The 57,671-nt window shown below is 32.4% G+C and carries 56 protein-coding genes (1 of these 56 only partly in view); all 56 read left to right on the plus strand.

Translation table 11 applies throughout. The annotated features are described in order from the left end of the window. Positions 1 to 960, plus strand: a 960-nt coding sequence (ftsY, locus tag HMPREF3023_RS09650) for a signal recognition particle-docking protein FtsY (protein WP_246829187.1), incomplete at its 5' end; no start/stop codon positions are given. A 471-nt stretch (positions 961 to 1,431) separates the two neighbouring features. Further along, on the plus strand, positions 1,432 to 1,788 hold the full coding sequence (gene ylxM / locus HMPREF3023_RS05680; RefSeq protein WP_070701591.1) for a YlxM family DNA-binding protein: 357 nt from the start codon (positions 1,432 to 1,434) through the stop codon (positions 1,786 to 1,788). Positions 1,789 to 1,799: 11 nt separating this feature from the next. Then, on the plus strand, positions 1,800 to 3,137 hold the full coding sequence (gene ffh / locus HMPREF3023_RS05685; RefSeq protein ID WP_070701593.1) for a signal recognition particle protein: 1,338 nt from the start codon (positions 1,800 to 1,802) through the stop codon (positions 3,135 to 3,137). A 49-nt stretch (positions 3,138 to 3,186) separates the two neighbouring features. Then, positions 3,187 to 3,486, plus strand: coding sequence for a 30S ribosomal protein S16 (gene rpsP / locus HMPREF3023_RS05690; RefSeq protein ID WP_070701595.1), 300 nt, complete (start codon positions 3,187 to 3,189; stop codon positions 3,484 to 3,486). Positions 3,487 to 3,507: 21 nt separating this feature from the next. Continuing rightward, positions 3,508 to 3,741 carry a KH domain-containing protein gene (locus tag HMPREF3023_RS05695; protein WP_005956767.1) on the plus strand — a complete coding sequence of 78 codons (234 nt, stop codon included), beginning with the start codon at positions 3,508 to 3,510 and terminating at the stop codon, positions 3,739 to 3,741. Then, positions 3,728 to 4,231, plus strand: coding sequence for a ribosome maturation factor RimM (gene rimM, locus HMPREF3023_RS05700; protein WP_070701597.1), 504 nt, complete (start codon positions 3,728 to 3,730; stop codon positions 4,229 to 4,231). Before HMPREF3023_RS05695 ends, rimM begins: the two co-directional genes overlap by 14 nt. After that, positions 4,228 to 4,971, plus strand: coding sequence for a tRNA (guanosine(37)-N1)-methyltransferase TrmD (trmD, locus tag HMPREF3023_RS05705; protein ID WP_070701599.1), 744 nt, complete (start codon positions 4,228 to 4,230; stop codon positions 4,969 to 4,971). The genes rimM and trmD overlap by 4 nt, the downstream gene beginning before the upstream one ends. Continuing rightward, complete coding sequence (gene rplS / locus HMPREF3023_RS05710; protein WP_070701601.1) at positions 4,958 to 5,305, plus strand: 50S ribosomal protein L19; 348 nt, start codon at positions 4,958 to 4,960, stop codon at positions 5,303 to 5,305. The genes trmD and rplS overlap by 14 nt, the downstream gene beginning before the upstream one ends. Positions 5,306 to 5,375: 70 nt before the next feature. Next, positions 5,376 to 7,010: a glycosyl hydrolase family 18 protein gene (locus tag HMPREF3023_RS05715; RefSeq protein ID WP_070701603.1), complete on the plus strand. Its 1,635-nt coding sequence runs from the start codon at positions 5,376 to 5,378 to the stop codon at positions 7,008 to 7,010. Between the two features lie 103 nt (positions 7,011 to 7,113). Continuing rightward, the gene (locus HMPREF3023_RS05720) at positions 7,114 to 7,731 is read left to right on the plus strand and encodes a zinc dependent phospholipase C family protein (RefSeq protein ID WP_083315530.1); all 618 of its coding nucleotides are present in this window, start codon (positions 7,114 to 7,116) and stop codon (positions 7,729 to 7,731) included. A gap of 55 nt (positions 7,732 to 7,786) precedes the next feature. Continuing rightward, positions 7,787 to 8,782 carry an aspartate--ammonia ligase gene (gene asnA, locus HMPREF3023_RS05725; protein ID WP_070701607.1) on the plus strand — a complete coding sequence of 332 codons (996 nt, stop codon included), beginning with the start codon at positions 7,787 to 7,789 and terminating at the stop codon, positions 8,780 to 8,782. Positions 8,783 to 8,865: 83 nt separating this feature from the next. After that, positions 8,866 to 9,627 (plus strand): hypothetical protein, encoded by a 762-nt coding sequence (locus tag HMPREF3023_RS05730; protein ID WP_070701609.1) that lies wholly within the window; start codon positions 8,866 to 8,868, stop codon positions 9,625 to 9,627. A gap of 38 nt (positions 9,628 to 9,665) precedes the next feature. Then, complete coding sequence (gene ruvC / locus HMPREF3023_RS05735) at positions 9,666 to 10,160, plus strand: crossover junction endodeoxyribonuclease RuvC (RefSeq protein WP_070701611.1); 495 nt, start codon at positions 9,666 to 9,668, stop codon at positions 10,158 to 10,160. Then, complete coding sequence (gene ruvA / locus HMPREF3023_RS05740; protein ID WP_070701613.1) at positions 10,160 to 10,744, plus strand: Holliday junction branch migration protein RuvA; 585 nt, start codon at positions 10,160 to 10,162, stop codon at positions 10,742 to 10,744. Before ruvC ends, ruvA begins: the two co-directional genes overlap by 1 nt. A 4-nt stretch (positions 10,745 to 10,748) precedes the next feature. Then, positions 10,749 to 11,750, plus strand: a complete 1,002-nt coding sequence (gene ruvB, locus HMPREF3023_RS05745; protein WP_070701615.1) for a Holliday junction branch migration DNA helicase RuvB — start codon at positions 10,749 to 10,751, stop codon at positions 11,748 to 11,750. A 4-nt stretch (positions 11,751 to 11,754) separates the two neighbouring features. Continuing rightward, on the plus strand, positions 11,755 to 12,873 hold the full coding sequence (locus HMPREF3023_RS05750; RefSeq protein WP_070701763.1) for a SpoIID/LytB domain-containing protein: 1,119 nt from the start codon (positions 11,755 to 11,757) through the stop codon (positions 12,871 to 12,873). Between the two features lie 13 nt (positions 12,874 to 12,886). Continuing rightward, positions 12,887 to 13,906 carry a tRNA preQ1(34) S-adenosylmethionine ribosyltransferase-isomerase QueA gene (queA, locus tag HMPREF3023_RS05755; RefSeq protein ID WP_070701617.1) on the plus strand — a complete coding sequence of 340 codons (1,020 nt, stop codon included), beginning with the start codon at positions 12,887 to 12,889 and terminating at the stop codon, positions 13,904 to 13,906. 5 nt (positions 13,907 to 13,911) lie between these two features. Beyond that, complete coding sequence (gene tgt, locus HMPREF3023_RS05760; RefSeq protein WP_070701619.1) at positions 13,912 to 15,030, plus strand: tRNA guanosine(34) transglycosylase Tgt; 1,119 nt, start codon at positions 13,912 to 13,914, stop codon at positions 15,028 to 15,030. 74 nt (positions 15,031 to 15,104) lie between these two features. After that, positions 15,105 to 15,404: a preprotein translocase subunit YajC gene (gene yajC / locus HMPREF3023_RS05765; protein ID WP_070701621.1), complete on the plus strand. Its 300-nt coding sequence runs from the start codon at positions 15,105 to 15,107 to the stop codon at positions 15,402 to 15,404. 8 nt (positions 15,405 to 15,412) lie between these two features. Then, positions 15,413 to 15,559, plus strand: coding sequence for a six-cysteine ranthipeptide SCIFF (scfA, locus tag HMPREF3023_RS05770; RefSeq protein ID WP_070701623.1), 147 nt, complete (start codon positions 15,413 to 15,415; stop codon positions 15,557 to 15,559). A 52-nt stretch (positions 15,560 to 15,611) separates the two neighbouring features. Beyond that, positions 15,612 to 16,964, plus strand: coding sequence for a thioether cross-link-forming SCIFF peptide maturase (gene scfB, locus HMPREF3023_RS05775; RefSeq protein ID WP_070701625.1), 1,353 nt, complete (start codon positions 15,612 to 15,614; stop codon positions 16,962 to 16,964). Positions 16,965 to 17,078: 114 nt separating this feature from the next. Further along, positions 17,079 to 18,869 (plus strand): single-stranded-DNA-specific exonuclease RecJ, encoded by a 1,791-nt coding sequence (gene recJ / locus HMPREF3023_RS05780; protein ID WP_070701627.1) that lies wholly within the window; start codon positions 17,079 to 17,081, stop codon positions 18,867 to 18,869. After that, positions 18,853 to 21,000 (plus strand): RelA/SpoT family protein, encoded by a 2,148-nt coding sequence (locus HMPREF3023_RS05785; protein WP_070701629.1) that lies wholly within the window; start codon positions 18,853 to 18,855, stop codon positions 20,998 to 21,000. The genes recJ and HMPREF3023_RS05785 overlap by 17 nt, the downstream gene beginning before the upstream one ends. Positions 21,001 to 21,004: 4 nt before the next feature. After that, positions 21,005 to 21,454: a D-aminoacyl-tRNA deacylase gene (gene dtd, locus HMPREF3023_RS05790; protein WP_070701631.1), complete on the plus strand. Its 450-nt coding sequence runs from the start codon at positions 21,005 to 21,007 to the stop codon at positions 21,452 to 21,454. An 8-nt stretch (positions 21,455 to 21,462) separates the two neighbouring features. Further along, positions 21,463 to 22,089, plus strand: coding sequence for an MBL fold metallo-hydrolase (locus HMPREF3023_RS05795; RefSeq protein WP_070701633.1), 627 nt, complete (start codon positions 21,463 to 21,465; stop codon positions 22,087 to 22,089). After that, positions 22,086 to 23,414, plus strand: a complete 1,329-nt coding sequence (hemZ, locus tag HMPREF3023_RS05800; protein ID WP_070701635.1) for a coproporphyrinogen dehydrogenase HemZ — start codon at positions 22,086 to 22,088, stop codon at positions 23,412 to 23,414. Before HMPREF3023_RS05795 ends, hemZ begins: the two co-directional genes overlap by 4 nt. Before the next feature lie 2 nt (positions 23,415 to 23,416). Beyond that, positions 23,417 to 24,952 (plus strand): Mur ligase family protein, encoded by a 1,536-nt coding sequence (locus HMPREF3023_RS05805; protein WP_070701637.1) that lies wholly within the window; start codon positions 23,417 to 23,419, stop codon positions 24,950 to 24,952. Between the two features lie 143 nt (positions 24,953 to 25,095). After that, positions 25,096 to 26,871: an aspartate--tRNA ligase gene (gene aspS, locus HMPREF3023_RS05810; protein ID WP_070701639.1), complete on the plus strand. Its 1,776-nt coding sequence runs from the start codon at positions 25,096 to 25,098 to the stop codon at positions 26,869 to 26,871. Between the two features lie 14 nt (positions 26,872 to 26,885). Then, positions 26,886 to 27,308 carry a SoxR reducing system RseC family protein gene (locus tag HMPREF3023_RS05815; protein WP_070701641.1) on the plus strand — a complete coding sequence of 141 codons (423 nt, stop codon included), beginning with the start codon at positions 26,886 to 26,888 and terminating at the stop codon, positions 27,306 to 27,308. 142 nt (positions 27,309 to 27,450) lie between these two features. Continuing rightward, a complete protein-coding gene (locus HMPREF3023_RS05820) occupies positions 27,451 to 28,134 on the plus strand; it encodes a hypothetical protein (RefSeq protein ID WP_246829188.1) in 684 nt (227 codons plus the stop codon). After that, positions 28,127 to 29,089, plus strand: a complete 963-nt coding sequence (locus HMPREF3023_RS05825; protein WP_070701644.1) for a hypothetical protein — start codon at positions 28,127 to 28,129, stop codon at positions 29,087 to 29,089. The genes HMPREF3023_RS05820 and HMPREF3023_RS05825 overlap by 8 nt, the downstream gene beginning before the upstream one ends. A gap of 18 nt (positions 29,090 to 29,107) precedes the next feature. Next, a complete protein-coding gene (locus tag HMPREF3023_RS05830; protein WP_070701646.1) occupies positions 29,108 to 30,259 on the plus strand; it encodes a TraB/GumN family protein in 1,152 nt (383 codons plus the stop codon). A 205-nt stretch (positions 30,260 to 30,464) separates the two neighbouring features. Beyond that, positions 30,465 to 31,136 (plus strand): response regulator transcription factor, encoded by a 672-nt coding sequence (locus HMPREF3023_RS05835; protein ID WP_070701648.1) that lies wholly within the window; start codon positions 30,465 to 30,467, stop codon positions 31,134 to 31,136. Continuing rightward, on the plus strand, positions 31,120 to 32,556 hold the full coding sequence (locus tag HMPREF3023_RS05840; protein ID WP_070701650.1) for an ATP-binding protein: 1,437 nt from the start codon (positions 31,120 to 31,122) through the stop codon (positions 32,554 to 32,556). Before HMPREF3023_RS05835 ends, HMPREF3023_RS05840 begins: the two co-directional genes overlap by 17 nt. Positions 32,557 to 32,862: 306 nt before the next feature. Continuing rightward, complete coding sequence (mraZ, locus tag HMPREF3023_RS05845) at positions 32,863 to 33,291, plus strand: division/cell wall cluster transcriptional repressor MraZ (RefSeq protein ID WP_070701652.1); 429 nt, start codon at positions 32,863 to 32,865, stop codon at positions 33,289 to 33,291. Continuing rightward, complete coding sequence (gene rsmH, locus HMPREF3023_RS05850; RefSeq protein WP_070701654.1) at positions 33,291 to 34,229, plus strand: 16S rRNA (cytosine(1402)-N(4))-methyltransferase RsmH; 939 nt, start codon at positions 33,291 to 33,293, stop codon at positions 34,227 to 34,229. Before mraZ ends, rsmH begins: the two co-directional genes overlap by 1 nt. A gap of 1 nt (position 34,230) precedes the next feature. Beyond that, entirely contained in the window at positions 34,231 to 34,638 is a 408-nt protein-coding gene (locus tag HMPREF3023_RS05855; protein WP_070701656.1) for an FtsB family cell division protein, read from the plus strand. A gap of 10 nt (positions 34,639 to 34,648) precedes the next feature. After that, positions 34,649 to 37,120, plus strand: a complete 2,472-nt coding sequence (locus HMPREF3023_RS05860; protein ID WP_070701658.1) for a penicillin-binding transpeptidase domain-containing protein — start codon at positions 34,649 to 34,651, stop codon at positions 37,118 to 37,120. 11 nt (positions 37,121 to 37,131) lie between these two features. After that, positions 37,132 to 38,082 carry a phospho-N-acetylmuramoyl-pentapeptide-transferase gene (gene mraY / locus HMPREF3023_RS05865; protein ID WP_070701660.1) on the plus strand — a complete coding sequence of 317 codons (951 nt, stop codon included), beginning with the start codon at positions 37,132 to 37,134 and terminating at the stop codon, positions 38,080 to 38,082. Between the two features lie 10 nt (positions 38,083 to 38,092). Next, positions 38,093 to 39,412: a UDP-N-acetylmuramoyl-L-alanine--D-glutamate ligase gene (gene murD, locus HMPREF3023_RS05870; protein WP_070701662.1), complete on the plus strand. Its 1,320-nt coding sequence runs from the start codon at positions 38,093 to 38,095 to the stop codon at positions 39,410 to 39,412. Beyond that, a complete protein-coding gene (locus tag HMPREF3023_RS05875; protein ID WP_070701664.1) occupies positions 39,413 to 40,519 on the plus strand; it encodes an FtsW/RodA/SpoVE family cell cycle protein in 1,107 nt (368 codons plus the stop codon). It begins immediately after the preceding gene. Next, positions 40,516 to 41,595 (plus strand): undecaprenyldiphospho-muramoylpentapeptide beta-N-acetylglucosaminyltransferase, encoded by a 1,080-nt coding sequence (murG, locus tag HMPREF3023_RS05880; protein WP_070701666.1) that lies wholly within the window; start codon positions 40,516 to 40,518, stop codon positions 41,593 to 41,595. The genes HMPREF3023_RS05875 and murG overlap by 4 nt, the downstream gene beginning before the upstream one ends. Positions 41,596 to 41,734: 139 nt before the next feature. Further along, positions 41,735 to 42,466 carry a cell division protein FtsQ/DivIB gene (locus HMPREF3023_RS05885; RefSeq protein ID WP_246829189.1) on the plus strand — a complete coding sequence of 244 codons (732 nt, stop codon included), beginning with the start codon at positions 41,735 to 41,737 and terminating at the stop codon, positions 42,464 to 42,466. Between the two features lie 101 nt (positions 42,467 to 42,567). Then, entirely contained in the window at positions 42,568 to 43,659 is a 1,092-nt protein-coding gene (gene ftsZ, locus HMPREF3023_RS05890) for a cell division protein FtsZ (RefSeq protein WP_070701670.1), read from the plus strand. Between the two features lie 628 nt (positions 43,660 to 44,287). Beyond that, positions 44,288 to 45,538, plus strand: coding sequence for a sodium/glutamate symporter (gene gltS, locus HMPREF3023_RS05895; protein ID WP_070701672.1), 1,251 nt, complete (start codon positions 44,288 to 44,290; stop codon positions 45,536 to 45,538). A 139-nt stretch (positions 45,539 to 45,677) separates the two neighbouring features. After that, on the plus strand, positions 45,678 to 46,136 hold the full coding sequence (nrdR, locus tag HMPREF3023_RS05900; protein WP_070701674.1) for a transcriptional regulator NrdR: 459 nt from the start codon (positions 45,678 to 45,680) through the stop codon (positions 46,134 to 46,136). Between the two features lies 1 nt (position 46,137). Continuing rightward, positions 46,138 to 47,439, plus strand: a complete 1,302-nt coding sequence (locus tag HMPREF3023_RS05905; RefSeq protein ID WP_070701676.1) for a replication-associated recombination protein A — start codon at positions 46,138 to 46,140, stop codon at positions 47,437 to 47,439. Positions 47,440 to 47,511: 72 nt separating this feature from the next. Beyond that, entirely contained in the window at positions 47,512 to 48,900 is a 1,389-nt protein-coding gene (gene asnS, locus HMPREF3023_RS05910; protein ID WP_070701678.1) for an asparagine--tRNA ligase, read from the plus strand. 23 nt (positions 48,901 to 48,923) lie between these two features. After that, a complete protein-coding gene (gene leuS / locus HMPREF3023_RS05915) occupies positions 48,924 to 51,335 on the plus strand; it encodes a leucine--tRNA ligase (RefSeq protein WP_070701680.1) in 2,412 nt (803 codons plus the stop codon). A gap of 47 nt (positions 51,336 to 51,382) precedes the next feature. Next, a complete protein-coding gene (locus HMPREF3023_RS05920; RefSeq protein ID WP_070701682.1) occupies positions 51,383 to 52,258 on the plus strand; it encodes a YicC/YloC family endoribonuclease in 876 nt (291 codons plus the stop codon). A 21-nt stretch (positions 52,259 to 52,279) separates the two neighbouring features. Beyond that, on the plus strand, positions 52,280 to 52,900 hold the full coding sequence (gene gmk / locus HMPREF3023_RS05925; protein ID WP_070701684.1) for a guanylate kinase: 621 nt from the start codon (positions 52,280 to 52,282) through the stop codon (positions 52,898 to 52,900). Next, the gene (rpoZ, locus tag HMPREF3023_RS05930; protein ID WP_070701686.1) at positions 52,897 to 53,199 is read left to right on the plus strand and encodes a DNA-directed RNA polymerase subunit omega; all 303 of its coding nucleotides are present in this window, start codon (positions 52,897 to 52,899) and stop codon (positions 53,197 to 53,199) included. Before gmk ends, rpoZ begins: the two co-directional genes overlap by 4 nt. 1 nt (position 53,200) lies before the next feature. Next, complete coding sequence (gene coaBC / locus HMPREF3023_RS05935; RefSeq protein ID WP_070701688.1) at positions 53,201 to 54,394, plus strand: bifunctional phosphopantothenoylcysteine decarboxylase/phosphopantothenate--cysteine ligase CoaBC; 1,194 nt, start codon at positions 53,201 to 53,203, stop codon at positions 54,392 to 54,394. Positions 54,395 to 54,423: 29 nt separating this feature from the next. Further along, the gene (gene priA, locus HMPREF3023_RS05940) at positions 54,424 to 56,763 is read left to right on the plus strand and encodes a primosomal protein N' (RefSeq protein WP_070701690.1); all 2,340 of its coding nucleotides are present in this window, start codon (positions 54,424 to 54,426) and stop codon (positions 56,761 to 56,763) included. Between the two features lie 8 nt (positions 56,764 to 56,771). After that, complete coding sequence (def, locus tag HMPREF3023_RS05945) at positions 56,772 to 57,263, plus strand: peptide deformylase (protein WP_070701692.1); 492 nt, start codon at positions 56,772 to 56,774, stop codon at positions 57,261 to 57,263. Continuing rightward, positions 57,263 to 57,671, plus strand: the beginning of a protein-coding gene (gene fmt / locus HMPREF3023_RS05950; protein ID WP_070701694.1) for a methionyl-tRNA formyltransferase. Its footprint extends 518 nt past the window's final position; the window shows 409 of its 927 coding nt (coding positions 1–409); it begins with the start codon at positions 57,263 to 57,265; its stop codon lies off the right edge, out of view. The genes def and fmt overlap by 1 nt, the downstream gene beginning before the upstream one ends.

The following is a 57,671-nucleotide window of genomic DNA, read 5'->3' on the forward strand; positions in this document are numbered from 1 at the left end:
TTAGAGGATAAGGAAGAAAAGCAAGAAGAAATAAAAGAAGAGCCCAAAAAAGTTTCACTCTTCCAAAGACTAAAGGAAGGTTTGGATAAGACTAGAAAAGAAGTTGGAATAAAAATTAACACAGTCCTAGGAGCCTACGTCAAGATTGATGACGAAATGCTTGAAGACCTGGAAGACATTTTAATATCAGCAGATATTGGAATGGAAACGACAATGAAGTTAATTGACAACTTGCGTGAAACAATTATAAGAGAAAAAATAAATGATCCACAAGAAGTTAAACCACTTCTAATGGCAGAAGCAAAGAAATTAATGAACCCAGACTTAAACACTCCAATTAATACAGAACCACCTGTAATCATCTTGGTAGTTGGGGTAAATGGTGTTGGAAAGACAACAACTATTGGTAAACTTTCTTCAAGATTTAAAAGAGATGGCAAGTCAGTTCTTGTTTGTGCAGCTGATACTTTTAGGGCAGCAGCCATTGACCAATTAAAGGAATGGGGAAATAGGGCTCACGTAGATATAATCAGCCACGCTGAAGGGTCTGATCCTGCAGCAGTTGTCTTTGACGCAATAGAAGCTGCTAAGGCAAGAAAGACTGACGTCTTAATAGTTGACACAGCGGGAAGACTTCACAACAAGTCTAATCTAATGAAGGAACTTGAAAAAATTAACAGAATTATCACTAATAAGTATCCAGAAGCAAACCGTGAAAATCTATTAGTTCTTGATTCAACAACAGGTCAAAATGCAATTAACCAAGCTAAGACCTTTAGAGAAGCAACTGACATAACAGGCATTGCACTTACAAAGCTTGACGGAACTGCAAAGGGTGGAGTTGTTGTTGCCCTTCAATCAGAACTAGGAATTCCTATTAAACTTATTGGAGTTGGAGAAGGCATTGATGACCTTCAAGACTTTAACATTGATAGCTTCTTAGAAACAATTTTTGGATAAAATTAATAAAGATATTAAGTAGGTCACAGAGCCTACTTTTTTTATTGATCAATTTTAAAAGATGTTCTTAAAAAATTATAAGAAGACATATTGTGAAAAATTTTTATTAGCTCGCAAGAGAAATTGAAAAAGAAAATTGCATTAGCTTATAAAAACTTATTGAATTATAAAAACTTATTAAGCTATAAAGACCTATTAAGTTATAAAAACTTATTAAACGAAAAATTATTATGAGTTCATAAAAATTTATAAAGTAAGAAATTTTTATAACATTATATAAATTTGCTATTTATCAAAAATTTTATGAGTTATTAAACTTTTTAAATTCAAAGTTACTCATGAGAGAAAAATGTTAAAACATCCTAAAAAAATTTAAAAATTTTCAAAATTCTTGTTGACATTAAGTGGGCTATTAGTTAGAATTAAATAGGTCAAGTAAAGAGGTTGACCTCTCAGAAAAATGGTGATAAAATGAATGAGAAATTTTTCAGGATGAACAGCTTACTTGATTTCTACGGAAAGCTTCTTACTGAAAAGCAGATGAAGGCTGCACTAATGTATTATGTTTATGATTGCACAATCAATGAGATTTCATCTGAGCTTAATATATCTAAGCAAGCAGTTTTCGATAACTTAAAAAGAGCTGAAAACAACTTAGAAGAGTTTGAAGAAAAGCTTGAGTTAATAAAAAACACAAAAAAAGAAGAAGCTAATAAAGAAGAAAAAAAAGAAAAAATAGAAAGTATTTTAGAAAGTATAGAAAAAGAATCTTTAAGTCAAAATAATAATTTGAAGATTAAAGAACTTAGACAAATACTTTTTGACTAGGAGGTGGATCTTTGGTATTCGAAAGTTTATCCGATAAATTGCAAAATACCCTGCAAAACTTAAGGGGCAAGGGTAAATTATCTGAAAAAGATATTGACGCTGCAATGCGTGAGGTAAAACTTGCACTTCTTGAAGCTGACGTAAACTTCAGAGTTGTAAAAGACTTTGTCAAGACAGTAAAAGAAAGAGCTTTGGGGAAAGAAGTTTTAGAATCCCTAACTCCCGGCCAGCAAGTAATAAAAATTGTTAATGAAGAACTCACAAACTTAATGGGAACCAGCGAGGTCAAGATTGACTTCTCAAAAAAACCAACGGTTATAATGATGTGTGGTCTTCAAGGTGCAGGTAAAACTACTACAAGTGGTAAGCTTGCCAATAAATTGAAAAAAGATGGAAAGAGACCTCTTCTAGTTGCTTGTGACGTTTACAGACCAGCAGCTATAAAACAACTTCAAGTTGTAGGTGAATCTGTTGACACTCCAGTATTTACTATGGGTGACAAAATTTCCCCGGTAGATATTTCTAAGGCAGCTCTTGAGCATGCTAAGAAAAATGGCAATGATGTTGTTATCATTGATACGGCTGGTAGACTTCACATAGATGAAACTCTTATGAAGGAGCTTCAAGATATTCATGATGCACTAGAACCATCAGAAGTTCTTCTTGTCCTAGATGCAATGACAGGGCAAGATGCAGTAAATGTAGCAGATACTTTTGATGATATGTTAAAGTTAACAGGTGTTATCTTAACTAAACTTGATGGTGACGCAAGAGGTGGTGCTGCCCTATCAATTAGGTCAGTTACAGATGTTCCAATAAAATTCATTGCCAGCGGTGAAAAAATGGACAATATTGAAGTCTTTCATCCAGACAGGATGGCTTCAAGGATACTTGGCATGGGGGATGTGCTCTCCTTAATTGAAAAAGCACAGACAGCTGTTGATGATAAAAAGGCAAAGGAACTTGAAGAAAAGCTTAGGAAGTCAACTTTCACTTTTGAAGATTTCCTAGATCAGATGCAACAAATGAAAAACATGGGGCCACTTGAAGATATTATAGGAATGATTCCTGGTATGAACAGCAAGGCTCTAAAGGGAATTAACTTACCTGAAAATGAATTTGCAAAAGTAGAGGCTATGATTCTTTCCATGACTAAGAAGGAAAGACAAAAGCCAGAAATTATAGATTCTTCCAGAAGGAAGAGAATTGCAAAGGGTTCTGGAACTAGTCCAGCCGATGTAAATAAACTTATTAAACAGTTTAAGGACATGAGAAAGATGATGAAGCAATTTGGAAACATGTCCAAGACAATGGGAAAAAGAAAATTTAAACTTCCTTTTTCCTTTTAAGCTAGCTTATATATTTTAATATATAAATTTTATTGTGGAGGTGAATAATTTGGCAGTTAAAATTAGACTTAGAAGAATGGGTGCTAAGAAAACACCCTTTTATAGAATAGTTGTAGCAGACTCTAGAAGCCCTAGAGATGGAAAATTCATCGAGGAGATTGGTTATTACAACCCACTTACAACTCCTAAAAAAGTTGTTGTAGATGCAGAAAAAGCTAACAATTGGATTAAGAATGGTGCAAAACCTACTGATACAGTTGACAGACTTTTCAGAGAAAACTCAGTGTATGGTGCTGGTGCAAACTCAAATAATACAGCAGAAGCAAGTGAATCAGAAGCTACTGAATAACAGTATGTTTGGAGGACCAAAATGGTTGAATTAATTGAATATATTGCTAAATCTTTAGTTGACGATCCTTCTTCAGTTGATGTGGCAATGACTAAGAATGATAATTCAATTGATATTACTCTTAAAGTTGCATCAAATGATATGGGAAAAGTTATTGGCAAACAAGGCAGAATTGCTAAGGCAATAAGAGCGATTTTAAAAGCTGTTTCACTAAAAGAAGATGTAAAGGTTAATTTGGAAATTGAAGAATATTAAAGATTCAATTACTTGCATTGGTAAAATTATTAATACTCACGGTATTAAGGGTGAACTTAAAGTTAATCCATATACCTTTGACAAAAATAGGTTTTCTAAACTTAAAAGCGTATTTATAGGCGAAGATTTAAAGGAATTTTTTATAAAAAAAGTTCGAGTAAATGATTTTGTCTACCTAAGCTTTGAGGGATATGAAAATATAAATGATGTCCTTAATTTAAAGGGTCTAAACATTTATATTAAGGATGAAGACAGGTTAGAGCTTGAAGAAGACCAATATTATGTTTCTGATTTAATTGGAAAAGAAGTTTATGACACTGATGGAAATTACATTGGAGTCTTAAAGGAAATATTGGAATACCCAGCTAATGATATTTTTGTCATAGAAGGCAAGGATAAGGAGACTTACCAAGTGCCAGGAGTTAAAGAATTTATTAAAAAAATAGATTCAACAATAACTATTAAGTTAATAGAAGGAATGATTTTGTGAAAATTAGTGTTTTAACATTATTTCCCGATTTCATAAATAATATTAGAGATTTTTCTATTGTTGGAAGATCTATTGGCCAAGGAAAGTTAGAATTAGAGACTGTAGATATTAGAGATTTTGCCATCAACAAATATTTACAAGTTGATGATTATCCCTATGGCGGTGGACCTGGTATGCTAATGCAAATTAAACCAATAGTAGAGGCAATAGAATCTGTAAAGACAGAAAATTCTAAGGTTTACTATATGTCCCCACAGGGCAAGGTGCTCACACAGGATAAGCTAAAAGAATTAAAAGGAGAAGAACATATAATTCTTCTAAATGGACACTACGAAGGTATTGACAACAGAGTCATTGAAAATTATGTAGATGAAGAAATTTCCATTGGTGATTATGTTTTAACTGGTGGAGAACTGGCATCTATGGTTGTTATAGATGGCGTGTCGAGACTACTTGATGGTGTACTTGCAAGTGAAGAGTCTTTTGAAGACGAATCACACTACAACGGACTTTTAGAACATCCTCAGTACACTAGACCAAGAGAATTTAGAGGACTTGAAGTTCCAGATATTCTTCTAAGTGGAGACCATGAAAAAATTAGAAAATATAGGCTTAGAGAGTCTGTAAAAAACACTTTACAGAAGAGGCCAGACTTATTAAAAGAAAAAACTTTAAATGATGAAGAAAAAGATATATTGAAAGATTTACTGGAAGGAGGTAAAGACAATGGATTATATTAAAGCTATTGAAGATGAACAAATAAATGAAAATTTACCTAAATTTAACGTTGGGGATACAGTTAGCGTTCACTACAGAATTATCGAAGGCGAAAGACAAAGAATCCAAGTATTTGATGGTACTGTATTAAAGATTCAAGGAAAAGGCGCTAGAAAGACTTTCACAGTAAGAAGAATTTCTTATGGTATTGGAGTTGAAAGAACATTCCTACTTAACTCACCAAGAATTGCTGATCTTGTAGTTACAAGAAAGGGTAGAGTTAGACGTGCTAAACTTTACTATCTTAGAGATAGACAAGGTAAGGCTGCAAAAGTTAGAGAAAAGACAAATTACTGAGAATGGGACTTTATGTCCTATTTTTAGTATTCTTTTATTTTGAGCAAATAATTTAATAAAGGGTGATAATATGAAAAAACTTTTTATGGGACTATTTTTAATAGTGGTTCTAGCAGCTGGTGCATTTTTATTTGTTGAAAATAGAGGAACTAGCAAAATCTCAACTAAGTACGATAAATTTAACTTTTTGACAGAAGACAAGGATATAGATAAGGAAGACTTTTCTATAGAAGATGGAATGATTTATCTTTCCCTAGACTACATAAAGGAATATCTTGACAAAGATATCCAGTATGACAAGTCAAGTGGTGAAGTTAGAATCAACAACGACCATGCAAACAAAGTGCTTAAGTTAAATGAATATGAGGCAAAATTTAACAGCGGTACAATTGATTTAAGGGCTCCTGTTATAGAAAAAGATGGGAAAATCATGCTTCCAATAGAAGCTTTTATCTATGACTATGATGTAAGGCTAAGATATGACAAGGATATTAGACTACTCTTACTTGATTACAGAGATAAGGATTACGACTTAAGCAAGACTACTTCAGAAACTCTTTTAAGAGAAGGTGCTTCCAAGAGAAGCCCTATTATAAAGAAACTTCCTCAGGGAGAAGAGCTTTATGTTTATGGAGATAAGGGAAAGTACTACAAGGTTAGGATGACAGAAGGTTATGCAGGATATGTTTTGAAGAAAGATTTAGATGAAAACTTTGAAAAAGTTTCTTTTAAGTCTACTTCTAAAAATACATCAGATGGTCTTATTAATTTAACTTGGGATTACACTTACGCAGAACATTCTGAAGACAAGATTAATCAAATTAAGGATATCAAAGGACTTGATGTTATAATTCCAACTTGGTTCTCCATAAGAAATGGCAATGGAGATATGATTGACAGAGGGAATCAAAATTATATTAAAAAATATAATGATCTTGGAATAGATGTCTGGGCATATTTAGATAACTCCTTTGATCCAGAAATTACTCACGAAGCTCTATCAAATGAAAAAACTCGTAAAAAAATTATAAATAAAACTCTTGAACTATGTAAAAAGTATGGAATGAAGGGAATAAACATCGACTTTGAACATACAAAGATAGATGACAGAGATTATATAACTGACTTTGTAAGAGAATTTAGACAAGCTGCAGGTGAAGACTTTATAATAACTGTTGATGTTACACCACAAATATCAGCTGATGTTACAAAGGAACCTTACGATAGAAAGGCCCTTGCTGAAATTGCTGATTATATGGTTGTAATGGCTTATGACCAACACTGGGGTTCATCAGATAAGGCTGGATCAGTTGCTCAATACAAGTGGGTAGAAGGATCTATCAATGTCCTATTTAGAAACATTCCTAATAAAAAAATGATTCTTGGAGTTCCACTTTACACAAGAATTTGGAAAGAAGATGGTGGAAAGGTAACTTCAAAGACAATTTCCATGGATGAAGTTGCAAGAATTATTGCATCCAAGGGACTAAAACCAGTATGGGATAAGGAATCTCAACAAAATTATATTGAGTATCAAGAAAATGGTGCGGACTACAAGATTTGGATTGAAGATGCAAATTCTCTAGAGAAAAAAGTTTCTCTTGTCAATAAATATAACTTAGCAGGTGTTGGAAGCTGGAGACTTGGTTTTGAAACTTCTAACATTTGGGATGTAATCTCAAAAGAACTTGATAAAACAAACTAAAAATTGACAATTGTGCCATTTAAGTATAGAATTATCTTGTAAACATTGATAACAAATTTTAATTAGGAAGTGTTTAAAAATTTTACCAGATACACACAAAATCGTGGCAAAAATCGTCCACGACAGAATAAAAGATAAATACAATGTTAATTTAAATTTAGAAAAAATGCTTTGGGGATCAGTTGCCCCTGATGTTCTTCCTTATTACAAGTTGAAGAGACATTATTTCGATGAATCGGGAGATTATATTGCAAAAGAAATTACTAAATTAATTTTCTTTTCTAGATTTTCTTATTCAGAAGGAAATGAAAGCAATTTATTAATTAATTATGTGAGCAAGAGGCTTGGCATAATAAGTCACTATCTCTGTGACTTTGTTTGCTATCCTCACGCTTATAGGATGACTTTTGTAGAAAACTTGAGAAAACATGTTAAGTACGAACAAGACTTAGCTCTTTATGCAAGAGAAAATAAATATTTAGAAGAAAACTTTTCTAGTGTTATTAGTGTTTCTGACATTAATTTCTTAGAAGATTCTGAACTAAAGCTTGAAGAAAGAGTTAAAAAGTATTTAATAGATGTAATAGACCAATACAAGGAGTCAGATCATTCTTTTGACAATGATTTAAACTTTGCCTTGAATTTATGTACAAACATTTCTACTTTAGTTATTGAATCAAGTCTCCAATTCCAGGGAGATTACGACATACAATTTATTTAAAAGAAATTCTTTCACTCTTAGTGGGTGAAAGTTTTTTATAGTTAGGGAGGAAAAAATGAGGAACAACTCTAGTGCTACAAAACTAGATCTAAGAGAGACACAAATTGCGATTAAATCAGTTAAAGATTATTTTCAAAGAGACTTGGCAAATACCTTAAACCTACAAAGAGTTTCTGCGCCTTTATTTGTTAGACCTGAAACTGGTCTTAATGACAACCTAAATGGAGAAAAAGCAGTAGATTTTCACCTAAGACAATATGGAATTAATGTTGAAATTGTTCAATCACTAGCTAAGTGGAAGAGAAATGCACTTAAGGACTACAACTTCAACATGTATGAAGGTATCTATGCAGACATGAACGCCATTAGGGCTGAAGAAGAGTTAGATGAAATTCACTCATCTTATGTTGACCAATGGGACTGGGAAAAAATTATTGACAAGTCAGATAGGAATAAGGAATATCTCTTTTTAATTGTTAAAGAAATTTACTCTGTATTTAAAAGAACTGAAGAATACATCAATCAAACCTACCCTTACATTCTTTCAAAAAAACTACCTGAAGAAATTTTCTTTATAACTTCTCAAGAGTTAGAAGATAAGTATCCAGGAAAAACATCTAAAGAAAGAGAAAAATTAATTTGTAAGGAAAAGGGAGCAGTTTTCATCATGGGCATAGGCCATAATTTAACTTCTGGTGAGCCCCATGATCATAGATCTCCTGACTATGATGATTGGGACCTAAATGGAGATATCTTGTTCTGGGATGAGGTTCTAGGAAATTCTCTTGAAGTATCAAGCATGGGTATTCGTGTCGATGAAGAATCACTTAAGAGTCAATGTGAACTTGCCAATACAACAGATAGATTTAAACTTCCTTATCACCAAGACGTTTTAAACGCAGAATTACCTTACACTGTTGGTGGTGGTATTGGACAATCAAGAATTTGTATGTTTTTCTTAGAGAAACAACACATTGGTGAAGTTCAAGTAGGAGTTTGGGATGAAAACAGTTTGAACTTCTGCAAGGAAAATAAAATAAAATTATTATAATTACATTACATTTACAAATTGGATTTCAATCCTCCGTGACTTATAGTATAATTAATTTATATGAACTAACGGAGGATTTTTTTATGGAATTGGCAGAAAAACTGAATCAACAATCTTATAAAAGACTTGCCTTTAAAGATATAAAAAAATACTTAATTGCAAATTTCTTATACAAGGGCGACTTGGATAGTATTAACATTTTACTTAATATTTACAATGTTTACGAATCTATAGAAAACATATATCCAAGATATGTCACTCTTGATAATTTAAGAAAGGATATTGTAAGAATATATAGGCAAAAAGAGGGAATAGAACTTATAGCTAGGAATCTCTCCAACCTTATCCATGATGATATAAATAGGTTGGAGCTTTACTTGTACTTAGAAGGCTATAGGCTTGGTTTTAACTCGAAAAAACACATAAATATGCTTGAGATAATAACTCTAAGATACCTTACAATAGATGAGCTTTACAATAGGAAGAAGCTTTTTCAATATGAGTTCAAAAATGAAGAAGTTTTGGCTTTTAAGAAGTTAGTTTTTAAAGAAATAAGAAAAGATAGACAAATTAGAATTTTCATAAAAAACACTCTTACTGATGTTAGAAAAAAGCTTTTAAACAGTAAGATTGCAAGTATAAACGATCATCTTGACATGCAGCTTATCTTTAGAAGCCAAGATGATGACGTTGAAATAAAAGAAGTTGACTCCTACTTAACTGATTCTGAAATTGAAAATTTAAATAATAAAATTTCTAAGTTTCTATACATAGATTGCTTTAGAGTTTTTAGAAATGCCTTTTGGGATGGAGTTAATGATAGAGTTTTAAAGAGATATAAGTAAGGATAGTTTTATACTATCCTTTTTAAAGTGGTGATAAATTGGTAATTTTGGGGATAGACCCTGGTATAGCCATAGTTGGCTATGGTTTCTTAGAGCTTAAGGGAAATTCATATAGGGTTTTAGACTACGGTGCTATAACAACTGAAGCAAAAACTCCTCTTCCTGATAGGTTGAATATTATCTATGAAGAACTAAATGATTTAATAGAAAAGTATAAGCCAGAAGATATTGCCTTTGAGGAGCTTTTTTTCAACAAGAATGTAAAAACTGCCATAACAGTTGCCCAAGCTCGTGGGATTGAAGTGCTTGCTGCTAAAGAGTCTGGGGCAGGAATTTATGAGTACACGCCCCTCCAAGTAAAACAAGCTATAGTTGGATATGGAAGAGCTACAAAAAATCAGGTTCAAGAGATGGTAAAAATTATCTTGAACTTAGAAAAAGTTCCAAAACCTGATGATGTTGCAGATGCTTTGGCAGTTGCAATAACTCATGGCAGTTCAATTAAGTTTAAGGAAAGTTTTAGGATGATATAATGATAGATTTTTTAAAGGGAAAGGTACACTCAACTGACAGGGGTTACTTAGTTCTTGAATCCAATGGAATAGGCTATATTGTAAATATGGTATCAAGAGAACTTCATACTTTTTATGAAAATGAAGAAGTATTTATAAATATTAGGTTAGTTTTAAGAGAAGATGCTGCAATTTTATATGGTTTCAGAGAGGTTGAAACTAGAGATGCCTTTGATTTATTGACAGGCGTAACAGGGATTGGCCCTAAACTTGCCATGGGAATACTTGATGGTGACGATGTATTTAATATTGCAAAATATATTATATCCAAAGATGAGAAGTCCCTTACTAAGTTACCGGGAATAGGCAAGAAAACTGCTCAAAGAATAATCCTCGAATTAAAGGATAAGGTTGAAAAATTAGATTTAGATTTTGCATCAATGACTGATAATGTTGAAACTATTGAAGAAAAGGATGATCCAGCAGTTGAGGCTCTTATTTCCTTAGGTTATAATGTATATGACGCTAAAAAAGCACTAGATAAGGTTGACTCTTCTCTTGATATTTCCGAGAGAATAAGAGAAGCCTTAAAATTAATGGGTTGATACAATGGAAAAAAATAGATTAGTGGAGCCAGAACTTATTGATGGCGATGCTAGGGAGGTAAGCCTTAGACCTAAGTGGCTTGATGAGTATATTGGCCAAGACAAGGTAGTTGAAAATTTAAAGATTTTTATTGAAGCTGCAAAGAATAGGTCAGAACCTCTGGATCACACTCTTTTAAGTGGACCACCAGGGCTTGGCAAAACCACACTGGCTGGTATTATTGCAAATGAGATGGGTGTTAATCTAAAAGTGACATCAGGACCAGCCATAGAGAAGCAGGGTGACCTAGCAAGTATTCTAACAAACTTAAATAATGACGATGTACTTTTTATAGATGAAATTCATAGATTAAATAAATCTGTAGAAGAAATTTTATACCCTGCTATGGAGGACCATGCCTTAGACATAATAATTGGTAAAGGTCCATCTGCAAGGTCTATTAGACTTGATCTAGCGCCTTTTACTCTCATAGGGGCAACTACAAGAGCAGGCATGCTAACATCACCTCTTAGGGATAGATTTGGTGTAATGTTAAAATTAGACCTATACGACACAAAATCTCTTGTTGAGATAATTATGAGATCTGCAAAGATTTTAAATGTTCCAATTGAAGAGGAAGGTGCTCTTGAGATTGCAAGAAGGTCTAGAGGAACACCGAGAATTGCCAATAGGTTATTAAAAAGAGTTAGAGACTATGCTGAGGTAAAAGAAGGAGGAGTTATAACAACTAAGGTTGCTATAAAGGGCCTAAATCTTCTTGAAATCGATAAGTTTGGACTAGATAATATTGACAGAAGAATTATACTTACAATGATTGAGAAGTTCAATGGAAGACCAGTGGGTATTGATGCTATTTCAGCAGCCATTGGTGAAGATAAGGGAACAGTAGAAGATGTTTATGAGCCTTATTTAATGCAAATAGGCTTTATTATTAGAACGCCTAGAGGAAGAGTGGCTACAAAAAGAGCCTATGACCATTTTGGATTGGAGTATAAGGATGAATAATAAAATGAAAAAAATATTATTGTTAGCTATATTTTTGGTTTTTCTACCATTAAATATATTTGCTAAGGAAGATTATGACAAGATAGATATTAAGGTTGGAAAATCTCTTTCAGCCGGTGAAAGTTTAAAAGTAAAGTCCAAATCAAATTTAAAAGTTGTTACTTCCGATGAACAAGTTATTAATAATACAAATAACAAGGAAATAAACATTAAATTCGACGGAAAAAATATTAATCTAAATGGAAAAAATTTCAAGTTAAATAATTTTCCTCAAAATGGAGCTTTTTTAATTTCTTCTGATTCTCCAATTTATGTAGATAAAATCAAAAGAAACTATGGAGGAGCAATTTCCTTTAGAGTAAATAATAAAAAGCTAGACATAGTGAACAGAGTTGAGATGGATGAGTATTTAAAAGGAGTTCTTCCAAAAGAAATGAGTCCAAGCTTCCCAATGGAATCATTAAAGGCTCAAGCTCTTTGTTCAAGATCTTTTGCCATAAATAACTACAATAAGTTTATTAAAAATGGTTATAATCTTGACGATACTACAAGGTCTCAAGTTTATTATGGAAAAGATGTTGAAGAAAAAACAACAAATAAGGCTGTAGAAGAAACCATTGGTCAAGTTATTAAGTACGATGGAAAAGTTGCGGAGACTATCTTCTGTGCTTCTTCTGGTGGATATACAGTTGCATCATCTGAAGCTTGGGGCGGAAATAGTGTTCCATACCTAATTTCAAAGGAAGATCCCTATTCAGTTCATCCATGGAAGTATGAACTAAAGAATAGCGACTTAAAGAAATTGAATTTAACTGACGTATTTAGCGTTAGTCTTGACTATAATAATTCAAATAGAGTAAATAATTTAACTTTCTCTACATCTAAGGGAGATGTAAAGATAAAAGCCACTGATTTTAGAAAAAAAATTGGCAACACAATTATTAAGTCCACTTTATTTGATGTAAATGTAATTGGAAACAAAGTATTTGTTAGTGGCAAGGGTTACGGTCATGGTGTTGGCATGAGTCAATACGGTGCTGTTGAAATGGCCAAAAAAGGAAGTAATTATAAGGATATTATTGAATTTTATTTCCCAGGAACAAATATTGAAAAAATAAAATAATAGAAAGGCAAAAATGAAAACAAAAGATTTTTATTACGACTTACCCAAGGAATTAATAGCACAACATCCTGAAGAAAAAAGAGACCATTCCAGACTTCTTGTTTTAGACAAAGAAAGTGGAGAAATGGAACACAAGCACTTTTATGACATCATTGACTATCTTAATGAGGGTGATTTGTTGGTATTAAACGACACCAAGGTAATGCCTGCAAGAATTTATGGACACAGAGAAGGAAAAGAAGAAAAAATAGAATTTCTCCTTTTGAATAGAAAAGATGATGTTTGGGAATGTCTATCTAAGCCTGGAAAGAAGGCAAAGCTTGGCACAAAAATTATTTTTAGCGACAAGTTAAGTGCAGAAGTAGTAGATATTTCCGAAGATGGATCTAGGTTTTTGAAATTTGAATATGATGGAATATTTGAAGAAATCTTAGATGAACTTGGAGAAATGCCTCTACCTCCATATATAACAGAAAAGTTAGAGGATAAAAATAGGTATCAAACAGTTTATGCAAGAGAAGAAGGTTCAGCTGCAGCGCCAACTGCAGGACTTCACTTTACTAAGGATTTGCTACAAAAAATAAAAGATAAGGGTATTGAAATTTGTTACATTACTCTTCACGTAGGTTTAGGAACCTTTAGACCAGTAAAAGTAGAAAATGTTGACGAACATGAAATGCATTCAGAATTTTATGTTATGACTAAGGAAGTTGCAGATAAAATTAATGCAGCTAAAGATAGGGGGAATAGGGTTATTGCAGTTGGCACAACAAGTGTTAGAACTGTTGAATCTATTGCCGATAATAATGGACGAGTTTGTGAAAAAAGTGGATTTACAAATATATTTATTTATCCACCTTATAAGTTTAAATGCGTAGATGCCCTTATAACAAATTTTCACTTGCCAGAATCCACTCTATTAATGTTGGTTTCATCCCTATCAAGCAGAGAAATTATTTTAAAGGCATATGAAGAAGCTGTTAAAGAAAGATATAGGTTTTTCAGTTTTGGTGATGCCATGTTTATAAGGTAGGTTTTATGTTTAAATTTGAATTATTAAAAACATCCAAGGATTCAAAAGCAAGACTTGGAAAAATAACTACAAATCACGGAGAAATTGAAACTCCAATCTTCATGCCAGTGGGAACAAGGGCAACAGTTAAGACAATGACACCAGATGAGCTTAAAGATATAGGGGCACAAATAATCTTATCCAATACCTATCATTTATTTTTAAGACCAGGTACTGAAATAATAGAAAAAGCTGGCGGCCTTCACAAGTTTATGAATTGGGACAAACCAATCTTAACTGACTCTGGAGGATTTCAAGTTTTTTCTTTATCAGACAATAGAAAGATAACTGAAGAAGGTGTTCATTTTAGAAGTCACATTGACGGAAGCAAGATGTTTATATCTCCAGAAAAGTCTATTGATATACAAAATATCTTAGGCTCAGATATAATTATGGCTTTTGATGAATGTGCACCTTATCCAGCAAGTCACGAATACATTGATCATTCAATGAGAAGAACTCTTAGGTGGGCCCAGAGGTGTAAAGACCATCACAAGAATGTAGATAATCAAACTCTTTTTGGAATCATTCAGGGTGGGATGTATAAAGATTTAAGAGAAATTTCTGCAAAAGAAATGGTTGATATGGACTTTAAGGGTTATTCTATTGGTGGACTTTCTGTTGGGGAACCAATTGATTTAATGACAGAAATTCTAGATTACACAACTGACTTTATGCCAGAAAATAAACCTAGATACCTAATGGGAGTTGGAAGTCCAGACTACTTATTCGAAGCAGTTGAAAGAGGAGTGGACATGGCAGACTGTGTTCTTCCTACAAGAATTGCAAGAAATGGAACTGTACTTACTCATCAGGGAAGAATTCCAATTAAGAATGCAGTTTACAAAGAAGACTTCTCAAGACTTGATGATGAATGTGACTGCTACACTTGTAGAAACTTTTCTAAGGCTTATCTTAGACACTTATTCAATGTAGACGAGATTCTTGGTATGAGACTTGCAACAATTCACAATCTTTACTTCTTAATTGATATGATGGAAAATATTAGAGAATCAATTAGGGGAGATTACTTCCTAGAATACAAAAAAGATTTTTACAAGAAGTATGGTTATAAACAAGACTAAAAATATATTCTTGTTAAGTTATTGGATTAAATGTATAATATAATTATCAATTACTAAAAAGAAAGGGGTTAATAATGGATCAAAACGCAATGTTAAACTTTATTCCTTTAATATTGATGTTTGTTGTTTTTTATTTTTTCATAATAAGACCACAAAAGAAAAAAGCAAATGAAATAAATGAAATGCGTGAAAACTTAAAGGTTGGAGATAAAATAATAACAATCGGCGGTATTATTGGAAAAATTATCCTTGTAAAGGAAGATTACTTAGTTATCGAAACTTCATCTGACAATACAAAAATTGAAGTAATGAAGTGGGGAGTTAATGGTACTTATAAAAAGAACGCAGATCTAAAAGACGCTGAAGAAGAATAGGAGATATTATGAAACACATTAAAACACTTACACAAAAAAATCTTAAGAAAACTTACGAAAAAGGCGGATGCGGCGAATGTCAAACATCTTGTCAATCAGCTTGCAAAACTAGCTGTACAGTTGGAAACCAAAAATGTGAAAATACTGAAAACTAAGGCAAGGGAAACCTTGCTTTTATTTTGTTAGGGGTTAAGTAAAGGAGAAAAGATGGAAGAAAGAATTCATAAATTTTATTTAAATGATAGATATATTGTCCTTGACATAGCAAGTGGATCAGTCCATGTTGTAGAAAAAATTGTATACGAGATGATTGATGACTATGAAATATTATCAAAAGATGAAGTCATAGAAAAATTTTCAAAACTTTATAATGAAGAAGATGCTAAAGAAGCTTATGAAGAAATAGACTACTTAACTAAGGAAGGTTTATTATTTTCTGAAGATGAACACTTTAAACTTCCTAAATACAACCCACAAAATGTTGTAAAAGCTCTTTGTCTTCACGTTGCCCATGATTGTAACCTAAGATGTAAGTATTGCTTTGCATCCCAAGGTGACTTCAAGGGTGATAGAAGTCTTATGACTTTTGAAACTGGTAAGAAGGCATTGGACTTCTTATTACAAAATTCTGGTAACAGAATAAATCTTGAAGTTGATTTCTTTGGTGGGGAACCTCTAATGAACTTTGACCTAGTAAAAAAACTTGTTGCTTACGGTAGAGAAGAGGAAAAGAAATACAACAAACACTTCAGATTTACAATAACGACTAATGGCATCCTACTTGATGATGAAATCCAAGATTTTATTAATGAGAATATGGACAATGTTGTCTTATCAATTGATGGTAGAAAAGAAATCAATGATGAGATGCGTCCTACTACAAATGGCAAGGGATCTTACGATATAATTGTTCCTAAGTTTAAAGAACTTATTGATAAAAGAGGAGACAAGGACTACTTTATCAGGGGAACTTTTACAAATGAAAACTTAGACTTTTCTGAAGACTTAAAAGATTTTTATTCTCACGGATTTAAAAAGACTTCTATTGAACCAGTGGTTACTGATGAGAGAGAACCTTATGCAATAAGAGAAGAACATCTTGATAAAATCTTAAGTGAGTATGAAAAGATGTCCAAGGATTATATTGAAATTAGAAAAAAAGACAAGGACTTTTCTTTCTTCCACTTTATAATTGACTTATCACAGGGACCTTGTATAGTGAAGAGAACTGTTGGATGTGGCGCAGGTTCAGAATATGTTGCCATAACTCCACAAGGAGAAATTTATCCTTGCCACCAATTTGTTGGAGAAGAAGACTTCTTGCTTGGTAATGTTGATGAAGGAATAAAAAATACAGACCTAAGAGATACATTTAAAAACTCTAACGTTTATACAAATGAAGATTGTCCAACTTGCTGGGCAAGATATTATTGCTCAGGTGGTTGTCACGCTAACGCTTACTACAGCAACAATGACTTAAGTAAACCTTACAAGGTTGGATGTGAAATGGAAAAGAAGAGAATTGAATGTGCAATATCAGTTCTTGCTAATGAAGAATAATAAAAATTTTTGAAGAACCCCAAGAGGGTTCTTTTTTGTTGACTAAAAACCTATTTGTTTTACCTTAATGATAATTTTTGATATAATTATCTGTATATATAAAGTGGTGATTAAATGGAAAGATGGTTTATAAAAAACAAAAGTGATCCCGGCATCGATTATAAAAAATTAGGCATAAACAATGTTATTTATAAAATTTTACTCAATAGGGAAATAAATACAGAAGAAGACATTAGAGAGTTTTTGGAACCAAGTCTTTCTAACTTAAATTCACCTATTTTGTTAAAGGACATGGTCAAGGCCTCAAATATAATTTTGGGTCACTTGATGAAAAAAAATAAAATTAGAATAATTGGTGACTATGATGTTGATGGTGTGACTTCAACTTATATTCTCTATGAAGGCTTAAGGACTATTGGCGGCGATGTTTCTTACGACATACCTCATAGGGTTGAAGATGGCTATGGAATTAATAATAACTTAATAGATAGGGCCCATGAAGATGGAGTTAAGTGCATTATCACTTGTGACAATGGAATTGCCGCAAGAGATGCAGTAGATTATGCGAAGTCTCTTAATATTGACATTGTAATAACAGACCATCATGAGGTTCCAAAGATTTTAAAAGATGGAAAAGAGATTGAAGTGCTTCCAGAGGCAAGTGCTGTTATAGATCCAAAACAATATGCTTGCTCCTATCCCTTTAAGGAAATTTGTGGTGGAGTTGTTGCCTTTAAACTTATAGAATATTTATTTTTAATTAAGGGAGTGGATAAGGAAGAATTTTATGAAAAGTTCTTACCCTATGCAGCTATAGCAACAGTATGTGATGTAATGCCCCTTACCAATGAAAATAGGATTATAGTCTCAGAAGGACTTAAGCTTTTGAGGACAACCAAAGACCTTGGACTCAATGCTCTTATTGAGGCAGCAGATATAAAAAAAGATGAGATAGATGTTTATCATCTTGGATTTATAATTGGACCTACAATAAATTCTAGTGGAAGGTTAGAATCTGCCAAGGAAGCCCTTGAATTATTCTTGGAAAAAGATTATTCTTTAGCCCTTGAGAAAGCAAAGGAACTTAGGGACCTAAATTATGAAAGGCAAAGACTGACTAGTGATGCCTTTGAAATTATTGATGAGAAGATTCAAAAAGACAATTTACTGAATAAACACAAGGTATTAATAGTTTATGAAGAGGGCTTAAATGAATCAATACTTGGCATTGTGGCTGGAAAGATTAAAGAAAAATACTATAGACCAAGTGTGGTTTTAAGTAATTCCAAAGATTTGATTAAGGGATCTGGCAGAAGTATTGAAGAATATAATATGTTCCAAGAATTTTCTAAATCCAAGGGATACTTAAGTAGTTTTGGAGGCCACAAGATGGCTTGTGGACTGTCTCTGCCTCTAGAAAATCTAGATGATTTTATAAGAGATGTGGATAAAAATGAAAATCTAACTAATGAGGATTTAATAAGAAAAGTTTATATTGATGGAAACTTGGAATTAAAATATATTAGCATGAAACTTGTCAATGATATAGAGTCTCTTGCTCCCTTTGGAAATGGAAACTCTGCTCCAAAGTTTGGTGCTAAAAACCTACAGATTAAGTCGCTCAATATCTTGGGGAAAAATAAAAACTTTTTAAAAATGACCTTATCTCAAGATAATATAAATTACACAGGGATATTGTTTGAAGACTCTCAAGTTTTTTTAAATAATTTAGCAAATTCCTATGGCAGGGAAGAAGTTAAGGGTCTTTTAAATGGAAGGCCATCTAATATTTTTATAGATATAGTTTTTAATCTTGATTTAAATAAGTTCAACGGCAATGTTAATATCCAACTAAAGATTAAGAGCTATCGAATCACAGGTGAGAAAAATGTTATTAATAGATGAATTAATTGAAAAAGTAAAATCCTATAATGAAAATGCAGATATAGACCTAATTATGCGTGCCTACAAAATGGCCGAAGAGAACCACAAGGGTCAAAAGAGAAATTCTGGTGAAGATTATATAATTCACCCACTAAATGTCAGCTTAATTTTAGCTGATATGAATATGGATACAGCTACTATTGTCGCTGGACTTCTTCATGATGTAGTAGAAGATACAAAAGTAACTCTTGAGGATGTAAAAAATGAATTTGGTGAAGAAATAGCCGATTTAGTTGACGGTGTTACTAAGTTAAAGAAATTAAACTACAAGAATAAAGAAGAGAAGCAAGCAGAAAACATAAGAAAAATGGTTCTTGCCATGGCAAAGGACATAAGAGTTATTATCGTTAAACTTGCCGACAGACTTCACAACATGAGAACCCTTGAGTACATGACAGATGCTAAAAAGATTGAGAAGGCAACTGAAACTGTGGAAATCTATGCTCCTATAGCAGATAGGCTTGGTATGAGTAGGATTAAGTGGGAACTTGAAGATCTTTCACTTAGGTATCTTGATGAAGAAGGTTACTATGAATTAGTAGATATGGTCAACAAGAGAAGAAACGAAAGAGAAGACTTAATCAACCATATTATAAAACTACTTGAAGACAATTTAAAAAATGTGGGAATAGAATGTGAAATAAAGGGAAGACCTAAGAATTTCTATTCAATATACAAAAAGATGAAGAAAAAGGGCAAAGTTTTTGATGAAATCTATGACCTTTCTGCAGTTAGAATCTTAACTCATTCAGTAAAAGACTGTTATGGTGCCCTAGGTGTTGTTCATACACTTTTTAAACCAATACCAGGTAGGTTTAAGGACTATATTGCCATGCCTAAACCTAACAAGTACCAATCTCTTCATACAACTGTTATTGATAACAATGGAGAAACTTTTGAGGTTCAAATTAGGACTTATGAAATGCACCAAACTGCTGAATATGGTATTGCTGCTCACTGGAAATACAAGGCAGGAGTATCTAAGGAAACAGCTTTTGATGAAAATTTAACTTGGCTAAGACAACTATTAGAATGGCAAAAAGACTTAAATGATCCAGGAGACTTCATGGATACCCTAAAGATTGACTTTTTTGCCGATGAAGTCTTTGTATTTACCCCAAGGGGAGACGTAATAAATCTTCCAGAAGGTTCAACTCCAATTGACTTTGCCTACAGGATTCACTCTCAAGTAGGTAACACTTGCGTAGGTGCAAAGGTTAACGGAAGGATAGTCCCTCTCAATTATACCCTACAAAGTGGTAATATAGTTGACGTTATTACAAATCCAAACACAAGCCCATCTCTTGATTGGTTAAAAATAGTTAAGAGTCCTCAAGCACGTAAAAAAATCCAACAATATTTTAAAGTTAAAGACAAGGAAAAGAATATTGAAAGAGGACGAGAGGCAATTGAGAGAGAAGTAAAGAAACTTGGCTACGAAACTCACAAGATTTTACGTGACGATTGGCTAGAAGAAGTTAAAGAAAAGTTAAATATGCTTAGTCTTGACGAGATGTATGCAGCTGTTGGTTTTGGAACTATAACTACTGCACAAGTTACTGCTAAGCTACAAGACATTTATAACAAGCATTATAAAAAAGATGATAAAGCCATAGAAGAAATTGTTGAATCTAAAAAAAGATACAACAATCAAGGTATAGAAGTCAAGGGCGTTGACGGTGTAAATGTTAGGATTGCAAAATGTTGCACACCTGTTCCAGGAGACGAAATTGTTGGATATATAACTATAGGAAGAGGGATTTCTGTTCACAGAAAGGACTGCAAAAATCTACAAAACAATGTAGATCCAGAAAGACTTGTAGAAGTTAAATGGGAAAATTCTAATTCTACCAGCTATAGTGCATCTATTGAAATTAGGGCCTTTGATAAACCAAATGTTATTCCTGACATTGCAAGTAGGGTCAATGATTCAAGGCTTAGTATGTCCTATTTAAATGCTAAGGTTGTAAAAAATGGAGACGCTGTAATTGATATAACAGTTGAAATAACAGACAGTGAAGAATTAGAAAGACTAATGGAAAAACTAAAAAGGATTAACAATGTCCTTGAAGTTTATAGGATAAAGGCGTGATAAGATGCGAGGAGTAGTTCAAAGAGTAAAAAGAGCCAGTGTGTCTGTTGATGATAATATAATTTCTAAAATCGACAAGGGGATTATGCTCTTACTTGGAATTGAAGTTAACGATGACGAAAAAGATTTAGAATATATTGTAAAAAAAGTTAGCAAACTTAGAATCTTTGATGATGAAGAAGGAGTAATGAATAAGTCTCTTCTTGATTATGATCTTGAAATTTTAGTGGTGAGTCAATTCACCCTTTATGGAGATGCAAGAAAGGGCAACAGACCATCATATATTAGGTCAGCTAAATTCGCTGAGGGAATAATCCTTTATGAGAAATTTATAGAAGAAATGAAGAATTTAGGAATTAAAGTTTCTGTTGGAGAATACGGTGCTGATATGGATGTTGAACTTATAAATGACGGACCAGTTACTATTTTATTAGATTCAAGTAAGGAATTTTAGGTGAAATAATGGAATATAAAATTATTAAATTAGTTGTTGGACAATTACAAGAAAATTGTTTTATTTTATTTGATGAAGATAAGAATGCTTTTGTAGTTGACCCAGGTGGATCAAGTGAAAATATAATCGAAGCAATTGAAAAGAATTCTTTAAGTATAAAATATATTTTACTGACTCACGGTCACTTTGATCATGTTGGTGCAGTTGCAGCCCTTGTAAAAAAATACAAGGCACCAGTTTATCTCTCAAAAGAAGATAGGGCCTTTTTGGAAAGTCCAAAGGAAGTGAGAGCCTCTGCCTTTGGAATGCAAATTGAAGCAGCTGAAGTAGATGTCTTTGTAAAAGAAGGAGATGAAATTTCTTTCTCAGAAGGTAATATTAAAGTAATTGAGACACCAGGTCACACTCTTGGATCTGTTTGCTATTTATTTGAAAACTATTTATTTGCAGGAGATACACTATTTAATGGATCCATTGGAAGAACTGACTTTCCAGAATCAGACCACTCCTTAATGGTAGAGTCCTTAAAGAAACTAAAAAAACTTGACGATGAGATTTATGTCCTATCAGGTCATGGTCCTGAATCTCAGATCTCCTACGAAAAGATGACAAACCCATATTTAAGACAATTATGATTAAGATAGAAAATGAAAGTGAAGGCTTAAAAAAATCTATTTTTGAATTTTTTAGGATGAAGCTTCCAAAAACTTATAATGATTTAAACTTTAACATTAAAATAAAAATAGAAGATCAAATTATTTTTATTAGTATCTTTGGAGAAAATATAAATACTAGTGGAATGATTAGGCTCCAAGATGAGAAGGCTCATTTTACAATTAAAAGATATTTATTTGATTTATTTTTTGAAGAAGAAAATTTTGATTCAAGCTTTGGAATCCTAACTGGAGTGAGGCCCTTAAAACTTCTAGCAAAAGTTTTTGAGGGCTCTTCCTATGATGAGTCAATGAAGATTTTATGGGATAAGTACAGGATAGGAAGAGATGAGGGAGATTTTTTATATAAAATTTATAAAAATCAAGAGAACATCAGACTTACCTCAAATATAGATAAATATAATGTCTATGTCCATATTCCCTTTTGTCCATCTAGGTGTCTTTATTGTTCCTTTGATACAACAATAGAGAATAAAGAAAAGATGGATCTCTATACAAAGAACTTGGTTGAGGATATAAATTCTCACAAGCTTGAATTTCCTGGAGAAGCAAATTCTATTTACATTGGCGGAGGAACTCCAACGTCAATTGGATTGGAAAACCTAGAAAAAATTATTGATTCACTTATAAAAAAGTTTGGTCTCACAAGAGAATTTACTGTTGAGTGTGGACGAATTGACAGCCTCAGCCTTGAAATGCTAAAGATGCTTAAGGACAAGGGTGTCAATAGGATTTCTCTTAATCCTCAAACCTTCAACGAAGATGTGATAAATAAATTAAATAGGGTTTCAAATAAAGATTTTGAATTTTGGTTTAAAGCAGCAAGAGAGCTTGGATTTGAAATAATTAATATGGATTTGATTATGGGACTTCCTGGAGAAAATAAAGAAAGTATATTATCTTCAATAGAAAGAGCAATTGAGTTTTCTCCTGAAAATATCACAATCCACACTTTAGCCCTAAAAAATGGTTCCAAACTTTTTGAAAATTCATACCACAATGAAGAAGACTTTGGAAATCTTTTGGAAGAATCAAAAAAATTATTAATAGAAAATGATTATGAACCCTATTATCTTTACAGGCAGAAAAAATCTGTAATATCATCAGAAAATATTGGATATGCAAGAGAAGGTCATTCATCAATTTATAATATTGTGATGATGGAAGAGCTTGAAAATATTATTGGTTTTGGTCTAGGAGCCAGCACAAAGATTTTAAATAAAGATGGAAAGTTTGAGAGAAATTTAAATTCTAAAAGCCTTGAAGACTTTTTAAGGAGAAGATAATTTTGAAATTAGGAAAAATTTTAAATAACTTAGACATTGTTGATGCAAACTATGAAATAGATAAAGAAACAGAAATAAAAAATATCGCCTTTCACACAGACGATGTAGCTGAAGGCGGTATTTTTGTTGCCATAAAGGGTTATGTCACAGATGGACATAAATTTATAAAAAAAGCAAAAGAGCTTGGTGCAGAAATTGCTATAGTAGAAGATTATTCTGATGAAGATATTAAACAAATAAGAGTTAAAAATTCTAGGATTGCTCTTGCAGACATGGCTACAAATTTTTATGAAGATCCATCAAAAGACATGGAGGTCATTGGTATAACGGCAACTAATGGAAAGACAACAACTGCTTTTATGGTTGATTCAATATTAGAAGAAGATGAGAGAAAAACAGGAATGATAGGCACTGTCTTAACGAGATATGATGATGTCGTGATTCCATCTGTACTCACAACTCCAGAGTCCTTAACTCTTCAGTCCTACTTTAGGGATATGAAGGACAGGGGCGTAACTGATGTGACAATGGAAGTTTCATCATCTGCTCAAGAACTGTATAGAAATAAAAATATTGATTTTGACATAGTGACTTTTAACAATCTTGGTAGAGAACACATTGATCAACATGGAAGTTTTGAAAATTATTTTAGGTTTAAATCAAGACTTATTAGACATGCAAAAGAAGAAGCTCTTGCAATTTTAAATTCAGATGATGAAATAATTTATTCTTTGAAAGACAAGACGAAAGCACAAGTCCTTAGCTTTTCACTAGAAAATAATGAAGCTGATTTTGGAATTCAAGATTTAGACCTTTCAACAGGCAAGGGTAAATTTATTTTTACAATTAATAGGGATATAAAAATAAAAGACTTTGTCTTAGAAAAATCTGAATTTGAAATTGAACTGGGATCTGTTGGTTATTCATCAGTTATGAACTCAATTGTTGCAATAATAGTTGCCCTTTGCCTTGAAATTGATAGAGAAATTATAAAAAAAGCCTTAAAAGATTTTAAGGGAGTTGAGAGAAGGTTTGAACTTATCTTTGACGAAGAATTTAAAATCTTAGACGACCATTTTGCCAATGAAAAAAACATTGATGCAACAATGGAAACTTTAAAGGAAATGGACTATGAAAATCTAAACATCCTTTATGCTATTAGAGGCAAGAGAGGGGTTGAAGTAAATCGTGAGATTACAGAAAGACTAGTCAAGTGGATAAAAATTTTAAAACCAAAAAGTCTTTCAGCGACTTTGTCAAGAGATACTGTAAAGGAAAAGGACAGGGTCACTGATGAAGAACTAAAAGTTTTTAAAGATATTTTAGAAAAAAATAATATTGAGTGTAAAATTTACGATACACTTGAAGAATCTGTTAATGATTCAATAGACTTGTTAGAAAATGATGATGTCTTACTCCTTGCAGGTTGCCAAGGCATGGATAAGGGGGCAGGCTTTGTAAAAGAAAAACTTTTGAGAGAAAATAAGGTTAAAGACATAGAAGGTTTTTCTCATAGAATAGACAAGAGAATCTGTTAAAGTTGAATTTTTAAAGGCCTTGTTTTATAATTAAAATAGAATTTTATGGTAAAAAACTATATTAAAGGCTAATCGATTATAAAAATATTAAGGAATAAGCTCCAAACCATTTGAGGCTTGGAGTTTAATTTTTAGGAGGAAATATGGCTGAAAAAATGGGAAATCTCAAAAGAACAAATTATTGTAATGAGATTTCAGAAGATATGATTTCAAAAGAAGTTACCCTAATGGGTTGGGTGGCAAAACAAAGGTCACTTGGATCCATAGTTTTTGTTGACTTAAGAGATAGAAGTGGAATTGCACAAATTGTTTTCGACGATACTTCATCAGTTGAACTTCTAGAAAAGGCATCTCACCTTCGTGGAGAATTTGTAATTGCTGTTAAGGGACAAGTTCGTATGAGATCTTCAATTAACGAAGAATTAGAAACTGGTAGGGTTGAAGTCTTAGCAACAGAACTTAAAATCTTAAGTGAATCAGAAGTTCCACCTATTTATGTTAAGGACAATGATAATGTTCAAGAGAATATGAGACTTAAATATAGGACTCTTGATTTAAGAAAGCCAAGTATGCAAAAAAATCTCATGATTCGTTCACATATTTATAAGATTACTCGTGACTTCTTCTATGAAAATGGGTTTATAGAAGTTGAAACTCCTATGTTAACTAAGCCAACTCCTGAAGGAGCAAGGGACTACCTAGTTCCTAGTAGGGTTAATCCTGGAGAATTTTATGCCCTTCCTCAATCACCACAACTAATGAAACAGTTACTTATGGTGGCAGGACTTGACAGATATATTCAAATTACAAAATGCTTTAGAGACGAAGACCTAAGGGCTAACAGACAACCTGAATTCACTCAAATTGATATGGAACTTAGCTTTGTAGATGAAGAAGATGTAATGAGTCTTAACGAAAGATATCTTCAAAAATTATTCAAAGAAGTAATTAATAAGGACATTGAACTTCCAATTAAAAGAATGAAATACTCTGAAGCAATGGATAGATTTGGAGTAGATAAACCAGACTTAAGATTTGGTATGGAACTAAGGGATATCTCTGAAATAGTAAAAGATTGTGGCTTTAAGGTATTTGAAGGAAATACTGAAAAGGGCAAAAGTGTTAGGGGAATTAAGGTTGATGGTGGAAGTGACTTCTACTCTAAGAAGCAAGTTAAAAAATTAGAATCCTTTGTAAAGGACTTTAAGGCTATGGGACTTTCTTGGATAAGAGTTGACGATGAAATTGATTCACCAGTTGCAAAATTCATTTCAGAAGAAAAAATGCAAGAAGTTATTTCTGCCTTTGATGCAAAAAAAGGAGATTTAATTTTAATCCTAGCTGACAAAAACTCTGTAGTATTTAGTGGTCTAGGTAACCTTCGTAACAAGATTGCAAGAGACATGGACCTAATAGATGAAGATGACTACAAACTTGTTTGGATAACAGAATTCCCATTATTTGAATATGATGAGGAAGAAGAGAGATATGTTGCAATGCACCATCCTTTCACTAGCCCACTAGATGAGGACGTAGATAAACTAGTAAGTGATAAGGAAAATGCTAGAGCAAAAGCCTATGACATTGTTATCAATGGCGATGAAATGGGTGGAGGAAGTATTAGAATTAACGACCCAGAGGTTCAAGAAAAAATGTTTGAAGCTCTTGGACTTTCAGAAGAAGAAGCTAAAGAAAAATTTGGTTTCCTTCTTGAAGCCTTTAAATATGGAGCTCCACCACATGGAGGACTTGCATATGGTCTAGATAGACTTGTAATGTTATTTACAGGAGCTAAGAGCATAAGAGATGTTATAGCCTTCCCTAAGACTCAAGCTGCAACTTGTCTATTAACAGGTGCACCAACAGAACTTACAGAAAAACAATTAGAAGAAGTTCATATCAAGGTAATTGAAGAATAAGAAAAGGTGATTATATGGAAAGCATAGGAATTGTAAAAGCTAAAAGAGAAAATAAAATTTTTGTAGAATTTACTAGAGAAAGTGCCTGCGGAGAATCTTGCGAGGCTTGTAACGCTAAGTGTGCTGAATCAGAACAAGAGCTCTTTGAGTTTAACAATACTATTTCTGCCAAGGTTGGAGATATAGTAAAGATAAAAACCAATGACAAGTCAGTGCTTTCTTATAAATTTTTAGTTTATGGCTTGCCACTAGTTCTATTTATGTCAGCAATTACTATTTCTTATTATTTTTTCAACAAGATGGGTTTAGGAAATAAAGATGTACTTTCTTTAGTAATGGGAATTTTATCCTTTATTCTATCTTTTATTATTCTTAGAAGCATTGACAACAAAAATAGACATATAAGTGGAGCCAGCATTCTTCTTGAAAAAATGTAGGTGAAAAATGACTAGCAAAAATTGGCAAAAGGTTCTCTATATTTTTTCTATAGTGATCCTTATTTTGTCCTCACTATTTTTTCTATATTCATTAGCTAATAGAAAATTTTCTAACAAATTAATTGCTGAAAATAAAAAGCTAATGGAAGAAATACAAGCCTTGGAAGATAAATCTAAGGATTTGGATAAGGAAATAGATAACTTAGATATAAAGTTTAATTTAAAGTCACAAGATTTTTACGAGAAATATGGCTATCAATTTGAAGCTAATAAAACTGATGAAATAAAAAATATCAAGAAAGATTATGAAGAAAAAAATAAGACGATTAAATCTGAAGTAAGGGAAAGACTTAAGGCCTATGGAGCTTTCTTTAATTCAAATATTTATGAAAAAGAAAATTATGACAGGGCCGTTGATGACTTCTTAACTCTTAGTAGGGAGAGAAGTCTTGAAAAAAGTAAAAACCTTTATAAGGATTTAGGACTTGATGATCTTTTTAAAGATGTAGATGGATTTGCATCTTATATAATAAATCAAAATAGCCCTTCTCATGAGTTAAATTTATTTGTATTCTATGCTTCTATGTATTCTTCAAGTATCTATAATTTTATGGAAGATGAAAGGGTAAATTTATCTGAAATCTATGTTGATCTAAATAACTTGTTAAATATTTATAGAGAGATGGAGAAAAGGTCATACAAAACAGGTGACTTGTCTGCAGAAAAATTAGGATATTTAAAAGATTTCGTCGATGAGAAAGTTTCTGAATATTACAAAAATTATGGGATTATTAAAGCCTTAGAGAAGAGTGGTAAAGATGAGTAAAAATATAAAAACATTTTTTTCTTTTGTTTTTATTATTCTAAGTTTAATGCTTTCTTATCTTGGTTTTTCAAATTTAAAAAAAATGGAGTCTTCATATTTTAATTTAACTAGGGAAAACTCTTCTTTAATCGACAAAAAAGACAAAAGTGAAGATAAGTTAAAAAACCTAAGTCAGGATATAAACTTGAAGAATACAAAACTTGAAGTCATTGAGAATGAACTAGAGAAGTTTGATGTTTTAAAAAATAAGTCCAAAGAGATAGAAAGCCTCAACAAAGAATTGGAAGATTCTAAAATTTCTTTTAAAGAAAATAAAAATTTTAAATCTTTTGAATTATCAAGGGAAAAAATAAATTCCTACCTTCCTCTTAATGGAAACTTTATTGATAAGGACTTAAGTAGGGAGGACATTGAAGACAATTTATCCATTTTGCCATTTTTTATAGACTCACGTTATACTTACGACTTAAATAAATCTATAGGCAAACATAATATCAAGGCTTATGAGAATCTTGGACTTGTAGACTATTTATTAAATGGTGATAATTATTTACTTAAGTCCATTTTATTAAATGACTCTTCAAAGATTTCCAGGTTAAAGGATGAAAAAGATTCAATTTTAAAAAAAGAAGAAAATCTATTAGAAGTGTCTGAAAATATTTATGGTTTAAATAAAATTTCTAAAAATAAAAATTTGACTGATGATAATTCTTCAAAAGATAAGGAAGAGAATGACAGCCAAGAAGACATATTAAATGCCCTTTGTCTTGATATTTTAAACTCATCAATTAACTATTTAAAGGGATATGAAATAATAAACGAAGATGGACTTAATAAATTTAAATCAAATGACAAAATACTTATGACAGAAAAAATTGAAGAAAAGAAATTAACTACAAATTATTATAGGGGTGTAGATGAAAAAGCCTACACCATAAGTGAAGAAAAAGAATAAACTCTTTTTAGGAGAAAAATGAAGGAACAATTAATTAGAATAGATTACCAAGGAAAGGAAATTATTTTAATACCTACGGCTCACGTTTCTCAAGAAAGTGTTAATTTAGTTAGGGAAACTATAAAAGAAGAAAATCCTGACTCAATTTGCATTGAGCTTGATGACCAAAGGTATAAAAATTTAAAAAATCCTGAGGCTTGGAAAAATACAAATATTATAGATATTATAAAGGAGAAGAAGGTTACGCTTTTAATTGCTAACCTCATCCTTTCATCATATCAAAAAAATATTGCAAAAAAACTAAAGACAAAACCTGGACAAGAAATGATGGAAGGTATGAAGGCTTCCGAAGAGATGGGAATTAATTTGGTCCTAGCTGATAGAAGTATCCAAACAACTTTTATGAGAATTTGGAGAAAGATGGGATTCTTTGAAAAAATAAAATTATTCTTCTCACTAATGTCTATTGATGACGATGAAGATGTGTCTGAAGAAGACCTTCAAAGATTAATCGAAAGAGACAATCTTGAGCTTGCCATAGAAGATATGGGTAAGGACTACCCTCAAATTGCAGCGACTCTTTTACATGAAAGAGATAAGTATCTTGCTTACAATATTAAAAATGCTCCAGGTAATAAAGTTGTAGCAATCCTTGGTGCTGCTCATACTCCAGGAGTTGAAGAAGAGGTCTTTAAGGACCAAGACATAGAAGAACTTGATAAGGTTCCACCAAAGTCTTTTATGGGAAAACTCCTTCCTTGGATTATACCAGCCTTAATTGTAATTTTAATTGTGCTGGGCTTTAAGCAAAGTATGGATACAGGATTTTCACAAATAAAATCTTGGTTTATATTTAACTCTGTCTTTTCAGCAATCTTTACAGCCCTATGTCTTCCACATCCACTTAGTGTTTTAACGGCCTTTGTTGCTGCTCCTTTCACATCAATTAATCCGGTTCTAGCTTGTGGTTGGTTCGCAGGTTTAGTTGAAGCAAGTCTAAAGAAGCCAACAGTTGAGGACGTAAATAATATTCCAGATGATATCTTTAATATTAAGTCATGGATTCACAACAAGTTTTTGAAGGCCTTATTAGTTGTAATACTTGCTAACCTAGGTTCATCAATTGGAACTATCATAGCTGGATCAAAAATTATTCAAAGTATAATTTAATAAAAATTTACAAGTCTGTAAGATTTTGATGTGTACATATCATCTTCTTGCAGGCTTTTTTATTTTTCATTTAATAAAAAAGATTTGCACAAAATTTTTTGCTTATTGATATAATTGAGTAAATATAAATAAATTATAAGATGAGGCTTAACAAAGTCTTCATCAAAAATTCACAAATTATTATTATAATGAAGTTGGTGATAAAATGTTTAAAATTTTAGTAGTGGATGATGAAAAAAGCATAAGAGAAGTTATAAGAACCTACGCAGAGTTTGAAGGTCACGAAGTAGTTGAAGCTGTAGATGGTCTTGATGCTATAGATAAGGTTAAAGAAGAAGACTTTGATGTAATTGTCATGGATATAATGATGCCAAGACTTGATGGCTTTTCATCCTACAAGGAAATAAAAAAGATAAAAAATATTCCTGTCTTAATGCTATCAGCAAGGAGCGAGGAATATGATAAATTATTTGGATTTGAAATTGGAATTGATGATTATGTCACAAAACCTTTTTCTCCAAAGGAATTAATGGCAAGGCTAAATGTTATTGTAAACCGAAATAACAAGGTTGAAGAAAATCAAGCTATGGAGTTTGAGGGGCTAAAAATTGACTTAGATGGTCGTGTCGTTTTTGTAGATGATGAAATAGTAGACCTGACTCCAAAGGAATATGACCTCTTGGTTTACATGGTAAAAAATAAAAATATTGCCCTATCTCGTGATAAGCTCCTAAATCAAGTGTGGGGTTATGATTTTTATGGGGAAGATAGGACAGTTGATACTCATATAAAGATGCTTAGAAACTCTATAAAAGAATATAGAAAATTTATTATTACAGTAAGAGGAGTGGGATACAAGTTTGATACGAGAAATTAAAGAAGTGAAGAAGATAAAAATTGATAAAAACAGCATATTATTTAAGCTGTGGAAGTATTTTGTCTTTTTTGCTGGACTAATCTTAATTTCTATTTGGCTCTTTCAAACAGTCTTCCTTTCTAGTTTTTATGAAACCATGAAAATTCGTGAAGTTACAAAGGTTGGTAACGAACTTAGGAGTGAATACAAGTCTCAAGATTTTGAAACTAAGCTTTCCAACTATGCCAACACTAAGGGACTTGAGATAAAAGTTCTAGATGAAAATGGTGCTTGGGTCTTTCCCTTAAGACTTTTTGATGAGTTTGTAGAAAGACCAAGGATGATTTGGGAAAATTTTGATAAATTTTTTGGATCCTTAAGTAGAGACAATAGAACTTATAAAATTTATACAGTTAGGTATGAAAATCTTAAGGACCCATCAATAATTTATGCAGGCTATCTTGGAAAAACTGATGGAGAAGACTATTACCTCTATATAAATTCAGTTTTAAAGCCAGTGGATGCAACAGTTGATGTAATTAGAAGAATTCTTATAATAATTTCTTTCTTGTCACTGATTTTTGCATCCATCACGGCATATTTTGTATCGAAAAGACTTTCAAGACCTCTTGTTAGGATGTCAAATACTGCCAAGGAGCTTGCCAAGGGTGACTACAAGGTTCAATTTAGGAAGGGCGAATACACAGAAATTGACGATTTGTCCAATACTCTTAACTATGCAAAAAATGAACTTACAAAGACAATAGAAATGAGAAAAGATCTTGTGGCCAATGTCAGTCATGATTTAAAGACCCCTTTGACAGTTATAAAGTCCTACGGTGAAATGATTAGAGATATATCAGGTCCCAACGAAGTCTTGAGAAACAAACACTTGGAGACAATCATTAGTGAGGCCGACAAGCTGACAGCTCTTGTAAATGACTTGTTAGACTTGTCAAAGATAGAATCTAACTTGGAAGAGATAAAGAAAGAGGAATATGATCTTAGAGAATCTGTGGAAGAAGTCCTGGATAGGTTTAAGATTAATAAGGATTTTGCAAAATACAAATTTACTATTGAAGCTTCTGGAGATACAAGAATTTTAGCTGATAGGTCTAAAATAAACAGGGTAATTTATAATTTAATTAACAATGCCATAAATTATTCACCAGTCAATAAGGAAATAAAATTAGTCATAAAGAGCGACGAAAATAAAACTGAGTTTCACTGTATTGATAGGGGAATAGGAATTAGCGAAGAAGATGTAAAGGGAATATGGGATAGGTTCTATAGGGTTCGTGACAACCACACAAGACCTGAAATAGGAACTGGTCTTGGACTTTATATTGTCAAGACAATAATGGAACTTCATGGATTTGATTATGGAGTTCATTCAAAATTAGGACAAGGATCTGATTTTTATTTCATTGGAAGCAAATAATTTTATAAAAAGATTAAATCGACTAGAGATAGTCGATTTTTTTGTGCAAAAATTTATTTTTTGCAATTAATTATAAATTTACTTTTAAGATTGATTATTAAAAAATTAGAAATTTGTTTTACTGACAAGAAAAATTGTATTTTATGAAAACATTATTTATTCTAAATAAAAATTTAGGGCCTATAGTCCTATTTTGTTAAAACTAATTAAAAGACTAGAATATGGGGACTTTGTGTAGTAAAATTAACTTAAGTGGAACAAAGTGGAGTAAAAAATAGTTAAAATGGAATAAAGTGGAGAATATTTATGTTAATTGGTGAATTCAGACACAATCTCGACCCCAAGGGAAGAGTAACAATTCCATCAAAGTTTAGAGAAGACCTTTCATCATTTGTTATGACTAAGGGTCTAGATGACTGTCTATTTTTATATCCAAGTGACCAATGGGAAAAAATTGAGAATAAACTAAAGGAACTCCCAATGACTAACAAGGCTGTTAGGTCCTTTGTGAGAACCTTTTTCTCAGGTGCTATTGACTGCGAACTTGATAAGCAGGGACGTATATTAATTGGAGAGCACCTAAGAGAATATGCAGACCTTATAGACAAGTGCGTAATAATAGGTCTTTCAAATAGGGCAGAAATTTGGTCTGAAGAAAACTGGAATAAGTACAATGAAGAAGAAGCTCTATCCTATGAAGAGCTTGCTGAAAAAATGTCGGAGTTGGGAATATAATGGAATTTACACACAAAAGTGTTCTTTTAAATGAGACAATTGAAGGATTAAATGTTAGAGAGGGAAAGATTTACCTCGATGGAACTCTTGGTGGTGCAGGTCATAGCCGTGAAATTCTTAAAAAATTAAAAGGGACTGGACTTTTAATTGGAATTGATCAAGATATAGAAGCTCTTGAAGTTGCTAAAGATAGACTTTCAGCATATAAAAACGTAGAATTTTTTAACTTAAATTACATAGATTTTGAAAAAGCTCTTGATGAACTTGGAATTGATAAGATTGATGGAGTCTTACTTGATATTGGAGTTTCCTCCTATCAGTTTGATAATCCAGAGAGAGGTTTTTCTTATAGGTTTGATGCTCCACTTGATATGAGAATGGACCAAGACCTTGAAATTTCTGCAAGAGATATTGTAAATAACTACAGTGAAAGCGAAATTACAAGAATTATTAAGGAATACGGAGAAGAAAAGTGGGCAGCAAGGATTGCCAAATTTATTGTAGATGAGAGAAAGAGTAAGGAAATTGAAACTACTTTTGAACTTGTTGAAACTATAAAAAAAGCAATTCCTGCAGGTGCTAGAAGAAATGGACCCCATCCAGCCAAAAGAACTTTTCAGGCTTTAAGAATTGAAGTTAATAAAGAGCTTGATGTTCTAAAGGATTCTATTGAAAGATTTGTAACAAGACTTAACCCAGGTGGAAGAATTGCAATTATAACTTTTCATTCACTAGAAGACAGAATAGTAAAAAATTCCTTTAAATATTTGGAAAAAGATTGTATCTGTCCTCCATCTGCACCAATTTGTACTTGTGACAAGAAAAAAGAAATTAAAATTATAACAAGAAAGCCTATAACTGCAAGTGAAGACGAGTTAAAAGAAAATAACAGGTCTCATTCAGCCAAATTAAGGATTGCCGAAAAATTAGAGGTGTAAAATGGCAAAAAGATTAACTAAAAATCCAAATAAAAGTTATAATATATATAGAAATCAACTTTTAAAAAACAAGCCTTTTATTTTGACTATGGCAATTGTAATTATGGTATTTGCAGCTGTACTCATTATGTATTCACAGATTGCAGGTCTTGACAGGGAAATCCTTAGGCAAAAGGCTGAAATTGAAGAATTAAATAAAACAAAAACAACTCTTGTAGGCGATATTAAAGCTGTAAAATCATCTGCTCAGATAGCAGAAGAAGCAATGTATAAGCTTGGTATGGTTTATCCTTCTGAAGACCAAATAGTTTACATTGATTCAGGGGAAGAAGAAAATTTGGCAGACATTAACTACAACGTATTTTTGAGTCCGATTGTCTCTGTCCTTAGGTCTTTTACAAGAGATTAGGGGGATATAATTGAAAACTAATAAAAGGAAAGCTAGAGATAGAAAAAATAGAGGTGGATTTAAGGCAAAGACAAATAATGCCAACAGATTCATATTTGTATTTTTTATCTTTCTAGCTTTTTTATTTGTAATATTAATTGGTAAACTTCTGTGGATCCAAATAGTTCAGTCAGAAGAACTGACTATTTCAGCCTTAAACCAACTAACTAGGACTGAAGTTATAAACTCTAACAGAGGTATAATCTACGATAGAAATAATAAAGAAATGGCAATCAATGTCACTAAATGTAATGTTTTTTATAACATGAATTATTTAAAAGAAAGAAAAAATGAAAGTGAAAGTGACTTTGAAAATAGAAAAGAAAGGCTCTACGATGAAGATGCCAAAATTATTTCTGATACAATAGGTGTGGATTACGAGGAAATAAGATCTAAGATGAAGGGCGACAAGGTTGTAAGGCTTGCAACTAACATTGAAAGAGGCAAGGCTCAAGAACTTAAGGACCAGCAATTAGAAATTATCAAGGAAAATAAAGAAAAAAAAGATAATAAAAAATCAAACCTAATCCCAATGTCTATTGACGATGTAACTAGAAGGCTTTATCCTTTTAACAATTTGGCATCCTATATTATTGGATTTACAAATGATGAAAATGTAGGTCAATATGGGATTGAGGCATCCTATGATGAAGAATTATCAGGAATTTCTGGTAAGAATGTATCTTTAAAAGATAATGCATCAAACAAGATTCCTCTCACAGATGAAGAAACTTATGCACCTAAAGAAGGTTACTCAGTGGTTTTATCCATAGATTCAAATATCCAGCAGTTTGCAGAAACTGCAGCTTTGAATGCAAAAAAAGAAAATATGGCAGACAAGGTTTCCATTATTGTTCAGGATACTATGACTGGAGAAATCTTAGCTATGACAACCAAGGATGACTACAACCTAAATGATCCTAGAGCACCTCTTAATGAAAAGCAGGAAGAGGAATGGGACAAGTTAACTGAAGAAGAGAAGATGGAAATTCTCTATGATAACTGGAGAGACTTTAACGTCAATGATCAGTATGAACCAGGTTCAACCTTTAAACTTATAACAGCAGCAGCTGCTATAGAAGAAAATGCAGCTCAACCAGACTCCCAATATGTATGTAATGGGGCTATGGTAATGGGTAACAACAAATTAACTTGTACTAGTAACACTAGAGGAAAAAAGACCCTTGCAAAGGCAATAGAAGAGTCATGTAATATGACTATGATCCAAGTTGGTCAAGACCTAGGAGCTGAAAAGTTTCTTAAATACATAAAGGCTTTTGGTTTTGGTAAAAAAACTGGAATAGAGCTTTATGGGGAATCAACTGGTATAGTTCCAAGTTCTTATAAAGATATAGGCAAGGTTAATCTTGCAACAATGTCTTATGGACACTCAATTGCCGTATCTCCTTTACAACTTATAAGTGCAGTAAGTGCAATTTCCAATGGTGGTTATTTAAATAAACCAACACTTATCAAAGAAATGGTAGATGCCAATGGAAATGTAATTGATAGAAAAAGGACTGAACTTAGGAGAAGAGTAATCTCAGAAGAAACTTCTGATAAAATGAAGATGATGATGAGAAGAGTAGTGGAAAATGGTACAGGTAAACGCGCTCAGGTTCCAGGTTATATAGTTGGTGGTAAGTCTGGTACTGCAAATATCGCTACACCCACAGGATATCTTGAAGCTTATAACTCATCCTTTGTTGGCGTAGCACCACTTAATGATCCAAGGCTAACAGTTCTTGTAGTTATTAACAATCCTAAGGGAGGGATACTTGGTAGTGTAGTTGCAGCTCCAGTAGTTCAAGATGTATTGGAAAAGTCTCTTAACTATATGAAAATTCAAAAAACTGAAGAAGTTGATGAAAAAGATGAGTTTATTTCTGTTCCAAATGTAGGAGGACTCCTTCTTGAAGATGCAGGAAAGATATTAATTGATTCTGGACTTAGGTTTAACAACAATTCAGAAAATGTCTTACCATATTCTGTTGTTACTAATCAAAGTCCATCAGCAGGCTCTTATGTCTTAAAAGATACAATAATTGATCTTGCCGTAAATGATAAGGACAGTGGTATTTTAATAATGCCGGACCTTAGCAAGAAGACTAGAAAAGAAAGCCAATCTATTTTAAATTCCATGAATTTAGAGTATAATATCAAGGGAAATGGCGACTTTATATCGCAAAGTCCAAGACCTGGTCAAAAGTTAAGTGGAAACGAAAGTGTGACCCTTAACTATTCAAAAAGAGACCAAGAAAATATAAGTGACGAAACTAATAAAAATACTAATAACTCTTCTAATGAAACAAATTTAAAAAACAAGAAAAACTTAGAAGAAAATAAAAATTCAAAAAAAGATAAAAGAAATAAAAAAGATATTAAAAAATCTAAGAAAAACACAAATAATAAGAAGGAAAATAGAAACAATAAAAGGAATTAGGTTAAAAAACGATGAATTATGTAATTAATATAGGCTTGGGATTTGTTCTTTCCATAATTTTTGGAAAAATTATAATTCCCATATTAAAAAGTTTACACGCAGGACAAAGTATAAGAGAAGATGGACCCCAGTCTCATTTAATTAAAAGTGGGACTCCAACAATAGGTGGATTAATATTTTTAGCATCTGTTATTGTGACAAGTCTTATAACAGCAAACTTTAAAGTTTCAGTTTTAATGATATTATTCTCAACTCTTGCCTTTGGAGCAGTTGGTTTTATTGATGACTACATCAAGGTTGTAATGAAGAGAAATTTAGGACTTCGTGCCTATCAAAAATTACTCCTTCAAATTTTAGTTGCAGTTATTTTAATAATATACCAATATAATTCTAAAGGAATGGGGACAGATTTATATATTCCCTTTTTAAAAGACTATAGGTCCATAGGATTTTTATATATTCCCTTTGTTATCTTTGTAATTGTTGGTACAGTGAATTCAGTAAACTTAACTGATGGTTTAGATGGACTTTCAACAAGCGTGACAATTATTTGCCTTATATTTTTTAATATTGTTGCAGCTAAATTTCAAAGATATGAAATTTCTCTATTTTGCCTTGCCTTAGCAGGTGCTTTAATGGGATTCTTATACTACAATAAGTTTCCAGCAAAAGTTTTTATGGGAGACACAGGATCTCTTGCCTTAGGTGGAGCAATTTCTGCCATAGCACTTCTTTTAAATGTGCCCTTAATTTTACCTATTGCAGGTGGAATTTACTTTATAGAAACACTTTCAGTTATAATTCAAGTAATTAGCTTTAAAACTAGGGGAAAGAGAGTTTTCCTTATGTCACCACTTCACCATCATTTTGAACACAAGGGATGGCATGAGAAAAAGATAGTAGCAGTATTTTCATTAGTGGAAATTATACTTTGTGTGATTTCTTACTTAATATTATTTTAGGTGATTTAAGATGATAGAAAACAAAAACATTTTAATTATGGGTTTTGGGGTCACTGGAAAAACAGCCCTAAAATTTTTAAAAGAATTTCCATGCAAGATTTATGTTTACGATAGCAATCAAGACCTTCACAAGTTAAATGTAGAAGAAGATTTTATAATTTTTAAGGAAGAAGACCTTGATGATATTGACTTAATAGTTAAAAGTCCTGGAATATATCCTTTCCATGAACTTTTAGAAAAGGCCAGAGAGAAAAACATAGAGATTATTTCAGATATTGAACTTAGCTATAGAAATTTAAAAACTGAAAATGTAATTGCAGTTACTGGTACTAACGGCAAGACAACGACAACTACAATTCTTGGAGATATTCTAAAAAGAGTAGCAAAGACTTATGTTGTAGGAAATATTGGAAGAGGGATTCTTGAAATCACTAAAGAAGCAAGTGATAATGATTATGTAGTAATAGAGGCATCATCCTTCCAACTAGAAGACACAATTGATTTCAAACCCGACATAGGAGTCTTAACCTATGTAACCAGTGATCATTTAGACTGGCATAAGACAAGACAAAATTACGTAGATGCAAAATTTAAAATCTTTAAAAATCAAGACGAAAATGACTTTGCAATTTTAAACTATGAAGATAAGGATCTTGCTGAAGAATATAAGCTCAAGGCAGAAAAATATTATTTTTCTATGGAAAAGATAGGGGATAAGGGAGCTTATGTTGATAATGGAAAAATTTATTTTAATAATGGAGAAAAGACAGAAGAAGTCTTAGATATTAAAGACATAAAAATTCCTGGAGACCATAATGTAAGAAATATTATGGCAGCTATTATTGCTTGTAAACTTCTAAATATTGACCTAGATCTTATAAAAAAATCCATTCTTTCTTTTACAGGAGTAGAACACAGGATTGAATTTGTAAGAGAAGTTGACGGAGTAAAATATTATAACGACTCCAAGGGAACTAATCCAGATTCAACAGAAGTAGCTGTTGCTGCTATGGATGGAGACGTAGTCTTGATAGCTGGTGGATACGACAAGGGTGCAGACTTTGATAATCTAATAGAAAAGTCTAAAGATAAAATAAAGACAGCAATCTTATTTGGAGAAACTGCAGAAAAAATCTCTAATTCTTGTAAAAAATCTGGAGTAGAGTTTTACATTACTGAAGACTTAAAAAAAGCTGTAGAACTTGCTAGGAAACTTTCTTCAAGTGGAGACGATGTTCTTTTATCACCTGCGTGTGCTTCATGGGATATGTATAAAAGTTATGAAATAAGGGGTCAACACTTTAAGGACCTTGTCAAAGAGTTGATGTAGATGAAGTTAAAAAAGGAAATAAAAGATATTGATTTGATGCTGCTTTTGACCACAGTGTTTCTTATTGTAATTGGTCTTATAGCAGTTACTTCAGCTTCCTTTCCAACTGCAAAAAAATATAATTTAAATAGCTTCCACTACTTGGCAAGACAATCTGGCTTTTTAATAATAGGAATTATTGCACTTCTACTAATTTTAAAAATGCCAAGAGCAGTAATTTATAAAAATATAGATTGGTTGTTTCCAGTAAGTATCGTTTTAATACTACTCTTGTGGTCTCCACTTGGTGACAAGTCGAAGGGACAAGTAAGGTGGCTAGATCTTAAAATATTAAGGTTTCAACCTTCAGATATTTTAAAATTATCTTCAATAATTTACTTATCAAAATACTTGGCGAGAAATATTTATTCCTTAAAAGACAGAAAAATATTTTTAATAGCAGTTGCTATAATGGGTATATCTGTTGGACCAATTATGATTAAGGACTTTTCAACAGCGGTTGTTATTGGTGTGTCACTATTTGCCATACTTCTTGCGGCTGGAATAAATAAAAAACAATTCTTATTCTTAGTTGTATTAGGTATAGGTCTTATATTTGTAATTTTAATGGACCCAGAAAATAAGTTTAGGCTTATGAGAATTTTTGGGTTTGTGTCTGACTCAACAGACTACCAATCGGCTGCCCTCTATCAATCAAGGCAATCTCTTTATGCCTTTGCTTTGGGAGGTTACTCTGGAGTAGGTTTATTTAGATCGAGACAAAAGTATACAAACCTTCCAGAAGCTTATACAGACTTTATCTTTTCTGTAATAGCAGAGGAATTTGGATTTATTGGAACTTTTATAGTAATATTATTATTTATAATTTATATTTATAGGGGATACATGATAGCCTTTAAGGCCACAAATTATTTTGATAAATTCACAGCTATTGGATTGACAACCTACATTGGAATTCAGGCCTTTTTTAATATGGGAGTTTGCGCAAAAATTCTTCCAGTAACAGGTATAACCTTACCTTTTATTTCATATGGAGGTACAGCACTTGTAATGGCACTTGTATCAACAGCTATTTTATTAAAAATTTCGAAAGAAGGCACAGTATGAAATATATTTTATCCGGCGGAGGTACTGGGGGACATATATACCCAGCACTTGCCATTGGAGAAGAGATAAAAAAGAAAGACAAGGACGCAGAAATTCTTTATGTTGGCAAAAAAAATTCTTTAGAAGAAGAATTAGCAAAAAAATATAATTTTGACTTTAAAGGCATTGATATTTCTGGTCTTCCAAGAAAAAAATTAAATAAGGACACAGTTATTACCTTCTTTAACCTAATGAAGGGATTAAGAGAATGTAATAAAATATTAAATGATTTTAAACCAGATATTGTTATTGGAACTGGTGGATATGTTTGTGCACCAATAGTTTTTAAGGCTCAACAGAAAAAAATAAAGACAGTAGTTCAGGAACAAAATGCTTATCCAGGCAAGACAAATAAAATCCTTGCTAAAAAGGCCGATTATGTCTTTATTAACTTTGAAGAAGCAAAAAAATATCTAGATAATGACAATATTATCTTTACTGGTAACCCTGTAAGAGATGTTTTTTCCCACTTAAACAGGGAAAAATCAAGGAAAGATTTAGGTATTAATAATGGTGAAAAATTTGTATTTTCTTTTGGTGGTTCTGGTGGACAAGAATCTACTAACGATGCAATTCTAGAAATTCTTAAAGAAAATAAAAGTATTCCCTTTAAACTAACTCATGTGACAGGTAGAGAACATTATGATGGATTCATGGAAAAGGCACCTGACCTTCCAGATAATGTGGAAATCCTTGATTATACTCACAAGGTTTATGATTATTTATCCAGCGCAGATCTAGTTATAGCTTCGTCATCAGCTATGACCCTTGCAGAGATATCAGCCCTTGGCATAGCATCAATTTTAATTCCAAAGGCCTATACTGCTGGAAACCACCAATACTATAACGCAATGAGTTACAAGGGTATGGGTGCATCTTCAGTTATTGAAGAAAAGGACTTAAATGGAGAAAGTCTCTTAAGTGAAATTAATAAAATTCTTGATGATAATAATGAAAGAAAGAAAATGGCAGAAAACTCAAAGAAACTTGCCAGCCTAGATGCTGTTTCAAAAATTGTTGATATGATTATAGAGTGATTTTATGAAAAAGATGGAAAAGAAAAAAAGAAAACTGAATAAAAAAAGAAAATATTTTAGGATTTTTAGCAGATTTTTCATATTCTTTTCCTTCATATTTTTAATAATTTTTGCCCTTAAAAATTCTAATTTTTTCAATGTGAAAAGTATTAACATAGAGGGCAATCAAAATGTTACTGCAGGCAAAATAAAAAAAGTTTCTCAACTTCAAAAGGGGAGCAAGTTTTTTGTAATATCAAAAAAAGACAGGATAAAAAAATTAGAAAGCATCCCTTATATAGAGGATGCCAAAATTTCCTATAACCTTAGAGGAAAAGTTACCATAAAGGTGAAGGAAAGACTTCCTTATTATCAACTGGAATCTAATGAATATTTGTTAGTTGATGATAAATTTAGGATTCTTGAAAATTCAGACAAAAAATCTGATAACTTGGTTAATTTGTCAGGTTTTAATGTTGAGAATCCTCAAGCTGGGAATTATATTTTAACTAACTCAGAGGATCAAGAAAAAAGGAATCTTTTATTGTCCTTAAGAAAAGACAAATATTCGCTTCATGGAAACATAAGGGATATTGAACTTTTAGATTCTATTTCAACTTTTACGACAGTTGACGGAATTAAAATTGAATTTGGATCCTATTCTAATGTTGATTATAAACTCAAGATGCTTTCATTAATACTTAAGGATATAAGTACAACAAATAAGAATGCCATCATAATTCAAATGGAAAAGGGTGATAGCCCAATACTTATTACTGACGGGGAAGATAATAAAAAGTCAGATAAAAAAGAGAAAAAAACTTCAATTAAAGATGAAGAGAAAAATAAATCTTATAGAGAAATAAATAAGCTTGACGAAAACGCAAATTAAAGGTCACAATTGACCTTTAGATATTGACTATTTAACAGTATTTCTATAAAATGATAGTAATGAATATAAAAATAATTAATTAGTATACGAGGAGGATGTTTATGTTGGAATTCGATATGGACCAAGACGATTTTGCCAAAATTAAAGTAGTTGGCGTTGGTGGCGGCGGAAACAACGCTGTTAATAGAATGATTGAAGCTGGAGTTAAGGGCGTTGAATTTTTAGTATTTAACACAGATAGACAAGCACTTAAAAATTCAAATGCTGATACAAAAATTCAACTAGGTGAAAAAATCACTAAGGGACTTGGTGCAGGTGCTAATCCAGAAATTGGAGAACAAGCTGCTGAAGAGTCTTTAGATGAAATTAGAGAAGCTCTTGATGGCGCTGATATGGTATTTATCACTGCAGGTATGGGTGGAGGAACTGGTACTGGTGCAGCTCCTGTTATTGCAGATGTTGCAAAAGAATTAGGTCTACTTACTGTTGGTGTTGTTACAAAACCTTTTACATTTGAAGGAAGAAAGAGAGCAAAATCTGCTGAATCAGGTATAAATGCTCTTAAAGGAAAGGTTGATACATTAGTTATAATTCCAAACGACAGACTTCTTAGCATTGCAGATAAAAAGACAAGCTTCTCACAAGCCTTTGAAATGGCAGATGACATACTAAAACAAGGTATCCAAGGTATTTCAGATTTAATCTCTGTTCCTAACTTAATTAACCTTGACTTTGCTGACGTGAAGACAATTATGTATGATAAGGGCATTGCTCACATGGGTATTGGCCGTGCATCTGGTGATGACAGAGCTACAGAAGCAGCTAAGCTTGCAATAAACTCTCCTCTACTAGAAACTTCTATCGAAGGAGCAAAATCTGTTCTTCTAAATATTACAGCAGGTTCAGATCTTGGTATCTTCGAAGTTAATGAAGCAGCAGATCTTATTAGAGACTGTGTATCTGAAGATGCTAACATAATCTTTGGTGCAGGTATTGATGAAACTCTAAAGGATGAAGTTAAGATTACAGTTATAGCAACTGAATTTGACCAATATAAAGAAGATAAGAAAGACAAGAAGGATAAGAAAGTTGAACTTAACCAAAAATCTCCCATTGAATCTCTTGAAAACGATGATGAAGAAGATAATGGAGAGCTTAAAATCCCTTCTTTCTTAAGAATTAATAGAAAATAATTTAATTTAAGATTTAGGACATTGGAGACAATGTCCTTTTTTAATGTCTTAATATCTGTTGGGGAGTAAACCTTTAACAGATATTTTTATTATAAAAATAGAACTTATAAGAAATTAGTCACAAACTAAAAAATAAATAAAACAAAACCAGGAGAGGCAAATAAGTTCAAAATAATAAAAAAAGATTTGTTAGCTTTATAAGATAGAATTTTTCTTAGCTTATTGGAGATAAATAGTTTTTTCATATTTATGCTTTTATTCAATAGAAGTAATTAGGATTATAGAAAAGAAATTTTATATAATTTACAATAAATTTATTTTTCGTTTTAAGTAAAATGGTTTAAAAGAGAATACATTATTACAAATCGTGAAAATGTTTTTATTTGACAAGATTGATTCTATAAAAAATTTTATATTTATTTAGTTTTTTAAAAATAAAGTCACAAATATTTACTATATTAATTACAAATATATGATTACTAAAAGTTTGCAAAATCCTAATTAATATATAAAATCAGTAAAAAAAATTGAAAAATTTAAACAAATGATAAAAATAAAAAAATAATACTATTTTAAATATTTTTTTGTTATAATGGTCTTTGTGAGAAAAATATAAAGGAGGAAGAGAATGAATTTTACATTTAACTTAATGCAAACGGTAGGATTTGCAATCATGGTTTACTACATAGGTAAATTCTTAAGACATAAGGTTTATTTCTTTCAAAAGTTTTGTGTACCAGCACCAGTAATAGGGGGATTCTTATTTGCAATCATTAGATTCTTATTACAAGTTGGAGGAATCGCAACTTTTGAATTTGACCAAGCCTTACAAAATCCATTTATGATGGTATTCTTTACTGCTATTGGTGTTGGGGCAGACCTTGACACATTGAAAAAAGGTGGAAAAGGATTTTTAATATTCTGGTTAATTTCAGCAATATTAGTTTTAGGACAAAATACAATTGGGCTTGTTCTAGCAAAAGCTCTAAATGAGAACCCACTTCTAGGTCTTGTATGTGGTTCAGTTACAATGGTAGGTGGACACGGATCAGCAGGAGCTTGGGGAGGTACATTTGCTAAACTTGGATTAGATAATGCTAAAACTTTCGCCTTAGCAGCTGCTACTTTTGGAGTTATCATGGGATCTCTTATTGGAGGACCTATTGGATCAACTCTTATTAGCAGAAAGAAATTGTCAGGAGTAAATAATGAATCTTCAAACTACGACGATGTTCTAGAAAATCTAGAAGAAAATAATGCGGGCGAAGGTTATGAAAGAGTAGTACCACTACAAGCTGGAGACTTTATTAAAGTTCTTGGACTTATTTTCGTATCAATTGGATTTGGTGCAATTCTTCAAGAATTCATCAGAACTCACGTATCAATTATGGGTAAAGAACTAAACTTACCTGCTTATGTTACTTCAATGATTATCGCAGGTATCTTCGTAAACACAATTGGAAAAAAAGGACCTCTTATGGTTAATCAAAGAGCAAACTCAATTTGTGGAGACGTTGGACTAAATGTTTTCCTAGTAATGGCTCTAATTGATATCAACCTAATTGACCTTAAGGATGTAGCAGGATCGATGCTTATAATCCTAATAGCACAAACTCTATTTATTGGTTTATTCGCTTACTTTGTAACATTCTGGGCAATGGGTAAAAATTACGATGCGGCAGTACTTGCTGGTGGTATGTGTGGATTTGGTATGGGTGCTACTTACAACGCACTTGCAAACATGGACTCAATCACTGAAAGATTTGGACCATCACCAAAGGCATACTTCATCCTTCCAATGGTTGGAGCTTTCGCAATTGATATTACAAACTCAGTATTTATTACCATATTCTTAAATATTGCACAAAGTATGTCATAAAATTAAAAGAAAATATAAAAATTGGCTGGGCCTGGTGGCTCAGCTTTTTTTATGCTTTCTTGTAATTGATTAATAAAATTTTAAGTGATATTATTATTTAAATGGTCCTTAAGGGCCTTATTTAAATGAGGTGAGAATTATGAAATGTCCCTTTTGTGGATATGGTGACTCTAAGGTTTTAGACACAAGACCAACTGATGAAGGTAATACTATAAGAAGAAGGCGCGAGTGTCTAAACTGTCAAAAAAGATTCACTACTTATGAAAAAATTGAACAATCACCAATTATGGTAATTAAGAAAGATGGAAATAGACAGGCTTTTGATAGAGAGAAGATAATAAGAGGTATGATAAAGTCTTGTGAGAAGAGACCTGTTTCTGCTGCTGATATAGAAGAAGCTGTAAACAATATAGAAAAGAAAATTGAAAACTCTATGAAGAAAGAAATTAGTTCTCTTGAGGTTGGAGAGATGGTAATGGAAGAATTAAAGGACCTAGATGAGGTTTCTTATGTTAGATTTGCATCTGTATATAGGGAATTTAAAGATCTTCAATCCTTTGTTGATGAGCTTGAGAATTTTGTAAAAAAGAAGAATTAATATGGACTTATTTGAACTTAGCATGCAAAAAAATTTGGAGACCAAAGCGCCATTGGCTGACAGGATGAGGCCTAGGAATTTGGAGGAATTTTTTGGTCAAGATCATATTATAGGAGAGGGCAAGTATCTTTCTAGGCTAATAAAAAGTGACAGGCTAACTTCTGTATTGTTTTATGGTCCACCAGGAGTTGGTAAGACAACTCTTGCTGAAATAATTGCAAGGACAACTAACAAAAATTTTGTCAAACTTTCTGCTGTTACCTCTAATTTAAGGGAGCTTCGTGAAGTCTTGAAAAAGTCGGAAGACTCTATGAAGTTTGACAATGTATCAACTATAGTTTTTATTGACGAAATCCATAGATTTAATAAAAGTCAGCAAGACGCCCTTCTACCATTTGTTGAGAGAGGGGTTATTAGCTTAATAGGTGCTACGACAGAGAACCCCTATTTTGAAGTCAATAGGGCCCTCTTATCGAGAATGCAAATAATAAATCTATATCCTCTAGAAAACAAGGGCTTAGAAAAAATGATGGATATGGCTTTAAAGGATAAGGAACGTGGGCTTGGAAGAAAAAATATAGAAATTACTGAAGAGGCAAGAAATATTTTAATCAATAACTCCAATGGAGATGGAAGATATCTCTTAAACAGCTTAGAGATTGCTGCATTATCAACAGATGAAGTTGATGGAAAAATATTTTTAGATAAAGATGTAATAGAAAACTCTCTTCTCATAAAAAATGTTAGGTACGATAAGAATAATAATGAGCACTATGACACTATATCTGCCTTTATAAAATCTATGAGGGGGTCAGACCCAGATGCAGCCCTAATTTATCTTGCAAAGATGCTTGAAGGCGGAGAGGACATCAAATTTATTGCGAGAAGGCTTATAATTTTTGCTTCAGAAGATGTGGGCAATGCAAATCCAGAGGCAATTCAAGTTGCATCGGCTTGTTTTAACAATATAAATGCTGTTGGAATGCCTGAAGCCAGAATTATCCTAGCCCAAACTGCAACTTATTTAGCATCATCAGAAAAATCCAATGCAGCTTATGCAGGAATAAATAAGGCCATGGAGGATGTGAGAAATGCAACTAACATTGATATACCCAGGTATATAAGGGATAAAAGAAACCCCCACAATGAAACTGATGAAAAATATTTGTATCCTCATGATTATGAGAATGCTTATGTAGATCAAAAATATATGCCAGATAATTTTAAGGGCAGAAAATATTATGAGCCAAAAAACATTGGCTATGAAAGAAAAATAAAAGATTACTTAGACAGTTTAAAGTGAGTTAAATTGACAAATAGAGCATTTAATTATATACTTAACAATTAAGTAAGAAATTGAAAATTAGGAGGAATTATGTCAATTAGCATTAGAGAAATTTTTAAAAATCCAGAGGATTTTTTAGATAAAGAAATAGTATTAAGTGGTTGGGTAAAAACATCTAGAGCTTCAAAAAACTTCGGTTTTATTGAACTCACTGATGGAACAGTTTTTAAACCAATTCAAGTAGTTTATGGTAAAGAATTAGAAAACTTTGATGAAGTTGAAAAATTTCCAATAAGCTCTTCTTTAGAAATCAGTGGAAAAATTGTTAAGTCACCTGGTAAAAACCAATCTTATGAATTACAAGCAAGTAAGATAGAAGCAATTTGTTCATCTGATCCATCATATCCACTTCAAAAGAAAAGACACACAATGGAATACCTAAGAACAATAGCTCACTTACGTCCAAGAGCAAATACATTTAATGCTGTCTTTAGAGTAAGATCACTAATTGCTTATGCAATTCACAAGTTCTTCCAAGAAAAGGGATTTGTTTACGTCCATGCTCCAATAATTACAACATCAGATGCTGAAGGAGCAGGTGAAATGTTCCAAGTAACAACTCTTGACATTGATAAAATTGCAAAATCAGAGCCTACTGAAGTTGACTACTCAAAGGACTTCTTCAATAAAAAGACTCACCTTACAGTGTCTGGTCAACTAGAAGCTGAAGCTTTTGCAGAAGCCTTTAGAGATATTTATACTTTTGGACCTACATTTAGGGCAGAAAATTCAAATACACAAAGACACGCTGCAGAATTCTGGATGATTGAACCAGAAATGGCCTTTGCTGATCTTAATGTAAATATGGACGTATCAGAAGAAATGTTAAAATATATTATTTCTTATGTCCTTGAAAATGCACCACAAGAAATGGAATTCTTTAACAACTTCATTGACAAGGGTCTATTAGAAAGATTACAAAATGTAGTTGATAACGAGTTTGCAAGAATAACTTATACAGAAGCTATTGAAATTCTTGAAAAAGCTGATAAGGAATTTAATTATCCTGTAAGCTGGGGAATTGACCTACAAACAGAACACGAAAGATATATTACTGAAGAAGTTTACAAGAAACCAGTTTTCGTAACTGATTATCCAAAGGAAATCAAGGCTTTCTATATGTATGAAAATGACGACAAGAAAACTGTTGCTGCTATGGACCTTCTAGTACCAGGTGTTGGCGAAATCATTGGAGGAAGCCAAAGGGAGCACAGATTTGATGTTCTAGAAGAAAAGATGCAAAACATTGGAATGGATATGGACACTTATGATTGGTATCTTGATTTAAGAAGATATGGATCTGTGGTCCACTCTGGATTTGGTCTTGGATTTGAAAGAGCAGTAATGTATATAACTGGAATGAAAAATATTAGAGACGTAATTCCATTCCCAAGAACTGTTGGAAATGCTGAATTTTAATTTTTGAAATTTTAGGAGTTAATATGAATAAATACACACCAAGTGATATAGAAAAAAAGTGGCAAGACTTTTGGGATGAACATGAATCCTTTGTATGTGAAAATAATTCAGACAAGGAAAAGTTTTATGCCCTTGTAGAATTCCCTTATCCATCTGGACAAGGACTTCACGTAGGTCACCCAAGACCTTACACCGCCCTAGATATTGTTTCTAGGATGAAGAGGATGCAAGGTTATAACGTACTTTACCCAATGGGATGGGATGCCTTTGGTCTTCCAACAGAAAACTATGCAATAAAAAATAAAATCCATCCAGCTATTGTTACTAAAAATAACATTGCTCACTTTAAAAAACAATTAAAGTCAATTGGATTTTCCTTTGACTGGTCTAGGGAAATTAACACAACTGATCCAGAATATTACAAGTGGACACAATGGATTTTCCTACAACTTTATAAAAAGGGACTTGCTTACAAGAAAAAAATGCCAATAAACTGGTGTCCTTCATGTAAGGTTGGACTTTCTAATGAAGAAGTTGTTGGTGGAAAGTGCGAAAGATGTGGAGAAGAAGTAGTAAGACGTGTTAAGAGCCAATGGATGCTTAAAATAACTGAGTATGCAGATAGACTTATCGAAGACTTAGACGACCTTGACTTTATCGATAGGGTCGTAACACAACAAAAAAACTGGATTGGTAGAAGTGAAGGAGCAAGTATTAACTTCTCACTTAAAGACTTTGATGAACAACTTGAAGTTTTCACAACTAGACCAGATACAATTTATGGTGCAACTTATATGGTAATTGCGCCAGAACATCCATTAATTGAAGAACATGCTGATAAAATTGAAAACTTAGATGAAATAAATGCCTATAAAGAAGAATGTTCAAAGAAAAGTGATTTCGAAAGAACTGAACTTGAAAAAGACAAGTCTGGTGTAGAAATAAAAGGTATTAAGGCAATTAATCCCCTTACAAATAAAGAAATTCCAATTTGGATTTCTGACTATGTTCTTATGACGTATGGAACAGGTGCTATTATGGCAGTGCCAGCTCACGATGATCGTGACTATGACTTTGCAAAGAAATTTGGACTTGAAATCATTCCAGTAATAGAAGGATCTGACGTTTCAGAACACGCAAATACAGAAACTTCTACTGGAAAAATGATTAATTCAGAAATCCTAAATGGACTTGAAGTTAAGGATGCTATTGCTAAGATGATAGACTATCTTGAAGAACATAAACTTGGAGATAGAAAAATTAATTATAAATTGAGAGACTGGGTATTCTCAAGACAAAGATATTGGGGAGAACCAATTCCAATAGTTCACTGCGAAAAATGTGGGCATGTAGCTCTTCCAGAAGAAGAACTTCCACTTTTACTTCCAGAAGTAGAAAATTACGAACCTACTGATTCTGGTGAATCACCACTTGCAAAAATGACTGATTGGGTAAACACTACTTGTCCAAAGTGTGGTGGGCCAGCAAAGAGAGAAACAGACACAATGCCACAATGGGCAGGATCATCTTGGTACTTCTTAAGATATACTGACCCACACAATGATGAAGCACTTGCAAGCAAGGAAGCTCTTGATTATTGGATGCCAGTTGATTGGTACAACGGTGGTATGGAACATACTACACTTCACCTTCTTTATTCAAGATTCTGGCACAAGTTCTTATATGATATTGGAGTAGTTCCAACTAAGGAACCTTATCAAAAGAGAACTTCTCACGGTATGATTCTTGGTGGAAACAATGAAAAAATGTCAAAATCAAGGGGTAACGTAGTAAATCCTGACGATATTGTTAGAGATTATGGTGCAGACACTTTAAGATGTTATGAAATGTTTATTGGTGATTTTGAAAAACCTGTACCTTGGTCAGAAAATGGAGTTAAGGGCTGTAGAAGATTCTTGGAAAGAGTTTGGAATCTACAAGAAATTGTAGTTGATGGAGATGACTACAGTAAAGAATTAGTCTCAGAAATACACAAGACTATTAAAAAGGTTACTGAAGACTATGCTCACTTAAAGGCAAATACTGCAATTGCTCAACTTATGACCCTATCAAATGAATTTAATGATGCTGGAAAAATCACTAAAGAAGACTTAAGAACTTTCTTAATTTTACTAAATCCAGTTGCACCACATATAACAGAAGAATTGTGGCAAGTATGTGAACTTGGCGGAGTATTATCAGAACAAGCTTGGCCTGAATATAAGGAAGAACTTACTATTGATAATGAAATCGAACTTCCAGTTCAATTTAACGGTAAAGTTAGATATACAATTAAGATAGAGAGAGATGCTTCCCAAGATGAAGTATTTGAAATTGCAGAAAAGGACGAACTTTTCGCTAAGAATACAGAGGGCAAGAATATAGTTAAGAAAATTTATATTCCAAATAAGATTGTAAATATAGTTGTAAAATAAAATGAAAAGCACTTTTTAGTGCTTTTTGTTCTTTATAAGGAGTTTTTATGAATAGCATGACTGGCTACGGCCTTTTTGAAAAAAGATGTGAGGATTTCTATATTAAAGTTGAGATGAAGTCTGTGAATAACAGGTATCTAGACATTAATGTGAGAATGCCTGGGTCAATTATGTATGCAGAAGAAGCTGTTAAATCTTTTATTAAGTCAAAAATCAAAAGAGGCAAGGTTGATGTATTCATAAATTTTGAATATTTGGATTCAAGCCAGGTTGAAATTGATATTGACTATGAGCTGCTAAATAAGTATATTATTATAAGTAAAGAATTAGAAGAGAAGTTGGGAGTAGCTTCTGATATATCATTTTCTAAGTTGATGAGAGACTCAAATATTATCAAGCCACAAAAAGCAGAGTTTGATGGAGATTATATAAAAGAAGAACTCTTAAAAGTGCTAGATGAAGCTGCAAATGAATTTGTAAAATCTAGATCTTTTGAAGGCGAAAAGATAAGAGAAGACTTTAAAATAAAGCTTAAAGAAGTCAAAAGACTTACCGACTTTATAGAAGAGAGAGCTCCTATTAGTTTAAAGGAAAATGAAAATAGATTGAGAGAAAGGGTAGCCGAGTTTCTTCAATCAAGTGAAATAAATGAAGATAGAATTTTGACAGAAATAGCAATAATGCTTGATAAACTTTCAATTGATGAAGAAATTACAAGGCTTAAAATTCACACTCATAATTTTAATGATATAATAAATCAAGAGGGACCAATTGGCAGAAAGTTAGACTTTTTAATTCAAGAAATGAACAGGGAGTCCAATACCATAGGTTCAAAATCAAATGATATTGAAATTACAAGTGCTGTTGTAATGTTAAAATCAGAAATAGAAAAATTGCGTGAACAAGCGCAAAATGTTGAATAAAATACTTAGGATGGTGATAATTTGGACGGCGGATTTTTATTAGTTTTATCAGGTCCTTCTGGCTCTGGAAAGGGAACAGTAAGTGAATCTCTAATGAAAAACAATGATGACATAATTTTCTCAACTTCTGTTACTACTAGGACTCCTAGACCAGGCGAAGTAAATGGCGAAAATTACTTTTTTGCCTCAAGAGAAGAATTTGAAAAAATGGTAGAAAATGATGAATTATTGGAACATGCCTTTGTTCATACAAACTACTATGGAACACCAAAGAAATTTGTATTTGATGAAATAGAAAAGGGAGAAATTGTGCTTCTTGAAATTGATGTGCAAGGTGCCCTTCAAATTAAAGAAAAATATAAGGAAGCAGTATTTATATTTCTAATTCCTCCTACTATGGATGAATTGAGATCTCGTCTTGTTAAGAGAGATACAGAAACTGAAGATGAAATAGAAACTAGGTACAGAAATGCCTTTAAGGAACTTGACTTCGTAGGTGAATATGACTACTTTGTTATAAATGATGTAATAGACAATGCAGTTAAGGATATTGAAACTATTATTGCAGCTGAAAAACTTAGGGTTAAAAGACATAAGAATATTAAGAAAGAAGTTCAAGCAGAAGAGGAGAGAAGTAAATGATTATACCATCTTTTAAAGAATTAAAAGAAGTTGCAGATTCTAGATATGAACTTGCAATTTTAGTATCAAAAAGAGCTAGAAAGATTATTGATGGAAATCCAGCTTTAGTAGATACAGATAGTGAAAAACCAGTAACAATTGCTATTGAAGAAATTATGGCTGGTAAGATTAAATTTGGAGAAAAATTAAGCGACTCTGAGTATGAAGCAAAGGTTGCTGAAGAAAAGGAAAATCTTATACAAGAAATTAAGCAAAAAAAGATTGATGATTTAAACAAAGAGGAACTAGAAGAGGAATAAGATGTTAAAAGGTAAAAAAATTCTACTTGGAGTTACAGGTGGAATTGCTGTTTATAAGTCTCCAGGTATATGCAGTCTCTTGAGAAAATTAGGTGCAGAAGTAAAGGTTATAATGACAAAAAACGCAACTGAATTTGTTACACCTCTTACTTTTCAAACTATGTCCAATAATGTAGTTCACGGAGAGATGTTTAACCAACTTTTTAACATGGATGTTGAGCATATTTCTTTAGCTAAATGGGCAGATATTATTGTTATTGCACCTGCTACTGCAAATATTATTGGAAAATTTGCCAATGGTATTGCAGATGATATGCTATCTACAGTTTTAATGGCATCAAGGTCTAAGGTAATGTTGGCACCTGGAATGAATACAGTTATGTTAAATTCAGAAGCCAATCAAAAGAATATGCAGATTCTAAGAGATAGGGGAGTTATAATCCTAGATACCAAAGAAGACCTACTTGCCTGCAATGATTATGGCAGTGGCAAGATGCTTGAGCCTAGTGAAATTGTTGATGAAATCGACAGAGCTTTAACTGAGAAAGACCTTGAAGGTAAGCATGTTGTAATCACAGCAGGACCAACTAGGGAGGCTCTTGATCCAGTTAGGTTTATTTCTAATTATTCATCTGGAAAGATGGGCTATGCCCTTGCAGATAATGCAAAAAAAAGAGGAGCAAAGGTAACACTTATATCTGGTCCAACAAAAATTGACGTTCCAAAAGTTGATAACTTCGTAAGAGTGGATTCAACTCGTGACATGTATGATGCTGTTGGAAAATACTTTGATGAATGTGATTTATTGATTAAGGCGGCAGCTCCAAGTGACTACAGACCAAAAACCTATAGTGAAGAAAAAATTAAAAAGGGTAGCGACAGTCAAATGAACCTAATTGAAATGGAAAAAAATCCTGACATAGCTGCTCACTATGGAAGTCTGAAGAAAAGGCAAGTTATAGTTGGCTTTGCAGCAGAGTCTACTAATATTTATGAGTATGCTAAGGAAAAACTAATTAAAAAGAACTTTGATATAATTGTTGTTAACAATATCAAAAAAGAAGGTGCAGGTTTTGGAAGTGACACCAATATAGTTTCCATTATCTCAAGAGATGAGACTGATGATTTAGAAATTATGTCCAAGGCTGAGCTTGCAAGAGAAATTTTAGATAGGGCAAAAAAACTTATGAGCTAGAGAAATCTAGCTCTTTTGTGGGTGAAGACATGTTTGCAGATATTTTCATAGAAAATAATTTTCAAAAAATAGATAAACTTTATACATATATAGTAAAAGATGATGTTAAACCTGGTATGAGAGTTCTCGTAAATTTTGGGAAGTCTTACCGAGTTGGTATCGTCCTTTTTTTACATGCAAATTATTCTGGAGACCACCGAGAAAAGTTAAAGGAGATTCATTCAGTCCTTGATGATGAACCAATAATATCCAATGACCTAATAAGACTTGGCCTTTGGATGAAGGAAAGATACCTTGTTGGTTACTCAAAGGCCTTTGCTCCAATCCTGCCACCAGGAAATCTTCAAAAAATAAAGAAAAAGATAGTGGTAGATAAATATCCTCATGGTAAGGACTTAGAAGACTTAAACTCTATAGACCTGTCAAAGTATTTTGAAGACTTAAAAGAAGATGAAAAAGCAATCATAAAAAGGTTAAGGGCTAAGGGCTATATAAAATATATTTATGACTCCTTAGTGACTGTAAAGCCGAAACTTGTAAATTATTTGAGACTTGCAGATGATTTTGACCCAAAAAATCTTGAGGGAATTAGTGAGAAACAAGCACAAGTCTTTAATTTTATAAAAAAAGAGAAAGATATATCGAGAGTAGATGTTATGAAGAATCTAAATATATCTTATTCTCCAATTAAAAGCCTGATAAAAAGAAACCTTATTGAAGAATATAAGAAAGAAATAAATAGAGATCCAGTTGAAAAAACTTTTAAAAAGAATAAGCTAGCTTTAAATGATGAGCAACAAGAAGCTCTTAAGAGTATACAAAAAACTGACAAGGTAGTCTCGCTACTCCATGGACTAACAGGATCTGGTAAAACCGAGGTTTATTTAAATCTTACTTCTAAAGTTCTTGAAGATGGAGGCCAGGTAATTGTACTTGTTCCAGAAATTGGATTAACTCCACAAATGATTGAGAGATTTAAGTCTTGGTTTGGAAATGAAGTTGCTATCATCCACTCAAAGCTTTCAGCTGGAGAAAGATATGATGAGTATAGGAAGGTCTTAAATGATGAAGTAAAAGTCGTGGTTGGAGTTAGAAGTGCAGTCTTCGTTCCCTTTAAAGACCTAAAGATGATAATTGTTGATGAGTCTCACGACTCTTCCTATGAATTTCACGACAACTTAAAGTATGACACCATAGAAGTTGCCATAAATAGGATGAAGGACAGGGGGAAAGTTGTCCTAGGATCGGCAACTCCATCTGTAGAATCCTATTTTTATGCACAAAAAGATTTTTATAACTTATGTGAATTAAATAATAGGGCGAAAAAAGGAGCCTTTCTTCCTGATACAGAAATAGTTGATATGAGAGACGAACTTATAATGGGAAATGTCTCAATCTTTAGTAGAGAACTTAGAGATGCTATTGAAGAAAAGTTAAAGAATAAAGAACAGATTATTTTATTTTTAAATAGACGTGGATTTTCTAATTTTATTTCCTGTAGGTCTTGTGGAGAAGTCATTAAATGTGATGATTGTGACATTTCAATGACCTATCATAAGTCCAAAAATAGACTTATCTGTCACTATTGTGGTAAGACAAAGCCTCTGCCAAGAGTGTGTCCATCTTGTGGATCAAAATTCATAAAACAGTTTGGAGTTGGAACCCAAAGAGTAGAAGAAGAAGTTCAAAAATATTTTCCGGAGGCTAGGGTTCTTAGAATGGATAGGGACACAACAGGAAAAAAAGATTCCTTTGAAAAGTTTTATGAGAAGATAAAAAATAAGGAAGCAGACATAATTATTGGAACCCAAATGGTATCTAAGGGATTTGATTTCGAAGATGTAACTCTTGTTGGGATTGTTGCAGCAGACCTCTCTCTTTATATTTCTGATTATAAAGCGAGAGAAAGAACCTTCCAGCTAGTAACTCAAGTATCGGGAAGGGCAGGTCGTGCATCTAAAAAGGGCCAAGTTATAATTCAAACTTACAGTCCCGACAGTGAAATTATAAAATACTCTGCACAAGGGGACTATAAAGATTTCTATGAATATGAAATCCAAGAGAGGAAGACTTTTTTATATCCTCCTTATACAAAACTAATTGATCTTGAGTTTTCATCTTATGACGAAAACCTAACTCAAATTTGGGCAGAAAGGTTTTTGCATCAAATGTCTCTTGATTTAAAAGGCATGGACATTATGATGACAAAGTTCATAAAGATGCCAAAAATAAAAAATATAAATAAGACTAAGTTTTCCCTTAAGGTAAAGCCAAAGGACCTAGGCTTGTTAATTGAGGGCCTAAAAAGGGTAATTAATAATAGTAAGATAGAAGATGAAAGAAAAATAATTTTAAATATAGAATTTTAGGTGATTTAATGGCAATAAGAAAAATTAGAACAGACGAAGATCCAATTCTTAGAAAAAAATCTAAGACAGTTACTAATTATAATGACAGACTAAAAGTGTTAATAGACGATATGTTTGAAACAATGGACCTTGCTCCTGGAGTTGGACTTGCTGCTCCTCAAATAGGAATTTTAAAAAGGGTTATTGTTGTTGATAATAGGGAAGAAGATAATGGCGAAGGCGAAGAGCCAATGAGATTTTACATGATAAACCCTGAAATAATAGAAAAAGATGGGGAAGAAGTCTCAATGGAAGGCTGTCTTTCTGTACCTGGAAAGCAAGGCACAGTTAAAAGAGCTAAGCACATAAAAGTTAAGTACAATGACCTAGATGGTAAGGAAAATCTTATGGAAGCTGAAGACTTTTTAGCTAGAATTATCCAACACGAAACTGATCATCTTGATGGAATACTTTATACAGACAAAGCAATACAAATGTATGAAGCGGAGAGTGAAGAATAATGAAATTTATCTTTATGGGAACTCCTGAATTCTCTGTTCCAATATTAGAAAGACTAAATGAGTTGGGAGATGTGGCTCTTGTAGTATCTCAAGAAGATAAGAGGAAGGGCAGGGGGAAAAAATTTACAAAAACTCCTGTAAAAGTTAAGGCTGAAGACCTAGGACTTGAAGTTTTTCAACCAGGAGATATAAATTCTACAGAAGCAATTGATAAATTAAGAGAAGTCCAAGCAGACATAATTGTAGTAGTGGCCTATGGACAAATCTTGACTCAAGAGATAATAGATTTACCAGAAAAATATATCGTTAATGTTCACGCTTCCCTCCTACCTTATTTAAGAGGTGCTGCTCCAATAAATAGGGCAATCATGGAAGGACATGATAAGACTGGTGTCAGTCTTATGAAGG

The sequence above is a fragment of the Peptoniphilus sp. HMSC075B08 genome (assembly GCF_001815405.1).
GTDB classification, from domain to species: Bacteria; Bacillota; Clostridia; order Tissierellales; family Peptoniphilaceae; genus Peptoniphilus_A; species Peptoniphilus_A harei.

Excerpts from the sequence above, each read along its gene's own strand:
- ylxM (WP_070701591.1), top strand. The coding sequence starts at position 1,432 with ATGAATGAGAAATTTTTCAGGATGAACAGCTTACTTGATTTCTACGGA.
- HMPREF3023_RS05695 (WP_005956767.1), top strand. The coding sequence starts at position 3,508 with ATGGTTGAATTAATTGAATATATTGCTAAATCTTTAGTTGACGATCCT.
- rplS (WP_070701601.1), top strand. The coding sequence starts at position 4,958 with ATGGATTATATTAAAGCTATTGAAGATGAACAAATAAATGAAAATTTA.
- HMPREF3023_RS05715 (WP_070701603.1), top strand. The coding sequence starts at position 5,376 with ATGAAAAAACTTTTTATGGGACTATTTTTAATAGTGGTTCTAGCAGCT.
- asnA (WP_070701607.1), top strand. The coding sequence starts at position 7,787 with ATGAGGAACAACTCTAGTGCTACAAAACTAGATCTAAGAGAGACACAA.
- HMPREF3023_RS05730 (WP_070701609.1), top strand. The coding sequence starts at position 8,866 with ATGGAATTGGCAGAAAAACTGAATCAACAATCTTATAAAAGACTTGCC.
- ruvA (WP_070701613.1), top strand. The coding sequence starts at position 10,160 with ATGATAGATTTTTTAAAGGGAAAGGTACACTCAACTGACAGGGGTTAC.
- ruvB (WP_070701615.1), top strand. The coding sequence starts at position 10,749 with ATGGAAAAAAATAGATTAGTGGAGCCAGAACTTATTGATGGCGATGCT.
- HMPREF3023_RS05750 (WP_070701763.1), top strand. The coding sequence starts at position 11,755 with ATGAAAAAAATATTATTGTTAGCTATATTTTTGGTTTTTCTACCATTA.
- queA (WP_070701617.1), top strand. The coding sequence starts at position 12,887 with ATGAAAACAAAAGATTTTTATTACGACTTACCCAAGGAATTAATAGCA.
- tgt (WP_070701619.1), top strand. The coding sequence starts at position 13,912 with ATGTTTAAATTTGAATTATTAAAAACATCCAAGGATTCAAAAGCAAGA.
- yajC (WP_070701621.1), top strand. The coding sequence starts at position 15,105 with ATGGATCAAAACGCAATGTTAAACTTTATTCCTTTAATATTGATGTTT.
- scfA (WP_070701623.1), top strand. The coding sequence starts at position 15,413 with ATGAAACACATTAAAACACTTACACAAAAAAATCTTAAGAAAACTTAC.
- scfB (WP_070701625.1), top strand. The coding sequence starts at position 15,612 with ATGGAAGAAAGAATTCATAAATTTTATTTAAATGATAGATATATTGTC.
- recJ (WP_070701627.1), top strand. The coding sequence starts at position 17,079 with ATGGAAAGATGGTTTATAAAAAACAAAAGTGATCCCGGCATCGATTAT.
- HMPREF3023_RS05785 (WP_070701629.1), top strand. The coding sequence starts at position 18,853 with ATGTTATTAATAGATGAATTAATTGAAAAAGTAAAATCCTATAATGAA.
- dtd (WP_070701631.1), top strand. The coding sequence starts at position 21,005 with ATGCGAGGAGTAGTTCAAAGAGTAAAAAGAGCCAGTGTGTCTGTTGAT.
- HMPREF3023_RS05795 (WP_070701633.1), top strand. The coding sequence starts at position 21,463 with ATGGAATATAAAATTATTAAATTAGTTGTTGGACAATTACAAGAAAAT.
- hemZ (WP_070701635.1), top strand. The coding sequence starts at position 22,086 with ATGATTAAGATAGAAAATGAAAGTGAAGGCTTAAAAAAATCTATTTTT.
- aspS (WP_070701639.1), top strand. The coding sequence starts at position 25,096 with ATGGCTGAAAAAATGGGAAATCTCAAAAGAACAAATTATTGTAATGAG.
- HMPREF3023_RS05815 (WP_070701641.1), top strand. The coding sequence starts at position 26,886 with ATGGAAAGCATAGGAATTGTAAAAGCTAAAAGAGAAAATAAAATTTTT.
- HMPREF3023_RS05820 (WP_246829188.1), top strand. The coding sequence starts at position 27,451 with ATGGAAGAAATACAAGCCTTGGAAGATAAATCTAAGGATTTGGATAAG.
- HMPREF3023_RS05825 (WP_070701644.1), top strand. The coding sequence starts at position 28,127 with ATGAGTAAAAATATAAAAACATTTTTTTCTTTTGTTTTTATTATTCTA.
- HMPREF3023_RS05830 (WP_070701646.1), top strand. The coding sequence starts at position 29,108 with ATGAAGGAACAATTAATTAGAATAGATTACCAAGGAAAGGAAATTATT.
- HMPREF3023_RS05835 (WP_070701648.1), top strand. The coding sequence starts at position 30,465 with ATGTTTAAAATTTTAGTAGTGGATGATGAAAAAAGCATAAGAGAAGTT.
- mraZ (WP_070701652.1), top strand. The coding sequence starts at position 32,863 with ATGTTAATTGGTGAATTCAGACACAATCTCGACCCCAAGGGAAGAGTA.
- rsmH (WP_070701654.1), top strand. The coding sequence starts at position 33,291 with ATGGAATTTACACACAAAAGTGTTCTTTTAAATGAGACAATTGAAGGA.
- HMPREF3023_RS05855 (WP_070701656.1), top strand. The coding sequence starts at position 34,231 with ATGGCAAAAAGATTAACTAAAAATCCAAATAAAAGTTATAATATATAT.
- mraY (WP_070701660.1), top strand. The coding sequence starts at position 37,132 with ATGAATTATGTAATTAATATAGGCTTGGGATTTGTTCTTTCCATAATT.
- murD (WP_070701662.1), top strand. The coding sequence starts at position 38,093 with ATGATAGAAAACAAAAACATTTTAATTATGGGTTTTGGGGTCACTGGA.
- HMPREF3023_RS05875 (WP_070701664.1), top strand. The coding sequence starts at position 39,413 with ATGAAGTTAAAAAAGGAAATAAAAGATATTGATTTGATGCTGCTTTTG.
- murG (WP_070701666.1), top strand. The coding sequence starts at position 40,516 with ATGAAATATATTTTATCCGGCGGAGGTACTGGGGGACATATATACCCA.
- ftsZ (WP_070701670.1), top strand. The coding sequence starts at position 42,568 with ATGTTGGAATTCGATATGGACCAAGACGATTTTGCCAAAATTAAAGTA.
- gltS (WP_070701672.1), top strand. The coding sequence starts at position 44,288 with ATGAATTTTACATTTAACTTAATGCAAACGGTAGGATTTGCAATCATG.
- nrdR (WP_070701674.1), top strand. The coding sequence starts at position 45,678 with ATGAAATGTCCCTTTTGTGGATATGGTGACTCTAAGGTTTTAGACACA.
- HMPREF3023_RS05905 (WP_070701676.1), top strand. The coding sequence starts at position 46,138 with ATGGACTTATTTGAACTTAGCATGCAAAAAAATTTGGAGACCAAAGCG.
- asnS (WP_070701678.1), top strand. The coding sequence starts at position 47,512 with ATGTCAATTAGCATTAGAGAAATTTTTAAAAATCCAGAGGATTTTTTA.
- leuS (WP_070701680.1), top strand. The coding sequence starts at position 48,924 with ATGAATAAATACACACCAAGTGATATAGAAAAAAAGTGGCAAGACTTT.
- HMPREF3023_RS05920 (WP_070701682.1), top strand. The coding sequence starts at position 51,383 with ATGAATAGCATGACTGGCTACGGCCTTTTTGAAAAAAGATGTGAGGAT.
- rpoZ (WP_070701686.1), top strand. The coding sequence starts at position 52,897 with ATGATTATACCATCTTTTAAAGAATTAAAAGAAGTTGCAGATTCTAGA.
- coaBC (WP_070701688.1), top strand. The coding sequence starts at position 53,201 with ATGTTAAAAGGTAAAAAAATTCTACTTGGAGTTACAGGTGGAATTGCT.
- priA (WP_070701690.1), top strand. The coding sequence starts at position 54,424 with ATGTTTGCAGATATTTTCATAGAAAATAATTTTCAAAAAATAGATAAA.
- def (WP_070701692.1), top strand. The coding sequence starts at position 56,772 with ATGGCAATAAGAAAAATTAGAACAGACGAAGATCCAATTCTTAGAAAA.